Source organism: Exiguobacterium sp. H66 (assembly GCF_018618705.1).
Classification (GTDB): domain Bacteria; phylum Bacillota; class Bacilli; order Exiguobacteriales; family Exiguobacteriaceae; genus Exiguobacterium_A; species Exiguobacterium_A oxidotolerans.
The window spans coordinates 1-55,595 of sequence record NZ_JACSMQ010000009.1; the positions used below are offsets into that span (position 1 = coordinate 1).

Here is a 55,595-nt window from a genome sequence, read left to right on the forward strand (position 1 = left end):
AAGGTATCGACCGAGATCGTCAAAAACCACGACGTCATCGGCATCGAGACCTTGCAGGTGAAGAACATGCAGAAGAATCGCAAGTTAAGCAAGTCGATCTCGGAGGTCAGTTGGTCGGAGTTCTTCCTCATGCTCGGATACAAGGCGGAATGGTACGGGAAGACCGTCGTGAAAGTCGGCAAGATCTTCGCCTCTAGTCAACTGTGCTCCCGTTGCGGACATCAACACAAAGACGTGAAACATCTTGGTTTGCGTGAATGGACATGCCCGAGTTGCGGGATCCACCACGACCGTGATGTGAACGCAGGACTGAACGTCAAACAAGAAGCTGAACGCCTCTTAGCTTCTTCAACCGTCGGGACGACGGGGTTAGCCTGATCAATTTTCGACCGTTAGGTCGGATCACTCAGGAATCCTCCACCTCTAAGCGAAGCGTAGGTGGAGGTAGTTCAAGTCGTAATCTAGATGGAGGAACCACTATGAAATACATGCGTTACCTGATTTACTTCGGATTGATTGTCACAATCAATTATTACTTGTCGATGTACGTTACTGTCGATAAAAAGCTGCTCCATTCCTTGCTGGCGTTCGTCATCTTAACCGGTGTTGCTTTCGTCTTGATTACAATCGAATATTTCGTTAATCGAAAAGTACATAAATCCCGCGACTAGTCCGTCGGGGCATGCGAACAGGAGCACAAGCGTCGTCCAAGGTAATCGGACATGCTCGTGCTCCTGTTCTGTCTCAGTCAGGCTTTTCTTTTTTCGTTCAGCTTTTTTGTTTCCTGGTTACTCCAGCGCCACTCTGTCCGGCGACTGATGAACGATGTCAAAAACATCAGGAATGTCATCAAGGGTAACAGGAGCCACCACGATTGTATGAAAAACAACGAGGCAAAGGAATCGATGAAAACAAAGGTATGGGCGACGTAAATCCACATGAACAGTGAACCGACGAATAGAATCGCTTCAGCCGTCGTAATGAAATCAAGTTTCTTCTCTTGCATACTTTACCCTCCAATCAGAAGCGAACCGTCTCCCGGCTCGCTGTTGTTGCGACGTGTTGTTCACTTTCGCTATCCAACAAAATCGTCCGGTTACGCCCTTGCTGCTTAGCGGTATACAACGCTTCGTCAGCGAGGACACTCATCCGCTGAATATGGATGTTCTTGCCGTGGGCGACACCGATCGATGTCGTCACATCGATTGCCGGGAAACCGTCGATTTGAAAGCGTTGCGACGCAATCCGTTGCCGGATCCGGTTTGCGACTTTGGTCGCTTTTTGTGGGGCTAAATCATAAATCAAAATCATGAACTCTTCGCCACCGATCCGCGCCGTGATGTCATGCGGGCGCGTCTCTTCTTTTAAGATGTTCGCGAATTGTTGTAAGACGAGGTCACCATTGCCATGCCCGTATGTATCATTGACGTGCTTGAAGTGGTCGATGTCGAGTGCGAGAATATTATAGATTCGACCTTCTTGTTCAAGTCCTGCTGTCCGAGCGTCCCAAACTCGGCGATTGTAGAGACCGGTCAAATGATCAAGCTCGGCTGACTTTTTATAGATATCGACTTGCCGGTTCAACAGCTGGAAATCGAGTGTCAGCAGACTGGACAGCACACCGACCGTCAAGCCGATCGTCCATGTCGATAACAAGAGGCTAAATGCCGTTTCGTTCCAGCCTAAGTTAATCAGGACGGCGATGGTGATCATCATCAGTGCCCAAACATTCATCGAGATATTTTGGAGAAAAGGACGATTGAGTAGTCTCCGGTGAATCGCAAGCATCCCGATGCTGATGCAAAGGACGGCGACGAAGGCGACGGCAGCTTGTTCCGTCACACCAAATAAAAAGCGGGAACAGGCGATGATCAATGTCGCGATGATGAGGGGGAAACGACTACCGTAAAAGGCGAGTAGAATGAGCGGAATATGACGTAAATCCATGCGGAGCGAATCATTGACAGCGATCCCTTTGAACATCAATAACACGCCGAGCGCTCCTGTCAAAAGGCCGACGATGATTGACTTGACGACATAAGATTCAAAATGGGTGGAATGGATAATTTTCGAAATGATATAAAATCCTGTGAAGGCAATGCAGGCATTCACGAGCAGTTCGACGATGAACATGGTTTTCACATCCTTGCGCATGATACTTTCACATTACCACTTTGACAAAAGTTGTCAATAAAAGAGCGGTTTTGACTAAAGGTGGAGAGAAAACGTAAAAGCAAGTGATGTTACTGTCTACTTTAAGTTTACCTTGATTTGACAATGATGAATAGACTCCCAATACATGAAAGCATCACTTATAATCGAACATATCACCAAAAAAGAAAGAGGGGGAACACGATGGAGAAACCACTTGATTCCGGACCGTTTTTTCATGGTACAAAAGCGAGCTTAGAGATTGGTCAAGTACTGGATGCCGGGAACCAATCAAATTATCAGGATAAGCGTGCCAATCATATTTATTTCACGGCAACTTTGGACGCTGCGAAATGGGGAGCGGAGCTCGCCCGCTCGGACGGGGACGAACATATTTATCTCGTCGAACCGACTGGACCGTATGAAGATGACCCGAACTTGACTGATAAAAAGTTTCCCGGAAATCCGACCCGGTCCTACCGTTCGAAAGCGCCGTTGAAAATCGTGGCAGAGCTTGGCAAGTGGACACGGCATTCGGAAACTGAGATCGAACAGATGCGTCAGGCTATCAATAAACTGAGCGCGGATGGACAGGCTATGATTGATGATTAAGGGATAGGAGGCGTTAAGAACTGAAACTTTTCCACTGACCGCTGCGTAGTGTCAGTAGGGAAGGGGGGAGACAGATGAGTACGACAATCGGTTCATTACTCGCCATATTGATTATGCTCGTCACAATCATTTATGGCGTCGTCTACATACAAAAAAAGAAGCGGAATACGGATCGGGAAGCAACTTACAAAATCGTTTTCACGACGGCGATTCTGCTGCTCGCCTTACCGTTCATCTTAACGATATTTAAGTAACGTGGAGGTAGTGTCTTGGAACAACTCATCATTCTTATCGGTTCATTTTTAATTGCGGGTGGGATGCTCTTTACGATCATCCGGGCCGGGTCAATCGCTTACCGGCGGCAACAAATCTCAAAAGGACTGTTCGTGTTCGCGACCGTCTCATCGTCGATCGGGGCCGTGTTACTCGCGGGACTGCTGCCCTTATTGTTTAGTCTCTGGTTCGAGTGAAGACTAACGAAACGTGTGTCACTGATTTTTTAATCAGCTGACGCACGTTTTTTTTATTTTTTTTCGAACAATTGTCGAAACGGTCCTGTTAATCCTTAAGAGAAAGGAGGCGAACCTCCTTTGCATATCAAAGGAGGAACGAGCGATGCACCCTTATTTACAAGTCGAGCACCGTGTCCTGCGCGACGGACAACAGTTTTCATCGGTTCATGAAAAAATGATTTATTTGATTTTGGCAAGTTATGCCGGGGCGTCCGGGAGTGCCTTTCCGTCGCACCAGACGATTGCGGACACCGTCCCGTGCGGCAAGACGACCGTCAAAGCGTGTCTTGCGTCGTTACTTGAAAAAGGGTTGATTGAAAAGGATGAACGCTTCAATCAACACGGTGGACAAACATCAAATGAATATCATGTCCGACCAGTTCCGGACGCGGTACGACTACCGGGGGAGCAGGAGCCGACTACCGGGGCGGCGCGAGGTGACGACGAAGAACCTGTCTTGAAGAAACAGTCTTTAAAAAAAGAACCACCCTCAACGGCGTCCTCCGTCTTCGCGTTGTTCGAAGCAGAAATTGGCTGCACCTCCCCTTGGATCAAACAGCAACTGGCGCAAGCCGTGACAAAGACGAGTCATGACGTCGTCGTCCATGCAATCGAACAAGCGGCAGCGGCGAATGTCCGCAAGTGGCAATACGTCAAAGCCGTCATCGATCAGTTACATGCGCGCCAAATCACGTCAGGTGAACAAATCAAGCGTCATGAATCGAGACGGGCGGAACGACCGGCACGGACGAAGCGGACGAAGCACCGTTCGTCAGCCGTGTTACCGGCCTGGGTCGAAATGGAGCGGACAGAACAGCGGCTGTTCGAAGAAAAGCAACAAGCGGCACTACAAGCATCAATCCCGGGTGAAGCCGAACTGACGGACTTGCTCGCCCAATTGATTTAAAAAAATAAAGGAGGATACACAGATGACTATCAGCACAGCATGGTTACTCGAACGCGCCGATCGGAAATTATCCGTCAAGGGAATGGACGCGGATGTCGTCACGATCACGCGGAGCGTCATCAAAGAACTCGCACCGCAACAGATTTACGTCGGCGTCGCGCAAAGCTACCGGACGAAACAGGAACAGGATGCGTTGTATGCTGTAGGACGGACACGCCCTGGAAAAATCGTCACCTACGCGCGCGGGGGACAGTCGAATCATAACTTCGGTGTCGCCGTCGATCTCTTTTGTTATTCTTCTGACGGAACACACGCTGAATTTTTAGCACCACCGGACAAACGGTTGTCGCGGATTGTCGCGGCGATGAAGCAGCGACAGATGGAATGGGGCGGGGACTGGACACCATTTCGGGATTATCCGCACTTTCAACTGTTCGACGCCGTCAACGGGAAGAAAAAGCCGCACCTTGCCCCGCTTTATCTAGGACGTGCTCTAGCGAAAGGGAGTCAGGACAAGGAGACGATTCGCTTGATTCAAATGAAGTTAGGTCTTCCGGCGAGCGGCCGGTTTGATGACGGTCTGACGCGTGCCGTCAAAGACTTTCAGCGACAGGTGAAAATCACAGTCGACGGAATCGTTGGCCCTGTGACATGGCGTCATTTGTTTCAGGAGGGACGCGGATGACGGAGCGATATGCAGCAACCTTGCGACTGATCGTCCCCCTCTATTCGATTGTCAATTTGACGCTTCTTGCGAACGGGTATGATCCGTTACCATTTGCAGAGACAGCCGTCGATCTCGCAGTGACGACGCTCGTCGGCATTTTGAGTACACTCGTCGCCTGGTGGAAAAACAATAACGTCACCCGGGCCGCAAAAGAGGCGCAAGCATTGCTTGACGAACTCAAGCGCAGTGTTCCGACGGACTGAATGTGCGATGAAGACTAATACTTTGAAGTCGAGATGCCGATAAAGAGGTGATGAATTGAATCGTTCTCGTTCTTGCGAGAGCGTATAAAGAGAGAGGTCTGACTGGACGTGAAATTTTCCGCATTGCAATGGTTCTTAATGACGGCTTTGTTTTCATTGATGTTTACAAGTATTTGGAGTTACACTGCGTTTTCTAATATCGAGCGGGAGAACGACCGGATTCTTGCAGAAGCGATTCCGATTTCGAATACAGCATCCCAATTGTTTCCTTTACTACTCGATCAAGAATTAACGGTGCGGAGCTTTTACCTGGAACGACGTCAGCAAGACTTCGAACAATTCCAGACGACGCGCGCGAACCTGCAGGCGTCGCTTGAAGCGTTAGAGCAGCTCGACGATCGTGATTCGACGATGCGCCGGATTTTACAGAAGGAGGCAGTGCCGCTCCTGCAACAGACCGATGCCTTTTATCAACGGCAGCTTACGTATATTCAACAAGACAATCTGATCGAAGCCAAGCGGAATCGTTATGACGGCATGGCGTACATCAATCAATTTCGCCCGATCGACATTAAAATCCGGGCTGAAATCGAACAGATTGTCATGTCGGCGACAAACCGGTCAAAAGCGGCCTCCTCCTCTGCGAAATGGGTCATCGTCATCGTGTTAAGTGTCGCCGTCTTGATTTTGTTCGCCTTTTTGCAGACGTTTCGGCTCGAACGCAGTAAACGTGCGTTGATTCGCCGGTCGCTGCACGATAGTTTGACGGGGATCCCGAACCGGCGGGCGTTCGACGAACACCTTGAGCGTGTCTTTGAAGAGGCGCGGCTTTCCGCTTCAGAAGTGACGCTCATCCTGCTCGACGTCGATGCCTTTAAACTCTATAACGATACGTATGGGCACTTACAAGGAGATGCTTGTCTGAAACAGGTCGCGAGTGTCCTGAAGAAACAGGCTGGACCATTCGGACACGTCGCCCGTTACGGCGGTGAGGAATTTGCAGTCGTTCTCTCGGAGCAATCGGCACAAGGAGAGCTCGTCGCCGAGCGGATTCGGACAGGGATTCTCGACTTGAAGTTACCCCATGAACGGTATGCGCCTCTGTGCCAAGTCAGTGTCAGTTTAGGGATGGCGACCGTTCAGCCGGATGATGCGCTAACAGAGATTCATTTAATTGATCGCGCCGATATGGCACTGTATGCGGCAAAAGCAGCGGGGAAAAATCAGCTCGTCCGTCACGATGCGAGTTGAATATGGATCGTAATCGTAAAAGGCAACAGCTTCCGTAGAAGCTGTTGCCTTTTTTGAATAAATTCAATGTAAAATCACACAGTACGAATTGTCGGAGATTAACGGTGCAGAAACCACAAACACGACGTTGATTGGTGTTCCACCCAGTTTAGCATCGAGTTGATGGAGCTGTGAACGGATTTTACGACTTAGCCCATAACGGATCTCGGTACTCAGTTCATCCATGTCTGCATCATGTACGTGTAACAGGAGTTGAAATGGTTCGAGCGAGAAAATAGAAAAATCGCAGTCGATTCGGGGGTCCTCAAATTGCTCATTCAACCCATTTTTAATAAAGTATGCTTCCTGTGCTGAAATCATCCCGTTTCACCTCGCTCTCTTGCGAAAAAACCTGTCCAAACCTGGATAAAAAAATCGGCTTGCCTTATATAGTAGTTATTACCCAGTTTTATCGGAAAATATCAGAAAAGCGACAGAAAATGAAATTTGATGATCAGTCGAAAAATAAAAAACGAAGCGGCGGAAGTCGTGCTCACGCCCTGCTTCGTTAATGTTAATGTTTAGAGGTGTTGTTTACGTAAAAAATCATCGGTCGCTTGCTTGAAAAACGTAAATTGATGAACTTTGAGTTGGCATTTGTTGCCGTAACGGACCTCGAAATAACCTGGATCGACGGGGGAAGGGAAACCGATTCGTTTGAACCATTCCGTGATTGTTTCATGACCATAACGTTGTAAATGTTTCGGTAGCCGAAAATTAAAAAATTGGATATGTTCGCGAATCAGCTCGGAAGATACATCATGATCCGGCTGGATGATGACGGTGACGTGATGCTCATAATCGAACCCCGCGAGTTGGAACCGGTTCGGTCGGTAAATCTTGATGTAATAATAAAAAAAGGCGAGCGTCGCGAAGCTTAAAACGATTAAGATGAGAATATAAGGTGGAGCCGAGATGGAAGAGTCGAAACTCGTCCGAAACAGCGGTTTTTCCGGCGTGATCGATTCGACGTCGGCGACAGCACCACTGTCCACGTTGAACGATTCGCCGCTGGATACGATGGACGAATCCCCTTGATCGCCGCAACGCGCTACGCACGAGGAATCAGTTTTTTTATGTAAGAGTGATAAAGTCGAAGAATATACGGACGGGAGGACGGATTGGGCGAGTAAAACAAGGAAACACGTCAAACTGATGTACAAACAGACTTTTAAACGAAATGACCGGGGCATCGACCTACTCCTCTCTCGAGCTGAACGGGATGAATCTTTAGGAAGAGTATAGCAAAAGAAGTACAGTCTGTTATTTGTTTTTTCAAAATATAGTCATTATTTACAAAAATAATAGGGGGCTTTTTGTGATGGAAGAATTACGAAGAAGTTTTCAAGCAGCGCGGCAGCAGGTCAGTGGACACGGCAAGCGGAACGTCGGTGTCCTAAAAGACGCCTTGCTGAATGTCGCCGACGATACGAGCAGTGACATTTACGGGAACGGAGCGGTCATCAACGACTTCGAACAAAAAATCGCGGCGTTGCTCGGGCATGAATCAGCCGTCTTTTTCCCAAGCGGGACGATGGCGCAGCAAATCGCGTTACGGATTTGGTCCGATGACCGAAACAACCGGCACGTCGCCTACCATCCGCTCTGTCACTTAGAGCTGCATGAACAGGATGGCTTACGGCAGCTTCATCCGATCGAGCCGATCCTCGTCGGTGAACGGGACCAGATGATGACGCTAGACGACATCAAAGCCTTACCGGAAATCGCCTGTTTGTTACTCGAACTGCCGAACCGCGAACTCGGTGGTGTCGCGCCATCATTCAGCGAGTTAGAAGCGATTGTCGCCTACTGCCGGGAGCAGGGAATCCGTCTTCATCTTGACGGTGCCCGTCTGCTGGAACTGTTGCCGTACTATGACAAAACGGCAAGCGACGTCGCAAGCTTGTTCGACAGCGTCTACTTATCATTTTATAAAGGGATCGGCGGGATTGCCGGGGCGATTCTTGCCGGTCCGAAGGTGTTTACGACAGAAGCACGGATTTGGAAACGGCGCTACGGCGGCGACTTGATCAGTCTCTATCCCTATGTCATGTCGTCCGACTATTATTATGAGCAACGCAAGGACCGGATGGGGCACTATTATGAGCAGGCAAAGTACGTCGCCGAGCGGTTGAATGCGATCGATAACATTTTCACGACACCGCGCGTTCCGGTCTCGAACATGTTCCATCTCCACTTTAAGGGTGAAGTGGCAGACGTCGCCGCGCGATTGACGCGAATCCAGGATCAACTTGGACTTGGCCTCGTCGGATACCTCGTCGAACACGACGGATACTGTTCGACGGAAATCAGTTTCGGTGACGCCTTCGACGCCGTCTCAAACGAGGCGTTCGAACAGTTGATCACCCGCTTGACGGCAGAATTTTCAGCTTACCGGGATTGAGAAGGCTGTTTCCCGGGAATGGACGGATGTAGGCGACGGTAGCTGCTGATTTTTTCGGTGATCATTTGTTCCGTCAGTTGTAATTCGGCAAGCTGCGCCCTGACAAGGGTTTGGTGCTGTTCGAGCAGGGCGAGCCGATCAAGCGTCGTATCGTGATCGTCTGAAGAAGCGCGGAACAACGCGACATACTGTCGGATTTGGTCGATCGGCATGTGTGTCGCCCGCAGGCGGAGGACGAACCGGAGCCAGTCGATGTGCTTGTCATCGTACTGCCGGACGCCGCTTGCCGTCCGGTCCGGAAACAGCAGTCCTTCCTTTTCGTAATAACGAATCGTGTGGGCACTCGTATCAGTCAATCGACTGACTTCTGAGATGGAATACATCAACATCACCTTTTCTGCTTGACTTAGAGTTCACTCGAAGGAGTAGACTCTCACTATACCAAAACGAAATGGGGAAAAACAGATGAAGTATACGGTCATTACAGGAGCAAGTTCAGGGATTGGGTTTGAAACGGCGAAAGTTCTCGCTGCAAAAGGAAAATCGCTTGTCCTCGTCGCCCGGCGGAGCGATCAGCTCGAAGCGTTACGGGACGATTTACTGAAGACCTATCCGGAACTTGATATCATCCTTCATTCAGTCGACTTGACGGAGATGGCGAACGTGCATCAGTTGTATGACGACGTCAAGCACCTTGAAATCGAGACGTGGATCAACAACGCCGGATTCGGAGACTTCGACAACGTCAAAGACATCGAAATCGGAAAAATCGAGAAGATGCTTCGTTTGAACATCGAAGCGTTGACGGTCCTGACGAGTCTCTACGTCCGTGACCACCATGACGTCGAAGGGACAACCGTCCTCAACGTCTCGTCAGGCGGCGGCTACCGGATTGTTCCGAATGCGGTCACGTATTGTGCGACGAAGTTCTATGTCAGTGCCTACACGGAAGGCCTCGCGCAGGAATTGCAACAATCCGGTGCGAAGTTGCGGGCAAAAGTTCTTGCACCGGCAGCGACGGAAACCGAATTCGCAGATCGTTCACGCGGGGAGGCTGGATTCGACTACAGCAAAAACGTCCCGCAGTATCATACAGCGGCAGAAATGGCGACGTTCCTCGATCAATTGCTCGAAAGTGACGCAATCGTCGGAATCGTCAATGCGGAAGATTATTCCTTCCAGCTACGCGGACCACTCTTTACGTACGTCGGTGGCGCGAACTCGAACTAAACGCGTAAAAACCAAGCCTTCGCTTTTAATGCGGAGGCTTGGTTTTGCGTTTAATTGTTGAAGCGGGTTCGATTTACACTCACTTTTGACAGTCAGTCAAATGCCTATGCCTTTTCGTGCACTATATTTTCCAGATACCCCATGTTTTCGACTGTCGTAATATCCTTCTTGAAGCGTTGAATCGCATGAGAAAAGGTTTTTTCATTCGTTCCTTTAGGATAACCGGAGCACACGTTTAAGATGCTGTTTAGTTTTTCGCAGTCGCCGCCGATAAAGTAATGTGACATCACTTCCTTATCCGCGGAAGCGATCACGACAAATGTTGCAAAATCTAAAACATCTTCCACATGCTGTTCTTCAATTAATTTATCGGCAGTAAATGCTGTTTTGAATTCATAGCTTTCGAACGATGCAATATGACCACGCAATACATCCAGGATGGATCGCCGATAGATGCAGTAAACGCCACAAATCGTCTCATAAGGCGGTATAAAAGGGTCGTCCATTACATTGACAATTTTTTCGTCGTCTTTATCGATGGGAATGGCCTGAAACCGGTTGACCATCATCTTGTCGATATAATCGATTCCTTTTGGCCTAAGTTCTTTTAGAGTACTTTCATGCAACGGGATGCGCATCCTTTCTTGTGAATCTATCAGTATCTACTGATTGTAATGTCTCAATCTGAAAAAAATCAAAGTGTATTTTCGTCGCTGTAGCGAATTTTTTTTAGATAGAGCTACGCTGCTTTCAAAGCGATGAACGGCTGCAACCATGATGTCTAAATGAACAGCTTAAACGTCATCCCCAAAACGAGGAGCAGTGTTTGACTATGAAGATAAAATGATATTAGACAATACCTCCTAAAAAAGCGTCTTTTTTTCGTTGCTTTCCTCGGGCGAGGCGCAAGCCGTTGCTCCTTGATCCTCACAGACAATGAGCAGGGTCTTGCCTGCCTCTTGCAAGTCGCGTTAAAAACGCAATCTTCCCCGTATAAATTCCTCGTTTTCCACAGAGATTGTCTAGAGTCTGAAAACGCCATTCCTAAAACTAGGAATGGCGTTTTTTTAAAGTTAAATGATTGGAATCGCAAGCGTCGAAAGTAAGCTGACACCTAAGAATAAGGCATAGCTGAAAAACGTCGCTTTTGCGTTTCGATCATGTTTATGTCCGAGAATCGCAAACAACAGAACTGCTAAAAACGTAAGTAGTGATAACGACAACAAGTGGTGTTGATCCGTTGAAGGAACGAGCGATTGAACCAAGTGGGCTAAACCAAGCGGTAAAACAATCAGTAAAAAATAGAAACCAAGCCGTGTTTCTGATGGAACTTCAGTTGCTTCGTCGTTCGGATCGATACGTGTGTACATTTTCATGGATCGTCACCTCCTTCTATTTCAGTATAAAGGAAGGGATGATGAAACCTCGTTACAGTCCCGTAAGAACTACATAACAATTTGACTTCTAGATGACATCTAGATGTCGCGCCGTCTTGAATTTGTAAAAGTCAAAAAACATTTCGACAGGATATGTAAATAAGTGTAAAATGAAGCATCGAGTTACATCTCATCAAGGAGGAAACGACGTGCCTAAAGTGTTTCGCTATTTTTATCTGTCTGATTTATTTGCCGTCGTTGGTGCGAGCATCTCCTATATCGCCATCTACTGGACGAGTGCAGAACGGTTAACGGCGTTTCAGCTTGCCCTGTTGATTGGCGCCGTCTTTTTGACGCGGTTCGTCGTCGCGACCTTTAGTGGTCCGTGGATTGATCGTGTCGACCCGGTCCGCTTACTCAAGGGGACGGTTGCTGGCCGAACCGGATTATTAGTTTTGACGGCGGGCGGTTTGTTCCTGTTTTCCGGCTCGACCGGACTGCTGGTTGCATTATTGATTGCTCAGACGGTTTTACAGACGATTGGCGGCAATACGGCATTCAAAGTCGTGACCCGACTCGTCGAAGCAGACCGGTTACCGGTCGCAAATGCCTACTTGAGTACACTCGACCGGATCGGTACATTAAGCGGACTCTTAATTGGCGGCGTGCTGATTGCGAGCTTTTCCATCGAGACGATTTTACTGATGGAAGCCGTCCTGCATGGCGCAGCGTGGCTGTTGCTCCTGTCGATCAAGCCTGCTGCACCCGGGGGAGAAGGAAAGCAGAACCGGTACATCGACGCCTTGACGGAAGGACTGACGTACTTAAAACAAGACCGGCAACTGATGCAAATCTTAGGATTCGCCGTCATCGCCAACTGGATGATTACACCCGCGAATACGTTACTCGCGCCGTTCGCGAAAGACGTCGTCGCTGGGGGAGCAAAAACCTTTTCGGTACTGGAGCTCGCCCTCGTCATCGGTGGCATTCTCATGTCGCTGCTCTATGCCCGGTTCGCGAAACAAGTCGCCCACAGTCGACTGTTCCGGCTGTCCGTGTTGTTACAAGGCCTCATTATCATCATCCTCAGTTTGACGGATACCGTGTCGCTCGCTTTCATCGCGCTCTTTTTACTGGGTGCTGCCCTCAGTCTATTCGGGATTCCGTTTTCGACGCTGCTCCAGCAAACGACGCCGGATTTACTGCTCGGACGGGTCCGCTCGGCGATGGTCGCCGTCTCGACGCTCTGTTCTGCCGTCTGTTATATCTTGTCCGGTTATATGACGACCTTCCTGTCAATCGAACACGTTTTTCTGCTTTTCGGCGGTTCAGGACTGGTCGGTGCCGTATCCTTGATGCTGCTTACGTCACGTCACGCAGCTAGTAATATCAGTCAGGACAAGGCAGGATAAGGAAATCGGTCTTAAGGTGGAGGGCAACCGCTTTCTTTCGCAATATACTTGATAAAAGAAGAACAAAAGGGGATAGCGACGATGGATGGTCTGATGATGATCGCATTGTTATTTTTAATTCCGATTAGTGGGATGACGGTGTTGTTGAATCTGTTATGGCGACGAATTGAAGTAGAATAATATGAAGAAATGAACGGACTGCCGTAAGCCGGCAGTCTGTTTTTATGCGAAATTTTAGGGGGAGAATCATGAAGAAAATCATCATCATCGGTTCCGGCGGTTCGGGGAAATCGACGTTCGGACGTCAATTGCATGAACAAACCGGGATTAAGGTGTCACATCTCGATGCCTTGTTCTGGAAACCGAATTGGGTTGCCATCCCGCGGGACGAGCAAATAGAGGTGCAACAGCAGTTGATGGAACAACCGGAATGGATCCTTGACGGAAACTACGGAGGAACACTCGGGATGCGGCTTGACGCCGCCGATACGGTCATCTTTCTCGACATGCCACGGACCGTTTGTGCGTACCGGGTCATCAAACGTAATCTGAAGTACCGCAACCGGACACGACCGGACATGGGGGAAGGCTGCATCGAACAATTCAGCTGGCAGTTCCTGAAGTGGGTGTGGCAGTATCCGAAAGCGCGGCGACCCGGTGTGTTACGCCAGCTCGACGAAGTGCGACATGAGAAAAACGTCGTCATTTTGTCATCGAAGCGTGACGTACAGACGTTTTTAGATCAGCTTTGATGCAATTTGTTTTGCGTTAGTCAGTTTTTCATAATCACTTTTGAGCATGGACATAATCAGTTCGTCAAAATAAACCCCATTATAATTTATCGATTCACGGAGTACACCTTCTGTTACAAACCCTGCTTTTTTATAAGCTGCTATTCCATTTGCATTATGACTGTATACTTCAAGTTGAAGTCGATTCAATCGTAGTTTGTTAAATACGAAGTGCAACGTTAATTGTAAAGCTTCCGAACCATAACCTTTTCCTGTTAATTTCAATGAGCACATGGAAATTCGAAATCCTGCTCGCTTATTTTCTTGATCTATCTCAAAAACCGACAATTCTCCTATCATTTTATTGTTACTGTTGAGACAGATTGCAAAATCATATCGTGTTGAATCGCTGTTTATAATTTTTATGTGCTGTTGAATTTGCTCTAATGTAAAGATTGCTTTAGTTGCCGTCACATATCGGATTTCGTCGTCTTGAGATGCTGCTAACAGTAGAGGTGCGTCTTTTATTGTTAATGGACGTAAGTGAATGCGTTCCTGCTGTAGTTGCATGTTAAATCCTCCTATGGTCAGTTTTTTTATTAACACACATGCAAAATAAAAATAAAGAAGCTTAACGTTTATCGACGACTACCTTGCCATCCTGATCTAAAAGAGGCGTCATTCCGCTCATGCCGAGACCGCTCGTCATTACATAATTTACGCCTGTCTGCGTATCGACGACGATTTTGATGATCCCTCCACTGAGGTGTTGTTTTGATTTCAATACAAACCGTTTATCACGCATTCTGTACTCATCTCCTTCTTATTTTTAGCTGTGTAACCAGAAACAAACAGCTAGAATTAATTTCTTCAGCGGACATACCGCTATTACTATTAAGATAACTGAATTTGAAAGAGAAAAGACCGTTTTGACTGCAAACATCACAGTCGAAATGGTCTTTTTTCAGTCAATTCCTCGATTAGTTTACTCCGACGGCTTCCGCCTCAAACGCAAGCACCGGTCCGAATACTTCGTAATGCAGTTGCTCCGTCGCTCCTTGCCAGTTCGACGCGACGAACCGAATCATCGCTTCCGGTCCGCAGACGAAGGCGATCGCAGACTTGTCGACGTTTTGAATGACTTCTTCCGTCAATCGACCGGAAGTCGTCCCTGTTTGCGGATGCCGTTCCGCATAACGGATGACGGTTGCACCGGCTGTTTCCAGGCTTGCGAGGTGCGTCGAAAAGGCGCGGTCGCGGTCATCTTGAATCGCGACGTGGAGCGTGACGGACCGACTTGCCGCAAGTGCTGCATCGGCAATCGCGAGCAATGGTGTCAGACCGATCCCGCCAGCGAACAGGACGACGGGTGCTTGACCAGCCGGTAACGCAAAATTGCCAGCAGGAGCACTGAGCAGGACCGTATCACCGACGTGCGTTGCATCATGCAGTTGTTTTGAGACGCTTCCGTCGCGTTTAACGGCAATCATGTAAAACGCATCACCTGGACGGCTGATTAAGCTGTACTGCCGGTTTTGCCACAGTCCTGCCGGCGTTTTGATCCGGAGCGTCACGAATTGTCCCGGTGTAAAGGCCGGTAACGTCAAGGCATGTGTTGGCTGCAAGGTAAACGATTTGATGTCCGACGCTTCCTGCGTGATTGCCGTCACCGTGAAGGTCTGATATCCCATGAAACCTTTTGCCTGTTCGTCTTGCGCATAAAGTTCGGCTTCAAGCGTTATGAACAAATCAGCGATTTCCTGATAGGCGAGTCCCCACGCGTCGATGATTGCTGGAGTTGCTGCGTCGCCTAAAACTTCTTCAATCGCGCGCAACAGTTCTGTCCCGACGATTGGATACATCTCCGGTTTGATTTGCAGGCTCCGGTGTTTATGTAGGACGGGCAGGAGTGTTGGTTTTAAGACGTCGAGTTGATCGATGTTCGCAGCTGCCGCATAGACGGCATGGGCAAGTGCTTGCGATTGGCGGTTTGTTTTTTGATTCGTCTGATTAAAGATGTGCGTCATCTCCGGGTGCCGCTCAAACAGACGTTGATAAAAGACACGGGTGATCGCTGGTCCGTGTTCTGCAAGAACAGGGACAGTTGACTTGATGAGTTGAATCGTTGTCGCGTTTAACATATGACCACTTCCTTTTCAGTTCGTTCTCCCACAGTATTGGAGCTTTCGTCCGTAAATACAACATATAAAATACTAGATTAAAAAAGAAAGTGAATTTTGTCACAAACGTGCCATCGATTCGTCAAGAAACGGACAAAAACCGCTGACTAGAGTCAGCGGTCAAGTCGGAATCCAAAGTTTTGAGAAATCAAGGTAACCGAACGAATCGATGACCAGGTTCTGCAGCTCGATCGGATAAGGAATCAGCCGCGTGTCGTCAAACAGCGGGATGAAATAGGAGGCGTCGATGACGTAGCGCTCGAACGACTGGTGGAGCGGCATCCAGTCTTCAAACGGTGTATCGTCATATAGTTGGATACGCCGTTCCATCTCCGGCATCTGTCGGAACAGCTTGGCCGGCGGAGAATATTCATTTGTTAAGAACTGATGGAACGCGACCGTCAAGTTACGCTCGAACACCTCTGCGTGGAGGACGAGATCGATGTCAGCAAAAGCATGCAGATTGGTGATACTTTCTTTGAATCCGACCGGAACGAATTCATAAGGAATGTGCTGGCGGTCGAACATCTCACATAACCAGTACGTCACGTTTTCCGTGAAGTCCGTCAGTTTGATCCGGATCGGCCGGTCGAACGTGACAGGTGGTCCATCGGGAACGACGTATTCATGGCTATACTCGCCGAGAAAGCCGCGCCCGTTCGGTTGACTGCGTTCATTGCACTGGCTGATGAATGGGCGGACGGAGACAATCAGGCGGTGGATGTAGTGCCGCGCCTCCACGCTTTCGAAGACGCCGCCCGGACGGGGATTCAAGAAAATCAGTCCGAATCCCGATTGGGTGGAGATTGTCCCGGTTTCGCCCGTTTCCGATAATGACGTCCGGTAGACCGGGTCATAAGCGTCCGGCATCTGGATGAACTCGATCCGGTCGAGCAACGCCCGGACGCCGTAAAAATTCGCGAACGCCTGTAAAACAGTTTTTTTACCATCCTGTTGGGTCAGCTGAAACGGACCGGTCCCGATCCCTTCTTTATGAATGCTCGTGTGAAGTGTCGCAAGCTTCGGTAAAATCGAGTTCCGTTGCTGATCAAGGATCAGGTCGACCCGGTACGGTCCGTTCGATTTAATCTGTTCGACGTGGCGATACGACCAGGCGTACGCAGGAAAGGCGATCAGTTCCCGTAAACTTTTTGTGACATCTTTACTCGTCATCAGTGAACCGTCGTGGAAGCGGACGTCTTTTCGTAAATAAAGCGACAAGGTGTTGCCTTGCCAAGCATAGTGATGGGCAAGTTCCCCTTTAAGCAGACCGTCTTCATCAATCCAAAACAAGCGGTTAAAGACATTTTGGACGAGGTGGGCACTATGGATATCGGCTGCTTCGAGCGGATGAGCCGTCAAGAAGGGCCGTTTCCGCGGAATGAGCAAGGCATCGGATGCCGTTTGGACATAACCAAATTTTTGTTCGAGCCGCCGCATGAACCGCCCGGTCTGAGCAGGGGACCAGTCCCAACTGAGCTGTTCCTTCACGGCGTCAATCGATTCCCGGTCGATCCGCTCGAGCAGCTGACGGGCCAGTTCGCGCTCGACGTGCCGCAACCAGACGAGCTCCGACAAATGTCCCCGCCCTTGACCACTCGTATAATCAAGCCAACCGTCGTCTTGCCAGCGCTTCAAATAACGTTTGAATTGTTTCGGACTCAAATGAACCGTATCGGCCAGTTGCTGGATCGTATAGTGTCCGTCGCGACAGGTTTTCCATAACGTAAAGAGATACGTTTCCATCAGCTGCTCCTTCCTAAAAGGGGACATCGATTAACGACGATGTCCATTTTTTAATTAATCTGTCTTGTTTATCATACAGGTAGAGAATGGAAGGTGACAATATGAAGTGGAAAGAAATACCTAAACCAATTAAAGTCAGACTCGTAACATCCTTTTTTAACCGGACGGTGTCATTCGCCATCATGCCGTTCATGGCCTTATTGTTCGTCGACGCGTTTAATGCTGTCATTGCCGGATTGTTTTTAATCAGTACCGTCTTCTTAAGTTTCTTCATCGGATTAATCGGCGGGTACCTCGCCGACCGTTTCCCGAGAAAACGGCTGCTCGTCCTCTCGACGACGGCGACCGGCTTGATGTTCTTGACGATGACGATCAGTCTCGCCGTCAACCAAATGATTGCCTTCACGCTTGCCTACGCCATCTTCACCGTCACGAGTAACATCGGGCGACCGGCGATGGGAGCGATCATCATTGACGCGACGACGCCGGACAACCGGCGGGCGGTCTATGCGATCGATTACTGGTTGATCAATCTCTCGATTGCACTCGGGACGGCACTCGGAGGCTGGCTCTACGTCAGCAACAAACTGTTCCTGTTCAGCTTATTGACGTGTACGTCGCTCCTCTTACCGGTCGCGTACCATTTCCTGCTCGACGAATCGAAACACGTCTGGCGGAAACAGCCGTTCCGGTCCGTCCTGACCGACATCACGAACAGTTACCGGATTGCCTGGCGCGACCGTCCGTTCGTCAAGGTCGTGCTCGGTTCGATGTGTATCCTCGCCGCCGAGTTTTCGATGGGCAGTTACGTCGCCGTCCGGCTGGCGGACGAGTTCAAGACCGTCGAATTCGGTGATCTCCTCGTCAACGGTGTCCGGATGGTCAGTCTGATCAATATCGAGAATACGATTCTTGTCGTCTGTCTGACGTTTTTCATCCAACGGCTCGCCAGCCGTTTTTCAAGCCGGAAGACGCTTGTCGCCGGACTAACGTTATACCTGGTCGGCTACATGACCGTCACGAGTGCGAATTCGATGACCGTCCTGTTGACGTTCATCTTCATCGCGACGATCGGGGAATTGTTGTACTCACCGACGTTAAACGCTGAAAAAGCGAACATGATGCCGGAAGATAAACGCGGCGCCTACTCGGCGTTCGCCGGGACGTCCCACGCCGGGGCCGACTTGATTTCACGCTCGACGATCATCCTCGGAGCAGTCCTAGCCCCGTTCATGATGAGTGTCTACATCGGATTGATTGTCTTCCTCGGATTGGTCTTAGCGTATTCGGGTCTTTACATGAAAGAAGTCGTCGAGACGAAACGAAACGTCTCGTAACCCAAAAGGAGTGGATAAAATGGAGGAATTGACAACGAAGCGGCACCGGTTACGACGCTGGCGCATGAGTGACGCTGAAGATTTATATGCCTATGCGAAAGATTCGCGTGTCGGACCGAACGCCGGCTGGGCACCGCACGCGTCCATCGACGAAAGCCGCGCCGTCATTTCGATGTTTCAGGAAGCGAATGATGGTTATGCAATCGTCGACCGGGCGACGAACCAGGTCATCGGCAGCTTCGGGATGCATACGCGCCGACCGATCGAGGCACTGGCTAGCAAAAAACAAGTCGAGTTCGGATTCGTCCTGCACCCTGATTACTGGGGACAGGGACGGATGCCTGAGATCGTCGACGCGGCACTCGCTGTCGCTTTTGTGGAGCTTGAGATGGAGATCGTCTGGTCTGCTCACTTTGATTTTAACGGTCAATCGCAACGCGTCATCGAAAAGATGGGCTTCCGCCACGTGCTCGACCGGCCGTTCGTCATGGAGCGAATTGACGGGCGGACGGTGACGAGCCGGCTGTATCGGTGGACACGGGAGCGGTATGAAGCGAAAAAATTATGTTGATTGGATCAGTAGCACAAGACGTCCCTCTCCGGATTATGGAAGAGGGACGTCTTGTTTTTTACGTTGTTTAACAATTAAAGAAGGAGCGGTATTTACAGACGTTTACTTGTTTTACGTTTAGGTAGCAACAGGTTCAGAATAACGCTAATCAGCCCTGCCATGACGCATTTGAATAAGTAGTTATCCGTTAGTCCCACGAGGACATATCCGTTAAACTTTTGAACGACGGTGGCTTCAGGGACCCAGTCGATGACAAGTCTAATCCCGAATAGTGCCGGCAGGCTAAGTGCTAGATAGACAATGAGGAAGACGAGAATCAGCATCTTAATATTCATAAAAGGTAGCCTCGATCCCAGTGGGTTTAATTCATTCTACTTTAAAATGTCATTAAATACCAAATAAAAATCGCTAACTCATAGCAATACTCGTTTGTAGCGGATTCTATGCATTTTTCGAACTAAATCACTTCTGCATCTGTCGTTTCGTAAGCAGCATCGGTAAGAAAAAGTAAAGATTCATACTGATCATCGAAATGAGATAACTGCTCAAAATGACGATTAATCCATTGACTCCAGTCTGATGTAAAACAAACTGTGGTAAAAAATAGGCGGCAAGTCCGATGGCGATAATCCATGTCCCTGACCAAACCGATAACCAGACGATGACGACGAGATAAAGCAATCCGATCGCATAACTGACAGGGAGCGAAAACGTCACGGTCGGTGAATCGATGAAGCGGTCGGCAAAAACGGTCACCAAGATACTGACTGAAAATAAGCCGCCGAACAGTCCGAACAGCACCTTTTGACGGACAGGACTGACCGTATGCGTCGACAGGTACCGCAAGATCAACGCGAGACAGACGATGAGTAATGCAACTGCGCTCGCAAAACTCAATAAGAGAATGGCGCTGTAGGAGACGGAACCATTAAAGAGCTGTTGAAAAAACGAAAAACTGGATCCACCTACTAACACAAGCCCGAAGATTTGCAACAGTCCTTTCCAATCAAAGGCCAGTTCGTTCGAAATCGACTGGATGTAAGCAGCCGGACTATCGCCGGTAATGGATTTGACCGATTTGCCATCCGTCTCAGCGTCGCGCAAGTGATCCTCGAGTTCGCTGACGATGTCTTGCGTCGCCTGTTCATTTTTTCCGGAAGCTAACAAATAGATCTTTAAGTCGTCTAAAAAACGAGTTGATTCAGTGGATAAGGGATGCATGGTTCATTCCTCCTTTAAAATCTGGTTGACACTTGTCGAGAGTCTCTCCCAACGTGCCGAGAAAGCGGTCAGTTCGTCGCGTCCTGCCGAAGTAATGGCATAATACTTTCGTTTTGGTCCGCTCGGAGACTGGCGTTGCGTTGCTTCAATCCAACCCAATTTTTGCATCCGCATCAATAACGGATAAATCGTTCCTTCACTGACGTCAGCAAAGCCGTAGGTCGCAAGTTTCGTCGCCAGTTCATAACCGTAGACCTCTTCTTCGGCGATCAACGCAAGTAAACAACCGTCAAGAATCCCTTTTAACATTTGAGTAGATGACATCAGTATTCCTCGTTTCGCTATCATGTATTGCAAGGTAACTATAGCCTATCATTCAATAACATGTAATACAAGGTAGTGAATTAAATTTTCCTGATAATTGAAAAAAACAAGTGCAATCAGCATTGATATGCAATATATTAGTTTTATGGATAACTCAAAAAAGACTCTTAAAATCAAACGGACTTCCTTGAGTCAGGAAGTGTATCAACACTTGCAGCAACAAATCATCACCTTGGAACTGGCGCCGGGTGAAAAATTGAATGACCTGGAACTGGCAGAACAGTTCGGTGTCAGCCGGACGCCTGTCCGGGAAGCACTGAAAAAACTGGAAGAGGAGGGACTCGTCGTCTTTAAACCCGGTTCACGGACGAACGTGACGGCACTGAATGTGGTGCAGGCACGCGAGACGTTTCCGATCGTCGCGACGCTCCATGGACTCGCGAGTCAACTGGCGTTTCCGCACATTACGCCGGAGACGTTAGTGACGTTACGCAAGCTGAATACCGAATTTCGGACGGCAATCGGTCAGGAGGATGCCCTCGAAGCGATGCAATGTGATGATGCGTTTCATCATGTCTTCTTACAGGCAAGTCAGAATCAGCAACTGACTGAAACGTTGAGTCGCTTGACGCCGCTCGTCCGTCGGCTGGAGTTCGCCCAGTTCAGCCGGATCGGTAGTTCGTCGGCAGATGACCACGATGCGATCATACAAGCGTGCGAACAGCGGGATGTCGATTTACTCGTCCGGTTGACGAGGCAGAACTGGAATGGGCTCGGTCGCCATATCATCGCAGCACTGAAGGAGGAGTGAAAATGCGTCCGCTCGTACTCGGTACCTTGGCGGCATTGTTTTTTGCCGTCACCTTCATCCTGAACCAATCGATGCAAGGAAGTGGGGGGCACTGGATTTACAGTGCGGCACTCCGGTTTTATTTTATGCTGCCGTTGTTGTTTATAATCGTCGCCTTTCGCCGGCGGGTCGGACATGTCTTCCGGGCGCTCCGCGAAGACCCGAAATTTTGGCTCATCTACGGGACGATCGGCTTCGGCATTTTTTACAGCGGGATTTGTTTTGCTGCCGATCATGCGCCCGGTTGGGTGATCGCCGGGACGTGGCAACTGACAATCCTTGCTGGTCCGTTGCTTGCGCCGTTGTTTCACCAGAAGATTCCCTGGACGGCGTTACGGTTTTCCCTTGTCATCGTCGCCGGCGTCATCGTCATGCAACTTGCCGTCGCGGAGAACGTCAGCCTGTCATCGATGCTGTACGGTGTCGTCCCGGTCCTGATTGCAGCGGTCGCCTATCCGCTCGGGAACCGGAAGATGCTCATACGGTACGGTGACCAACTCGACGTGTTCGACCGGATTCTCGGGATGACGCTCGCGAGTCTTCCGTTTTGGTTCATCTTGACGGCATTTGCATACCGTTCGAGTGGCGTCCCTTCGATGGCACAAGTATCACAGTCGGCACTCGTCGCAATCTTTTCCGGCGTCGTCGCGACGTCCTTGTTCTTTTACGCGACATCGCTCGTCCATCGTGATCCCGTCCGGCTCGCGACAATCGAGGCGACACAATCGTTCGAAATTTTGTTCACCGTCCTCGGAGAAGCCGTCTTTTTACATGCGGCATTTCCGTCAGGTCTCGGACTGCTCGGTATCATCCTCGTCATGCTTGGGATGACACTCCACAGTTTTCGACAAGCCAGTCCGACCGTCATCTCGGATTGATTTTATTTCAACTACCTTAATTTAAAAATAACTTAGCAAACGAGGGAACAAGGATGGTACTTACAGGAACACTTGTCAACACAGGACTAATCATCGTCGGGACGTTACTCGGCCTCCTGTTTCACAGAATTCCCGAGCGGACGAAAGAAACGGTCGTCCAGGCAATCGGTCTCGCCGTCGTCGTGCTCGGTGTCCAGATGGGGTTGAAAAGTGAGAACTTTTTAATCGTCATCGGCAGTCTCGTCATCGGTGGGGCGCTTGGCGAATGGTTGCGGATCGATGAAAAGCTCAACCGGCTCGGCGAATGGCTCGAACTGAGAATCGGCCGGGGACGCCCGTCAAACATCGCTGAAGGATTCGTCACGGCGACGCTGATCTTCGTCATCGGCGCGATGGGCGTGCTCGGGGCGCTTGACGGCGGATTGCGTCAGGATCACGACGTATTGTATACGAAAGGATTGATTGACGGCTTTACGGCGCTCGTCCTCAGTTCGACGCTCGGCATCGGCGTCATCTTCTCCGCCATTCCCGTACTTCTGTATCAAGGGGCGATTGCCCTCGGTGCCGTCGCAATCACCCAATATGTTCCGGATGCCATCTTGCAACAGTTCATCGTCGAGATGACGGCGACCGGTGGGGTGATGATTTTAGCGATCGGGTTGAATCTTGCCGGTATCACAAAAATCCGGGTCGCAAATCTCCTGCCCGGCATCGTGATGGTGGCCCTGATTGTGACAGGACTTCAACTATCCGGATTTAATTAAAAAAACTGCGCCTTTCATCTCGGAGACATCTGTTGTCCACGAAATGAGGGGCGCAGTTTTTTTAGTGAATAGATTGAAGCGCGTCTTTAGGCAAAACATCGGTCGTGTAATCGGTCAGCTGGTGTTGATTGTAGTCGAACGTGTGTCGGCAAAGAGGACCGTTCAAGATGTTCGGTAAATAATGTTTTAAGTTACTGATGATCCCGATATTGTCCGGATCAAGAATCCAGTTTAGCGATTTCCAGTCGAGAATCCCTTCGCGCGTCACGAGCGGTGTCGGAAGTGTTTGACCATCCGGTAAGTCGGCGAGGTAGAGGTAGATGCCGACTGCCTGTTCAGCGCGTAGGACGGCTGTACCGGCGAACTGGACTTGTGACAGCATGATTCCCGTCTCTTCGAACGTCTCCCGGACGACAGCGGCAGTTGGTGTTTCACCGGGTTCGATTTTGCCGCCGACACCGTTCCACATTCCCATCGCCGGCTGCTTTTGCCGGTTGAGCAAGAGGAACTGATCGCCTTGGCGGACCAGGCAAAGCGTATACGGGTAGGGTACGTCCTGCACGATCAGAACAGCTCCTTTTTCCAACTCGCATACTGTTCGTCTGACGGGACGGGTTGGATCGTTTTCTTTCCATCCGTCCAAGTCGTCAAGGCTTGTTCCGTCAAAATACGGTGCCCGGTTTCAGTCCGGACGGCGAGTAAACTCCGTTTATTGAACGGGGAGGCGGCATGCTGCTGGATGATTTGTTCGATCGCTGCGAGCTGCTCCGGCAAAAGCGTCTGTTGGGTATAAAAATGGTAGCCGATGATGAACGTGTCGTCGAGTCCTATCCGTTGCATTTCAAGCTGGTACCCGGAACCGTTCGGGGCAATCCGGAAGCTGCCGCTTGGTGAAAGGACGATCTCACCTGTCAATGGAACAGGGCGTAAGGCGAGATTGATTCCGAACCCACTGTCGACGAGGTACGTCGCGCCTGCATGCTGGAGTAGAATCGCGACATGGGTCGGACCGGTCGCCGACCAGACTTCATGTTCATTGTCATAGACGGTCGCTTTGACGAGCGCGACATCAAATCCTTTGATCCGCAAAATTTCATAGAGCAGATGATTTAAATCGTAACAGACACCGCCTGCTTGATTGGTGACGAACGTCTGCTCAAGGCGTGCTTCGTTAAAAGGTAACGTCCGTTTCGAGAGGACGGCCTGATTATCAAACGGCAGGTGGTAGGCGAATGCTTCTAATAGAGATGGTAAATCGTCAAACGTAATCGGCCGGTCAAGTGGAAACTGTATCCGGGATGCAATGGTTTTCATGAGAGATGACAATTGAATTCCTCCTTTTTCGGTCTTCTTAGTATCGCATAAATCGTGAAAAAAATTGTCATATGCTATCTGAAAATAAGATTAAGTCTTTCGTCAATGGAAAAACTTTGGTATGCTGAGACGGGATTAATTAAGAATGATTCTCATTCCAATAGAGAAAGAAGGAATACCATGTCACGTAGACGGACATCTTGGATGGTAGCCATCTTAATGGTAAGCTGCCTGATGCTTGCGGCATGTGCCGGTCAAGCAACTGAAAAACCAGCCAACACACATAAAGTCCTGCATGAAGCGGGGGCAACAAACGTGCCGGACCATCCGAAACGAGTCGTCGCGCTCGAGTTTTCGTTCGTCGACGCGCTTGACGAACTGGGGATCGAACCGGTCGGAATCGCCCAGGAAAACAAAGACGATGTGTCGGGTCTGCTCGGCAAGAAGATTTCCTTTACGGAAGTCGGAACGCGGCAACAACCGAATCTCGAAGTCATCAGTTCGTTGAAACCGGACTTGATCATCGGTGATTTCAACCGGCATAAAGGGATTTACAAACAACTGCAACAAATCGCACCGACAATCATCCTGAAGAGTCGGAACGCGACCTATCAGGAAAATATCGATTCGTTTCAAGTTATCGCAGATGCAGTCGGACAACCCGACAAGATGTACGACCGTTTACAGTTGCACGAGGAGCGTCTCGCAACAGCCAAACAAAAAGTCGACCCGGACGATCACCGTAAAATCATGGTCGGTGTCTTCCGGTCGGATTCGTTGACGGCACACGGTGAAACATCGTTTGACGGCGAATTGCTCGAGCGCATGGGCATCGACAATGCTATCACGAAAACAGCGGAACCAACCGTGACGATCACGCTGGAACAAATCGTCAAATGGGATCCGGACGTCATCTTCATGGCGGAAGCCGATCCGAAATTGCTCGACGAGTGGAAAAAGAATCCGCTTTGGAATCAAATCACAGCCGTCAAAGCAGGCGAAGTCTACGAAGTCAATCGTGACTTGTGGACGCGTTACCGTGGGCTCGATGCCGCGGAACAGATCGTTGATGAAGCGATTCAACTACTCAATACAAACAATAAGTAATACATGCAAAGCCAGAGCAATCTGGCTTTTGTTGATGAAAGGAGGATACATTGATGATCCGGCATACACGATTGATCCGCTTGCTCGTCGTACTCCTTGTCCTGATCGGACTCGGATCCTACCTCAGTCTGTTTCTTGGCGTCACGACGATTGATCCGCTTGATGCCTTAAAAGAATGGACGTCCGGCAACTTGTCGAAAGACACGTTGGTCCTGACGACACTCCGCCTGCCACGGTTGGTCCTCGGTTTATTGCTCGGGGCAAACTTAGCCGTCGCCGGTGCCTTGATGCAGGCGGTCACCCGTAATCCGCTTGCTTCACCGCAAGTCTTCGGAGTCAACGCCGGGGCGTCACTGTTCGTCGTCCTCGCGTTGTTGCTCTTCCCGGCTCTCGGGACAGCGAATCTGGTCTATTTCGCCTTTTTCGGTGCACTGATCGGCGGATTACTCGTCTTTTCCTTTGCCTCGGTCCGCGGCATGACGAGCCTGAAGCTGGCACTCGTCGGGATGGCGATTCATTTACTGTTGACGTCATTGACGAAAGGGTTGATTTTGTTCAACGACCGCATCACCAATGTCCTGTACTGGTTATCCGGTTCGATCAGTGACAGTGGCTGGATTGAAGTCCGGTTGATTTTACCCTGGTCGATCGTCGGCTTGATTTTAGCCTTCAGTTTGGGCAAGTCGCTGGCGATTTTTCAGCTCGGTCAGGACGTGGCCGTCGGACTGGGGCAGAACATCACCCGAATCCGGATGCTGGCAGCCGTTGCCGTCGTCCTGCTTGCCGGGGTAACGGTCGCCGTCGCCGGGGCAATCGGCTTCATCGGTCTGATGGTGCCGCATATCGTCCGGCGGTTGGTCGGCGAGGATTACCGGTATGTCTTACCGATTTCGGCGTTATCCGGGGCTGTGTTATTGACATATGCCGATGTCCTCGCGCGCTTCGTCGCCTATCCGTATGAGTCACCGGTCGGGATTGTGACCGCCTTACTCGGAGCGCCGTTCTTTTTGTACTTAGCGAAACGGCAGACAAGGAGTGTGATTTAAATGAACATCCTTCGTCAAAAACCCTGGTTCGGTCTCTTGCTGATGGTCATGTTCGTCACGGTCGGAAGTTTTCTTCTCCTTGGCGTCGGTTCCATATTTTTGAAGCCGGGTGAAGTCGTCGCGGCCCTTCAAGGAAACGGTTCTGGTTCCTTCATCGTCATGAACTACCGATTGCCGCGGACGCTGCTTGCATTCCTTGCCGGCGGTTGTTTTGCCTTGTCCGGTGTCTTATTACAAGCAATCATCCGCAATCCGCTCGTCTCGCCGGACGTCATCGGGGTCACGAACGGCGCTGCCTTATTCGCCGTCTTGACGATCGCCTTGATTCCCGACGGTCCGCTCGTCCTGACACCGCTTGCTGCACTTGTCGGAGCGGGGCTCGTGATGGTCGCATTGATGCTGCTTGCCGATCACGGAAAGCTGCAGAACAGCTCCTTCGCCTTGCTCGGCATTGCCGTCAGTGCAATCTGTGCCTCGGGAACGGAATATCTGTTGATCAAGTTCCCGCTCCAGACGAATGATTCGCTCGTCTGGCTCGCCGGCAGTCTGTTCGGAAAAGGCTGGACGGAAGTGTCTGTCCTGACACCGGTCTTTCTTTTGTTCGGACTGATCAGTTGGACCGGACACCGGAAACTCGACGTGCTGTCGCTCAGTGAAGACGTCGCAATCGGACTTGGTCTACGGATGAAGAGAACACGGTATCGCTTCCTTGCCCTTGCCGTCGCTTTGGCGGGTGTCGCGGTCGCGATGGTCGGGTCGATCGGTTTTCTCGGTCTTGTCGCCCCTCATATGGCGCGACGCTTGATCGGTCATCGGCATCACTTGTTGATTCCGATGGCGGTCCTCGTTGGTGGCGGACTGCTTGTCGTTTCGGACGCACTTGGTCGCGGTATCCATCCGCCACTCGAAATCCCAGCCGGATTGATCACGGCAATCATCGGTGTACCGTATTTCTTGTATTTGTTACGCAAGGAACGGTCGTAAGGCTGATCGATCTCTAATCGTAAAACAGCTTAATTAAACAGGGAGGCGGATGTAAAATCCCGTCTCCCTGTTTGGTATGAAATTGACTGTTTTATCGGCATAGATTAAGCGTCAGACCGTTAGTTCAACAATCAGTTCTTTTTAAATTAAGAAAAAAGCTTTCTTGATAACCGTCTCCAATCAAATGTCGACCGTCCAGCCCTCTTGATTGAACCTTTGATTTAATAGTGGAAGAAATAAGACGCATTCGTTATAAATTAAAGTGAATAACGTTTAACTAGTTCATCATTCAACGAATCACAAACATTAAGCATATCGATAAAGTACGGCGCCTGCCATTTTTGAGTTGCGATGGCTTGTTTACTTGTTGGTGTATCCCAGCTCGGATATACACGCATCGCCATCTTTCCTTTTGTTGCATCAGATGAAAGGACATTTTGTTTAAGAAGTACTTCTTTCGGAAAGATAAATTGTCCGAATGCTGTTTCATTTTTAAAAGTCGTGATGACTAATAGATCAGGGGCTTCGTCGTATCGATAGGGCTGATTCTTATTGTTGTCGTCTTTTTCCCAAAAGACCACAAACTGTCCTAGTTTTGTAGGCGTTACATGTCCTATCCGAAAACGAACGGTTTTGGAAAATATTTTAAAAGTCCCAGCACCATAGTTCGCATTTTGTGGTTCTTCTTGAACCCTCTCTAATGGTAAACGATTGGGTTCATAAATGATTTTATTTACATAATTCAGTACTTCGAAAAAATCATGCACGTTTCAGTTCATCTCTCAACGGATTTAAGTATAAAAGAGATTATCGATGAGACAGTCTAAATCGAATAAAGAAAAGGGATATTGATTTTCCGGCTGAAGCAGGAAGGGATTCATTATCCAAAAAAGGCGAGTATCTATTCTATTGTATTCGGTATTGTCAAGAACACTCGATGCTTTTTCGTTTCTGAAATCTTGTGACGAGTTGAAAGGTTATCTTTTGATCCATTTTGCTCCTCGTCCACGTCCTGAGGGTTTGATGAGTCCTTCATCCCGAAGTTCACGCAGAATTCGATTAATCGTTGCTTCGCTGACATCCGGGCAGGCGTTCCGGACATCCGCTTTAGTGAACGGTGTAATACGGCTTTCGACAAATTGACGAATTCGTCCTGCCTTGTTTTGATTGCCGGTCGTAATCAGTCCGACCCGGTCCTCCAGTTCCTTATAAGCGGCAAGGATTGTACTCAACAGGTAGTTGACCCATGGGAAAGGATCCTGCTGATTCTGATGCCAGTGAATAGAAGACAGTCGAAGCGACTCATAGTAGTCTTCCTTACGCGACTCGACAATCTTTTCCAGACTGATGTACCGTCCAACCTCGAAACCTTCCTGGTAAAGCATTAATAGTGTTAATAAGCGTGACATCCGACCATTTCCATCATTGAATGGATGAATCGACAAGAAATCGAGTACAAAGAGGCTCGTCAAGATAAGTGAATCGACGTCTTCTTGTTGCCGCCTGTCACGCAGACTATCGCATAATGCTTGAACTGAGGCAGGTGTCTCGAATGCCGGCACCGGAACGAAACGTGTCCGTCGTGTCCCGTCAGGAAACGTCTCGCTGATTTCGTTATCGACGTTTTTCCAACGACCACCTTCGACGGGAACGAATTTATAAAGTTCCTTATGAAGTTGTAACAACACGTTTGCATTGATTGGAATATCTTGTGCCGAAGCATGTATCAAATTCAAGACATCGCGATAACCGGCAATCTCTGCCTCGGAACGGTCGGCAGGGTCTGCTGATTTCGACATGATGGTATGGAGGCGGCTTTCTGTAACGACAATTCCTTCAATCGCGTTCGATGCTTTTGTCGACTGAATGACAGCGACGTCTCGTAACGTATTGAGGATTTGAGGAGCTTGTTGTTTATACAAATCTTGTTTACCTTTATATTCATTGATTCTACTGATTAAGCGAACCGTTTCCATCGGCAGTGCAATGGTATTTAAATAACTATACGTATAATTTCTCACATGTAGCGCCTCTTTCATTAATAGACTCATTGATAGCTAAACATGTTCATTTGCTAGAGAAATGAGTATGTTTAATTAAACTATAACGTATTTAAGCGTGTTCAAAAAGAATAAACATACTCATTTTAAGACAAAATGAGTATGTTTATTCAAAAATGAACTAATTGATATGGATTTAAAACGATTAAACATAGTCAAAACCAATCGAAATGAGTATGTTTAGCGTTAAATGAGTTAGTTTATAATTTTCAGACAATCTTGTTAGTTAATCAAAAGAGTGTTGTTTTTCAAAACATCATAAGATTGGTGACAACAGGCGCGAGATACTTTCTTTAAAGCGGATCATCCGCGGACGGGCAGCGTATTTTTCCCGCGTTAACAAGCTACTATCGGCGACGTCCGATAAAAAGAGCAGTTCCAGTTCTTCGCCGACCGCCGCATACGTCGCCCAGTAGACGAACGGGTGATCCGGCTGGTTCGGAATCATGATCTTCAGGGTAACGCCAGACGCTAAGGCAATCCGGCAGGCATCCATGAAACTGGCGTCCGGAATAAAGTAGGGTGACTGAATATAGATTGATTTTTCCGCCGTATGAATCATTTGGATCAACATGTTTTTCAAGTATTCCGTCTCTGACGTTGGACCGGATGTCACGATTTGAGCCGGGACACAGTCTGTCGAATCCGCTAGCGGTGGAATCGGTGCCGTTGACCAATCGGTCCTCTCACGGCTCGCGGCGTCCCAGTCCTGTTCGAAGTGGTATTCGAGTTCCTCAATGACGGGGCCGAGGACCCGGAGGTGGGTATCGCCCCAGTAACCGAACTGTTCGTCTTCCCCAAGGTACTCGGAGCCGACGTTAAAACCGCCGATGTAGCCGATTTGCCGGTCAATCGTACAAAGTTTCCGGTGATTGCGGTTGTTGATCCGCAGGTTGAAGATGCCGAACAGCGAAGCGAAAAACGACCGGACTTCACCGCTGTCTTGGTTAAAGGCAGCAAAGTCCTTCGCTTTGAGTTTCCAGGAGCCGATTGCATCATAGAGAACGCGCTGACGACGAAACCAAAACAGGTCATTCACAAAAATCTGTCCCACTCATCACAGCAACAGATTCTCAAGCAGGTATTTTAACGTTTAACGTCTAAAGTATAGCTTTAGACATACATAAGGAGTGAAACGACATGTTTACCCATCAGATCACAGAACGACTCGGATTAAAATTGATTGAACGGCAAGATGCCGACGCCCTGTTCGCCTTAGTCGACACCAACCGGGACCACTTACGGGAGTGGCTCGGCTGGGTCGATGGAGCGACGGGACCGGACAGCTATCGCGACGAAGTGATTCCGGCCTGGCTGAAGCAGTATGCGGACGGAGACGGTTTCGCCTGCGGGATTTATTATGACGGCGCTCTAGTCGGAACCGTCGCCCTGCACGAAATCAATCAAACGTTACGGCAGACATCGATTGGTTATTACGTAACGGGGGATGGACGCGGAAAAGACTTGATGACGGAAGTCGTTCACTTCGTCACAGCATACTGCTTCACGACACTCGGCTTGAATCGAGTCGTCATTGAATGTGCGGCTGGTAATACACGGAGTCAACGGATTCCCGAGCGGCTCGGGTTCGTCAAAGAAGGGACGTTACGGTCGGCAGAACGTCTTTACGGAGATTTCCATGATGTCATCGTCTACGCGATGCTCGCCGATGACTGGCAATCGAACATGATACAGGTCGAACAAACGGAAGTAGGGGACAACCGATGACGAAAATCCGCTTTGAACCGATGACGGAAACGACGTATCAGACGTATTTACCAACGGCAATTGAAGAGTACGCCGCGGAAAAGGTGAAAGCGGGAACGTGGGTGGAGGCGGAAGCGATCGACCGGTCAACGGCCGAGTTTCGTCAACTCTTACCGGACGGACGCGCGTCAAAAGACAATTATCTTTTCTCACTAGTCGATGAGGCGACGACTGAACCGGTCGGGATGATGTGGTTTCATGTCGTTCAGAAAAAGCAGGGGCGGACGGCATTCATCTATGATTTTTCGGTTGATGCACATCACCAAGGAAAAGGCTACGGGCGACAGGCGATGGTGGCGCTTGAACAGGTCGCACGGCGGATGAACATCAAAATCATCGGACTTCATGTCTTTGCCCACAATACGCGGGCGATCAAGCTGTATGAATCGTCAGGGTACGCGCCGACGGATCTCCATATGGAAAAACGGTTGGATTAATTGAACTACCTCCACCTACGCTTTGCTAAGAGGTGGAGGATTCCTGAGTTATTCGATCTAATGCTCGAAACTTTATCAGGCTAACCCCGTCGTCCCGACGGTTGAACGTTAATCTTGTCAGTTTCTTTTACGCGTTTGCCTACTTTGCTTGGTTTTCGCTACTTCGGTCATCCGCAAGGTGAACGTTGAAGATTTTACGTGACAGACGAACTTCCTGTCACAACCCTATATCTTCAGTTTCCAAAGAACATGACATTGATTTTATTCCTGATTTTGAGTGTTTTTAAACCAAGAATGTCGTGCAATTGACGTGTCTCAAGACACGTCTTGCCCGAAGGCGATTCATCTCCCACCTACGCTGGGCTTCGCCCCAATACGCTTGGAGGTGGGCGTATTCTCGCCTGATTTTTGATAAAAGCACGAAAGCACGAAAGCAACTGTACCAGCTGCTTTCGTGCTTTTTGTTAGTTGAATTCGTTCAGCGCCACGTCTGTAACGTGTTCGCGAACTGGATGTCGGTCTCAAGTTCTCCTTCGATGCGTTTCAGAGCAAAGTCGTTGCCGGCCAACCAGTCGCGGAAATCAAACTCGACCGGCTCTTGGTCACCGCCGAGCGCGAACCAGACCTTCAAGTCCTCCGGGAAGTACGCCGACGTATGAATCGTTCCGGCCCAGTGGGAGTAGAGCTCGGAAAAGACCCCTTTATCGGTATCGTTGAGTAGACGGAAGGCAGACTCCGCATCTTGAATCAAGTGCTGGTGCGACTTCATTTCCATCATCCGTCGTTTCGAGTCATCGAGATGGAACCGGTTTTCGTGTTGCAGTAAATCAAAATGGTTCGTACAGAGATTCGTCTCCCGGACTTCGATGTCGCGTGCCGTCGCTTCGATGACGAACGAGCGCGCCGACTTATCGTGGACGACGTAGGTGAAAGAACCGCGGTGCGGCAATTCCTTGACGAGCGAAATCGCGTCTTCGACCGATGTACACGTTTCAAGGATGATCCGGCCAATCATGAAACTGACGAATCCGTCTCCGGGGCGTCTCCGGTTGATGAAGTTGTAGCCCATCGCCAGTCCGTGTTCGTTCATCCCGTCCATCCGACCGGTCACGCGTGACGCGGGACCGATGATGGCAGAACCGCCGTCCGTCGGTTGGAAAACGGAAAACCGTCCGTCGTAGGTCATCGGATGATAATCATAATTGCGGACTAAAAAATTATCGCCCGTCATGATCGAACAGCCGCTTTTCGGACCTTCGACGCGGTAATGACCAAAGTGAAGCAATGTGTCTTCAAGCGACAGTTCAAGTTCATCCTGGAGTCCGAGGATTTCATCCCACATGTGCGGGACATACCGCAGGAACATTTCTTTTGTTTCGCCCGGGTCGACCTGAAAGCGTGGAACCCGAATCTTCCAGTTGTCTTCCCGGTTATGGAGTAATTCATTTTGCTTAACGTACCGTCCTTGTTCGCGACCGAACTCGTAATGGGTGCCGCGAAACTGAGTGATTTCATTAGCAACCTGTTGCATGACGACTCATCCTTTCTGCTTCTCGTACTGCCGATTATACCGAACGACTTAACAAAAGTCGTAGCCGACGCATTGGCGGTAACACATCATGGATTGGAAAAATTCCGTAAAAAGAGTCAAACATCGCTTCATTTTACCGATATAGAAAAGTGAGGGGGAAAATGGATGAAAAATTTGACAGTACGAAGAAAGATTCAAGTGTTGGTTGCGACAGCACTCGTCGCGATGGTCCTGATTACGAGTGCGAGCATCTACTTTTTAAATCAGATGGCCAATGCATCTGAAGCGATGTATGAAGAAAATTTAATTCCCGTTCAAGAAGTCGGGAAGATTCGGATTGATACCCGGGCGCTCGATTCGTTCCTCGTCGAGATGATGTTGACGAAAGATTCGGCACGACTCGAAGAACTGGAGGGTCTAATCGATCAACGCCAAGCACAAATCCGGACGGCGGTCGACAAGTTCGAGCGGACGGCGAACATTGGTGCCCGTGAGGCGAAGCAGCTTGAAGAACTAAACGATTACATCATCGCCTACGACAATGGACTCAGTACGATTCAAAGTTTAGCGATTGAAGGCAATAAAGAAGAAGCCTATCAAACATACTCTACTGGTCTCGAACAAGTTCGGGATCAAGTCGCTGATACGGCAGCAAGCTTAATGAAATCGATGACGAATCAAGCGAAGTCGATCAACGAACAAAATCAGGCAGAGAAACAGACAGCCTTTTACTTAATGGCGGCAATTTTCATCGGATCGTTGCTTTTGTTTGCGATTTTAGCGATTTACATCATTCGCTTAATCACGCGACCGATCCGTTCACTCCAAGGCTGGATGGAACAGTCGGGTGATGGTGATTTGACGGTACGTGGTGATTACAATTCAAAAGATGAACTTGGTCAATTAACAGCATCGTTCAATACGATGACGGAACAGTTGCATCATGTCATCGTCGAGATGACGGGCACGTCGAACCACGTCGCGAAAGCATCGGACGAACTGAGTGCGAACGCGGAAGCGACGACGAAAGCGACGGAACTCGTCGCCGTGACAATGGAAGAAATCGCGAGCGGATCGACACAACAACTAGGTCAAGTCTCGGGCGCGTCACGAACGGTCGAGGAATTGACGTCCGGCATCCGCCAAGTCGCGCGGAATGCGCAACAGATGTCTGACGTGACCGGCGACGCGATGGGGAAAGTCGAGCAAGGCAGTCAAGTCGTCGACAAACTCGGCCGACAAATGGAACAAATCAATACGGACGTCACGGAACTTGGACACGTCATCGTCGGACTCGGTGGTCGCTCAAAAGAAATCGGGCAGATTACGGCGTCGATCACGGGCATCGCCGCGCAAACGAACTTACTTGCCTTAAATGCAGCGATTGAAGCGGCACGTGCCGGGGAGCAAGGGCGCGGATTCGCCGTCGTCGCAGCAGAAGTCAAGGCGCTCGCCGAACAATCGGCGGTTGCGGCGAAGCAAATCGAAGGATTGATTCAAGTCATTCAGCGGGAGACGGAACATTCCGTCGTCTCGATGGAAAAAGTTTCGGGTGAGATGACGAGCGGGATTCACGTCGTCGCAGCAGCGAGTGATTCGTTCAAGGAAATCGAGTGCTCGATCGTCGACGTGACGGATCAAGTCGAAGAAGTATCCGGTGCTGTTCAGGAAATGGCAGCGGGCAGCGAACAAATCGCGGCCGTCATGCGGGAAATCCAGGGCGTCACGGAAAGTGCTGCTGCCGGAACGGAGAATATTTCAGCGTCGACGGAAGAGCAGATGGCATCGATGCAGGAAATTTCATCGGCCTCGCAGTCGCTTGCGACGATGGCAGAGGATTTAAAAGGACTAGCGGACCGGTTTCAAGTTTGAATCGATTTCGGATCGTGAAAGATAAGATCATACAAAAACGACGGATGCGACGCTATTACAGCGAAAGACATCCGTCGTTTTAATTGGTTACGAAATTTTAGTTTTATCCGTTTGCTTCGGGAACTGGTTGAATTTCGTCAGCATGAAGTGGATGACGCTATAGGCGATGAGCATCCCAAGTAAGCCACCGAGTGTGTTCAGCAATAGATCATCAACGTTGAAAGTACGACGGAAGAGCAGACCGACATAACTGAAGACAAATTGCAGCGTCTCAATCACAAAACTCACAAGGAAAAGGAGCAGCAATCCTGTTGTGAACCGTGTTTTGAAAAGGACAACAAGATAGACGCCGAGCGGCAGGAACAAAAGGAAGTTATAAGCAGTCAACTTTACTGAATTCCAAAAGAACCAATTGCCTTGCTGTCCTGCAATCATCCAATCGTTAATAAAGTGGAAAGGGCGCAACTGAATTTCGATTGAACCTGCTTGCGGAGGGAATTGAACTACCTCCACCTACGCTACGCTAAGAGGTGGAGGATTCCTGAGTTATCCGACCTATCGGTCGAAACTTTATCAGGCTACCCCCGTCGTCCCGACGGTTGAGAGTTAATCTTGTCAGTTTTTTTTTACGCGGATGCCTACTTTGCTTGGTTTTCGCTACTTCGGTCATCCGCAAGGTGAACGTTGAAGATTTTACGTGACAGACGAACTCCCTGTCACAACCCTATATCTTCAGTTTTCAAAGAACATGACATTGATTTTATTCCTGATTTTGAGTGTTTTTAAACCAAGAATGTCGTGCAATTGACGTGTCTCAAGACACGTCTTGTCCGAAGGCGATTCATCTCCCACCTGCGCTGGGCTTCGCCCTGAGACGCTTAGAGGTGGGAGTATTCTCGCCTGATTTTGATAAATTGTCGTCCTTAAGATTGGACGCGTTTCGCTTTTTTTGTTTCCATATCGTGAATACGATAATGCCAGTCGAGAAGATATAAAACACACCATAGAGTTGCTGGATCAAATAAGGCAGATCAAACAGATGGATGATGCGAAATCCAGCTACAAGCATGAGACATAAGATGAATGCTAGTTTTGTACTCAAAACATTTACCTCCTAAATAATTTAAACAAGGAAAATGGGAATTAAAGACCAAAAATAGGATAACACAACAAAAACCCATTCATCTTTCATTATTAGGAATTAACATTGTTTTTGTGGAAAAAGCAGGGATTTTGAGTGGGAGTGCCGTAATATGCGTTTAAGGACAGTAAATGAAAATCGGAGGAATGAACATGACTTTTCCCGTTTTACAAACGGAGCGATTACAGCTCGTCGAAGTAACAGACGACCATGCGGAAGCATTATTTGAAATCTTATCGGACGAGGCGGTGACGCGCTTTTACGGGATGGACCCGTTGACATCTGCCGAACAAGGAACCATGATCGTCAAGTCATTCGACGATACCTATAAAACAAGACGCGGCATCCGCTGGGGGATGGTCGACAAGGAAACCGGAGCGTTCATCGGGACGATCGGCTTTAATCACTTGAGTGAATACAGCAAGAAAACAGAAATCGGTTTCGAATTAAGTCCCGCTTATTGGGGGAAAGGTTATACATCGGAAGCGGTCCGGGTAATTTTGCGGTATGCGTTTGAAGAACTTGATTTATTCCGTGTCGGAGCCGTCACCTTCCCGGATAATGTCGCGTCAATCCGTCTCCTCGAAAAACAAGGGTTCGTTCAAGAAGGCAAACTGCGGGGTTATCTCTATCAAGGTGGACGTTCGCATGATGGGTGTTTGTTTTCGATAATTCAACCGGACTGGGTGGTGAAATCATGAAAACACCGCAACGGTATTTCAACATACTTGGACTTTTCCTGATGGGCGGTATTTTTTTAACACTGGTGACGATGCCGGTCGCGATTGATAAAACCGGGCACCTGCACATCGACCGGACATTGTTTTTACATGATGAAAAATTGTTGTCCTTCACCGTATTCTTTTTGATTGCATTCGCGCTTTATTTTTTGGTCGTCAATCTACCGGCGTTCACATCCTTTACACAGAACAAAAAATAATCTTTTAAAAATCATTGAATAACGAGCTAGTTATATAATAGACTGGTTATGTTAGAACACGTGGCATAGGAAAAGAGGAGGAGGCGAGGGGCCATTGAACACAGACGTCGAAACAGTCAGTGCCTATTTGAAATTGCTGAGTGACGGAATCCGGCTTGATATGTTGAATCGCCTGCAAGAGCGTGAACACTGTGTCTGTGATTTCGTCGATGTGTATGGCATATCCCAGCCGGCAATCAGCCGGCATTTGAAATTATTACGGCAAGCGCACATCATCTTGGAACGACGCGATCGTCAGTGGATTCATTTTCGGCTTAATCCGGACCATTCACACTATGCATTGCTCGTGACGATTTTAGCAACACTCGAACGACCGTCCTTGACGGAAAGAAATATGTGCTGACCGGAAAGGTCACTTTTCGGTTGGTCGACAGCGTCATTATATAACAAGGTTGTTATGTGAAGTTGCTGAAATTAAAATTTTTTATAGAAATGAAGTGACGATTTTGACTGGAACACACGTACTTGCGATTGGAATCTTTTTAATCACGTTATTTTTAATCATCAAACAACCGAAAGGTCTCGGGATCGGTTATTCGGCGATCGGGATGGCCATCATCGCCTTGCTGACCGGCGTCGTCAATCTTGACGATGTCGCGACCGTTTGGGGCATCATCTGGAACGCGACGTTTACCTTTATCGCGTTGATCATCATCTCGCTGATTTTAGACGAGATCGGCTTCTTTGAATGGGCCGCCTTACATATGGCACGAATCGCCAAAGGCGGCGGATTGAAATTGTTCATCTACATGACGCTGCTTGGGGCAGGGGTCGCTGCCTTGTTCGCAAATGACGGCGCCGCGTTGATTTTGACACCAATCGTCCTCGCGATGGTCCGGCACTTAAAGTTACCGGATTATGTCGTCCTCGCGTATGTCTTCGCGTCCGGCTTCATCGCCGATACGGCAAGTCTGCCGTTCGTCGTTTCGAACCTCGTCAACATCGTCTCGGCCGACTTCTTTGACATCGGCTTTACGGACTATGCGGCACGGATGGTGTTCGTCAACGTCTTTGCGGTTTCCGGGAGTTTACTCGTACTTTATCTTTACTTCCGTAAGAGTATTCCGAAGACTTATGACGTGACACAACTCGTCGCACCACGCGCGGCAATCAAAGATCAGCGAATGTTCAAATTATCATGGGTGGTCCTCGTGCTGCTTGTCGTCGGTTACTTCACGAGTGATCTTATCGGGATTCCCGTCAGTCTCGTTGCCGGCGTCATCGCCTTGTTCTTCTTACTGATGGCCCGCCGTTCACCAAGTGTCCCGACGAAACGAGTCATCGCTGGTGCACCATGGGCAATCGTCTTCTTCTCGCTCGGGATGTACATCGTCGTTTACGGGCTTCAAAATGCCGGTCTGACGCAACTTTTAGCGGACATCATCGATGGATTTGCGACAAATCTCGCCGCCGCGACGTTCGGGATGGGCTTCCTCGCTGCCATTTTGTCATCGATCATGAACAACATGCCGACCGTGATGATTGATGCACTCGCGATCGATCTCAGTCAGGCAACAGGATCGATCCGGGAGGCCTTGATTTATGCCAATGTCATTGGCTCCGACTTAGGTCCGAAAATCACGCCGATCGGGAGTCTTGCGACGTTACTTTGGTTACACGTCTTACGGACGAAAGGTGTTAAAATCGGGTGGGGACAATACGTTAAGATTGGAACGATTTTAACGGTTCCGACGCTTGCGATCACCTTACTTGGTCTTTACATCAGCTTGTTACTTTACTAAGGGGGATTATTCATGAAACTACTCATCATCGGTTCAGTTGCTGCCGGAACATCGGTCGGCGCGAAAGCCCGTCGGAACGACGAATCATTACAAATTACGATTTACGACCGCGATCAAGACATCTCGTACTCGGGTTGCGGCATCCCGTACTTCGTCGGTGGTGAGATCGAAGACATCGATACCTTGACACCACGGGACGCGGCATTCTTTAAAAAACGCTACAACATCGACGTCAAGACCCAACATGAAGTCGAATCAATCAATCATCAGACGAAGACGGCGACCATCTTAAATGGCGTAACGGGTGAACGCTTTGAGGATACGTACGATACGCTGGTCCTCGCGACAGGTGCCTCAAGCATCATTCCGCCATTTCCCGGTGTTGATGCACCAAACGTCTTTTCTGTCCGGAACGTCCAGAACGCCGGAGCGATCCGTACGTACATCGAGCAACACGATCCGAAGACGGTCACGATCGTCGGTGGCGGATTCATCGGACTTGAGATGGCGGAACAATTGACGTATCGCGGCATTGCCGTCACGCTCGTCGAACGGCTGCCGCAAGTCATGCCGCCGCTTGATTTTGATATGGCATCGCGTGTCGGTGATCATCTTGAAAGTAAAGGGGTCCGGCTGTTGTTAAATGAATCCGTCACGGCATTGACGGGCGAAGGCGAAGTTGAGCAAGTCGAACTCGCGAGCGGAAAATCGATTGCGACGGATTTCGTCATCCTCTCGGTCGGCGTCAAACCGAACACGGAACTGGCGACGCAAATCGGCGTCACACTCGGTCAGACGGGGGCGATTGCCGTCAATCCGCAAATGCAGACGAACGTGAAAGACGTCTACGCCGTCGGTGACGTCGCAGAGAGCTTTTCCGTCATTACGGGCGAAGCAATCTATCGGCCGCTCGGTTCAACAGCGAACAAGATGGGTCGGATTGCCGGGATGGTCATCACAGGGGAAGAGGCGGCACATCGCGGCATTCTCGGGACGGGGATTTTCAAGGCATTCGATTTGACGGTCGCCCAAACCGGCTTGACGGAAAAAGAAGCCCTTGCCGCCGGATTCGATATTGAGATTTTACACAACATTAAACCGGACCGTCCCGAGTATATGGGCGGAAAGGACATGGTCATCAAAGCGATTGCTGACCGAAAAACAGGACGGGTCCTCGGGGCACAAATCGTTGGACCGCAAGGCGTCGACAAACGGATTGATGTACTCGCGACGGCAATCACGTTCAAGGCGAAAGCGGAAGACTTATTCCACCTCGATCTTGCCTATGCCCCGCCGTTCTCGACGACAAAAGATCCCGTCCTCTACACGGGGATGGCACTTGATAATGCGATTAAGAAGACGGCCCGCTTAGTGACACCGGAAACATTGGTCGAGCAAACAGCGACGGAAGAATCGATTCAAATCATCGATACGCGGTCGAAAAAACAGTTCGAGAAGAATCATGTCGACGGCGCGGTTCATATCCCGCTCGGCGAACTGCGGACGCGGGCTGCGGAACTCGACCCATCCATCCCGACGGTCGTCTATTGTAATAAAGGCGTCACCGGCAATGCAGCGCAAAACGTGCTCAAGAATCTCGGGTTTACGGATGTCTGTAACTTGTCCGGTGGAAATACGAACTATCAGCACCTGAAGCATTGTTTTTCTAAGAAATAAGCGCAAAAATCGCATAAACAGGAACCACGCTCCGTCTGACGGAATGTGGTTCTTTCAGCGTGCAGACAAACTATTATGAAGCGTGAACATGCGATAACGAGAGGCAATCCGTTCGCGCTTCCTTGTCTCGCCTCGTCTTCAAAGCGGCAAACTTCCGCGCCGCTACAGCAAAGCTGCAGGGTCGCGACCGATTGCTTTTCGCTTTAAAAGCGATTCGATCAGAATCGCGGCGCACTAAACCGCCTGCATGCCCGGCTTTCCGTCACGGTATTCCCTAAAAAGCGTCACGTTTCGTTGACTCCTACGGGAAAAAGTGCGTTTTCAACGCACGTTCAGAGGCAGGCAAGACCCTGCTCGTTGGCCGCTAGGATCCAAGGAGCAACGGCTTGCGCCTCGCCCGAGGAAAGCAACGAAAACAGACGCGCGATCTCCCGATAGCACTTTGTCTACAGTCTGCAAGAACCACGCTCCGCTAGTCGGAACGTGGTTCTTTGTCTTGTCTATTGATTTAATCGTGTAGCGTCACTGTGAAAGGCTGACCTTTTTTAATGACCTGCTGCTGCGCATCAAGGACGTCACTCGTCAAAAACTCCAGTTTTTCAACGGGACGTTCCGTGATGAAACCAAGGTTGCCGCTGCGCTGTTCCGATGGCTCATATGTCCCGGCCAATGCTTCGAGGTACAGGTCATCATCAATTGTTTTTTCTGTCGATTGATTGATTTTTACATGAGCAACCGGGTTGAACGTGACCGGTTGCTTGCTCGTATTCGTAACCGTGACGCGGGTCTTCACCATATCGAACGCTTCTTCATGGGTGAAGCCGTGAAAGAAATCAATCATCGCGTAACTCGGACGGGTCTGAATAACTTTTACTTCCTCGATCGTCATGTTAATCGGTCCAATCGAGTGAGTTTGTTTGACGTACTGGATCTGTTGTAACGTCAATTCACCTTTATCGTCACGAACCGTCTGATTCCGTTTCGTCAACATCCGGTCGTCCGGCAATTGCGGGTTCGGCACATAGACGTCCGCCTTTTCAAGTGCGACGGAGGTATGTGTGACGGGTGGTGCCGGCACGGCTTGTTGATCAGCTGAAGAATCGCTACATCCGGCGAGGATGGTTCCAAGCGTGATCGAGAGCAGGAGTCGCTTCATGATGGACCTCCTTATTTATTCTTTTTCAAGAAATCAAAAATGATTTTGGCGTGATCCGTATTGTCGACTTGTCCGGCAAACCGGTCTTTAGCCGGTCCATAGGCATAGACGGGAACGTCTTCTCCCGTATGTCCGCCCGTCGTCCAACCCGTGTGCGACCGTTGATTGAAGATTTCTTCAATCGCGTTATCGACGTCTGTCACGTTCTTAGAGGCAGCAGCTCGTTCGACCGAAGTGAATTCCTCTTCCGTCAAAGCCAATTTTTGTTGATCGATGTACGTCGTCAAGGTCTTGCGGACATCGGCGCCGGAAACGATTTTTTCAGCCATGAAGTCGGGTGTTTTCTTTGCTGCTTTAATCGGCTCGGCGAACCAGTTATAAATCCCGTCTGCCCCGATTGAATAGCCACCCGTCGAATGATCGGCCGTCGCGACGACGAGCGTATGCTTGTCTTTTTTCGCAAAGGCGATTGCCGCTTTAAACGCCCGTTCGAAATCTTCCATTTCACTCATCGCGCTGACGATGTCATTATCATGTCCGGCCCAGTCGATTTGACTCCCTTCGACCATCAGGAAGAAGCCTTTTTTGTTCGTATCGAGTCGTTTAATCGCCGCATTCGTCATTTGCTCCAATGAGGGAACGGTATTCTCGCGGTCGATCCGTTTTGCTAAACCGCCATCGGCAAACAGACCGAGGACTTGTTTGTTGCGGTCGGCATTTAATTCGTCAAGATCCGTCACGTATCCGTAACCGTCTTTTTTGAATGCTTTCGTCAAATCGACATCCGGACGGACGAAGTTGGACTTGCCGCCGCCGAGTAAAACATCAATCTTATGTTTCCCGTTAATCCGTTCCTTAAAGTAATCATCTGCGATCGCGTTCATGTTTTTCCGATTTTCGTCATGAGCGCCGAATGAAGCCGGTGTCGCATGGGTGATTTCTGACGTCGCGACGAGTCCCGTTGACTTACCGCGTTCTTTCGCCGCTTCAAGGACGGTCTTGACTTCAGACTTATCATTGTCGACGGCAATCGCTGCGTTGTACGTCTTGACGCCGGAAGACATTGCGGTTGCGGCAGAGGCAGAGTCGGTGATGTTTTGTGCCGGATCTTCCGGATAGGTCATTTGCTGACCGACGAGATACTGGTCGAAGGCTGTTTTTTCGGCGACGGTCGTCGTCGGATCATTTTTTAAGTAGCGGTGCGCCGACGTATAGGAAACACCCATCCCGTCACCGATTAAAAAGATGACGTTGCGGATTTCCGGCGTCTTCTTGTATTTGCTTTTGGCATCGGCATCCGGTGTCGATACCATCGTGCCGAGCGATAAGGTCGATAGGGCGAGAATCGGGATCAGTCGTTTCAGTTTCATGGTAATTCCTCCTTGGTCATTTAAAGAACAGTATGTATTGCCTACATTCATCATCCTACTGAAGGAATATGAACGGAATATGAGAAAAATGTAAACAATTATGAAGAAGTAATGACAAGGAGCTAAGAAAAAGGAGTTGGCATGTCTTACGAAACAAAAATATGAAAAAACTAGTCAGCGAAGCCGCCGGCTAGTTAGTGTGAAGCGTGTTAAACGAGGAGTAAGCCCATCAAAATCGTATCATAATACAAGCCGTCCGTAAGCAGTCGGTCGTGCTTGAGTCGTCCTTCGACTTGAAACCCGGTTTTCTGATACAAACGAACGGCCCCTTGATTCGTCTCGACGACGGTCAATTGAATCTTTTGCAGTTCGACCGTCCGTGCCCAGTCAAGTGTCGTCTGTAAGAGAGCCCGCCCGATGCCTTTCCCCCAAAAGTCACGGACGACCCCGACGCCGAAGTCGGCTTTATGTGCGAACCGACGCAAGGGGAAACCGACACAGCGGGCATAACCGACGAGTTGACGATCCACTTCAGCGACGAGCAGGGAGTGGGGAATACCGGTCTCATGCTGAATCAATTGCAGAAATCCCTTTTCATCCAGCACGTCTTCGCCCGGGAATCGGTCAAAGTGGTCCGTTTCTGCATCGAGTCTCGCGCGCAGTAAAGCAAGCTGTCGTGCATCCGTAGGCTCTGCCGGACGAATCGTGTACGTTACAGATTGAATGTTCGCGTCAATTGGATCCATCATATTCGCCTCCAAACTAGTAGAATCAAAATCGTCCCCCCTTAAGGATGCCATAAATAATTTAAAAATGTAAAGTATTTCCATTAAGACAAACGAAGATTGTCTAGATCGACAGATGATAGACTAGAAATAGATTGGAAAGGATGGATGGAGATGTTAGAGATACAACAGGGTTCAACGGAGGACCGCGAATACATTCGCGAACAATTAATCAGCTTCAACAAAACGAAAGTCCCTTTGTCGGTTCAACACGAGACGGAACAAATCTGCTTTCTTTTAAAGGAAGATGGCGAGATTAAAGGCGGATTGACAGGCGAATACGGCTGGAACCACGTTCACGTCTCCTTCTTATGGCTCGACGAGTCCGTCAAAGGCGGCGGATACGGCAGCAAATTATTGAGTATGGTCGAAGCCTATGCCAAAGAACGTGCCTGCAGTAAAGTCATCCTCGACACGTTCAGTTTTCAGGCACCCGGCTTCTATGAAAAAAACGGGTACGTCGAATACGGTCGCTTGGACGATCATCCGGTCGAAGGGATGACGCAATACTTCTACAAAAAATTAATGTGAATGAATTGTTCCTTATTTCTTATAGTAGTAGATCCAGGCTGACATATAGGATAGTGTACCGATTGATAAAACAGCGGCCAGTGCATAAAACGGGAAGGTGGGGAAACGAGCGCTGAAATACGGATAGGCTATGAAGGACACCATGACGACGGGAATCGAGACTAAAAATGAGACGTAAGCAATTCGGGTCGCCTGACCTGTAATGAAGCGCTCGCGTTCATCGTTATCGGAAAACTCTGGTGTTGTTGTCGACCAGCGTGAAAAACCAAGTGTTTTATTTGTCCGTGAAAAATAACCGAGACTGGTCAATAAAACCAGCAACAAAACAATCGGTAAGATGATCGACAGGTCGAGACTCAAGTTGAAGCCTGTTCCTTTAAGCGGATCGTCCTGAAAAACAACAAGCTGACGGGCGATGGAGCTGAGTAAGACAGCAGCTAAGACATACAACAGGACATTAGCGATTGATTGAATGATGACACGCTTCATGATGATTCCTCCTCCAAATAAAAGATGTCTTCGATTGGTCGGTCAAAGACTCGGGCGATGTGCATCGCCAGTAACAAGGACGGGGTGTAGCTTCCTTTTTCGAGTGAGATGACAGTCTGGCGCGTGACGCCGATCAAGTCAGCGAATTGTTCTTGCGTCCAGTCCATTTGGCGCCGTAATGCTTTGACGCGATTCGATAGTTTCATCAAAACGCTCCTTTCCTTCATGAGTTTATTGTATAGTTTGTTTTACATTTTGTAAAGTAGACTATACTTTTTATTTTTTCGTCTCATTTATCGAAAATTCGTGGAGTCTGACTAAAACAGAATAGTCTGACAACTTTCGGGTAATATGTACTTTATCACTTCGACGGCATCGGGACAGAAAAAGGGGGGGAATTAAATGTTGCCTGAATGTATTCCGGATCAAAGGGAGCTCGCACGCCGCATGCGCATCGTCAAAACGTTACGGAAGCTCGGAAAAACGGATGAAGCCATTGCAAAATCATTATATGTCCCGGTCGAGTGGGTCAGATCAGTCGAAGATAATTTATCGAATACTAGTTATCAGCAATCATCTTAATGCATGAAAAAGAAGCGTCTCCCTTAGTTCAGGGGGACGCTTCTTCATGTTCACGATGACAGTTTCGTTGCGCCCGAGTCGACCGACAGTTTCGGTTGACGCCAAAAGAACGTCAAGATGATGCCGACCGTCAGGACGATCGTCGCGAAATAAAACGGGTAGTTGAGGTTGACATCAAACAGGAGTCCACCCGCAATCGGTCCGAGGATGTTCCCGACACTCGTAAACATCGAGTTCATTCCGCCGACGAAACCTTGTTCATCGCCGGCGATCTTCGACAGATAGGTCGTGACGGCAGGACGCATCAAGTCGAATCCGACGAAGACGACCATCGTCACAAGGATGATTGCGAAGTAACTCGTCACGTACGTCATGACGAGGACGAGGGCGGTCGATAGGATTAAGCTGTAACGGATCAGGCGAATTTCACCGAACCACCGCGTCAAGCGGTCGAACAGGCCGACCTGGACGATGACACCGACAATCGCTCCGAGGGAAATCGCGAGAGCGATGTCCTTCGCCGTAAAGCCGAACTTCCGGTCGACGAACAGGGCGAACAGCGATTCGAACGAGGCGAGGCCGAATGACGAAATCAACAGGACCAAAAAAGCGACGAAATAGAGGGGTGAAAAGATTTTTGAGAAGCCGTTCGCTTGTTTGACGGTCGGCGCATCGGCATAATGACGTTCCGGTTCACGTAACGTGAAGACGGACAAAATCATCGCAATCATCCCGAACGTCGCGGCAAAGAAAAACGGAACGCGTGTCCCGATGTCAGCGAGAAAGCCGCCGATCCCCGGTCCGATGATGAAGCCGGTCGAAATGGCGGCCGACATATAGCCGAGCGCCTTCGGACGCGTCTCGTTCGTCGTGATGTCGGCGATGAACGCCGTCACGGCCGGCATGATGAAGGCGGCACTGACTCCCCCTAGGATGCGCGAAGCGAACAGGACTTCGACCGTCTGTCCGAGACCGAATAGCAGTTCCGACATGCTGAAGATGAACAAGCCGATGATGATCATCGGCTTTCGTCCATACTTGTCGACGGCGCGTCCGGCAAGCGGCGAGAGAATCAGTTGGGCAAAGGCGAAAGCCGACACCATATAGCCGACCGTCGAGCCGGAGATGTTCAATTCATTCATGATCGTCGGGGTGACGGGAATGACGAGTCCGATCCCTAAAAAGGCGATAAACAGATTGAGTAAAAGTGTACCTAAAATGAGTTTGTTGTTTTGCATGATTTGAACCTCAGTTTCTGATTTGACTTCTTAACGGACGAGTCCGCGCCAAAAAATCGGCCAGACGGCAGTGAGTCGTTGTTGATAGGCGTCAATCCCGTTATAGACGAGTTCTGTCATCGTCCCTTCCGCAACCGTCAAATAGGCGAGTGCGCCGCTCGTATAATCTTCGGAGTAGAGAATCTGCTCCGTCCGGTCGCGTTCGCGAAATAAGCGTGCAAGGCGACGATGGATCGAATCGAAAAACGGATTGATCAACGCCGTCACTTCATGCTCCAGTTTGACGGGCGGGAAGTACGCGATGCGAAGGATGAACTTCATTTGGTCGTTTTGGTTGCTTTCCTCGATGAACCAGTCGAAAAATCCTTTTAGCGATGCTTCGAGCGGCAACTGCCGTGTCTCGACGAAGTAGGACGCGAGGTGTTTTTTCTGTTCACTGAGCGCGTACGCCATCGTCTTCAAAAAGAGATCGTCTTTTCCGGAATAGTGGGCATAGATGGATGGTTTCTTGATACCGACTTCCTGGGCGATGTCGTTTAAGGAGGCCCCTTCGTAGCCGTGACTCGCGAAGTGGCGCAAAGCGGTCGGGATTAATTGTGCAGCTTTCAAATCATTCACCTTCCTAACGGTCGTTAGTTTACAAAATGACTATATCATCAATGTATGGGGTTTAAAAGGACTGTGTTTTAAAAAAATATTTACCTAAAATGAAAACGCTTAACTTTTTCTTGACGCAGTCTTCAAGAAATTGTATTCTAATTACGAAAAGAATAAACCGTTAGGGTTGTTACTGGTCAAGCAGGCAAAACCTAAATTGATATCTGTTGCGTGTTGCGGCGATGGATATGAATTTAGGTTTTTTCTTTTCATCAGACTGTGGGTGGAGGTGATGGATTCCATGCAGATCGTAAAAGTGTTTAATAACAACGTTGTATCGATTGAATCAAAAGGGCAGGAACATGTTGTGATGGGACGCGGGATTGCGTTCCAAAAACGGACGGGGGATACGATTGAAGAGAATCGTATCGAAAAAATTTTTACACTTGAAAGTAAGGAAACACAGGAACGATTCATCGATTTTTTGAATCAGATGCCACAAGACGAAATCGAGACTGTCAAAGAAATCGTTAAGGTAGCAGAGCATCAATTGAACAACGAGTTGCATGACACGATTTACGTAACGCTGGCCGATCATATTCACTATGCCCTCGAACGGTATGCGGAAGGAATCATCATTCGAAACCCTCTGGTTTGGGAAGTCAAACGTTTTTACGGACCAGAGTTTTCGATTGGCAAACAAGCCGTTCACCTGATCAATGAGCGGCATCATGTCAAGCTCGATGAAGATGAGGCAGTCGCGATTGCGCTTCATCTCGTCAATGCCTCGATGCTTGGCGTAAAAGGAGAAAGCTTACACGTCGTCACGGAAATGACGAAGGCGACACAAGCGATTTTGACCATCATCACCTATCACTTTCAAGTCGAACTCGATGAAGAAGCACATGCTTATTCCCGCTTTTTAACTCATTTAAAGTACTTTGTGCAACGAATCGTTTCTAAAGCAGCCTTGAAGGCGGGGGGCGATGAAACACTGTTCGAAATGGTCAAAAATCGGTACCCTGCAGCTGCTGAATGTGTATTGAAAATAGCGAATTTAATTGAAGCGAAATACGACTATCATGTTTCGACGGATGAACGATTATATTTGATGATTCACATCGAAAACTTAATGAAACAAAGTCAATCCTAAGGATGGTTACTGATGATGCAGGCCAAACCTAAACCACTACAAGTATGGTGTTACTTGTAGTGGTTTAGGTTTTTTTTATCCTATTATTTAAACCGGGAGTGAGACGAATGGGAAAATATCAAGCGTTAGCAAAAGACATTGTACGATTGATCGGCGGACAAGACAACGTAAAAAGTGTGTTTCATTGTGCGACGCGTTTACGGTTCAAGCTAAAAGATGAGCAAGCGGCTGACGCAGAACAACTCAAGCAACAGGACGGTGTCATTACTGTCGTCAAAAGTGGCGGACAATTTCAAGTCGTCATCGGAAACAATGTCAGTGAAGTCTATCAAGACGTAGTCGCGATTGGTGGTTTTGAAACGACGGTTGATGACGGTGAAAAAACGACGGTGTTCAACCGGCTGATCGATACGATTGCCGGAATCTTCACGCCGATTTTAGGACCGATGGCAGGGAGCGGTTTACTGAAAGGCTTACTGGCGATTTTAGTTGCCCTTGGACTGTTGACGCAAGACATGGGGACATACATCGTCCTCAATGCGACAGCAGACGCGCTCTTTTACTTCCTGCCCATCATTTTAGGTCATTCAGCTGCCAAAAAGTTCGGTGGGAATCCTTATATCGGGATGGTCATCGGGGGAGCGCTCGTTTACCCTTCGATGGTCGCCTTGCAGGCATCAGGTGAAGCACTCAGTTTCTTGACGGTTCCGGTCGTCTTGATGAGTTACGCATCGTCCGTCATTCCGATTATCCTAGCGACCTATGTATCAGCGAAACTCGAGAAGTTCTTTAATCAACATTCGCATGAGGCCGTCCGCAACTTTACGACGCCGATGCTCGCGCTCTTAATCGTTGTCCCGTTGACGTTCCTCGCAATCGGACCACTTGCGACGTACGCGAGTCAAGGACTAGCGGGTGCTTACTCGTTCATTTATAACCTAAGTCCAGTCCTCGCGATCGCTTTCATCGGAGCGTTTTGGCAAATCTTCGTCATGTTCGGATTGCACTGGGGTCTTGTACCAATTCTCATCAATAACATTACCGTCATCGGGTTTGATACGATCAGCGTCGGTGTACTGATGGCAACGTTCGGTCAGGTCGGTGCCGTCCTCGCGATTACTGTTAAAACGAAAGATAAGAAGACGAAGGGACTCGGTACATCTTCAACGATTGCCGGTGTCTTCGGAATCACGGAGCCTGCGATGTACGGCTTGACGCTGCCGCGGAAAAAGCCGTTTATCTTTGGTGTCATCGGTGGAGCAACAGGTGGACTTGTTGGGGGTGCACTAGGTACAGCTTCTTACACGATGGGCGGACTTGGCATATTCGCTGTGCCAGTCATGATTCCTCAAAGTGGTGTTGACCTCTCGTTTTGGGGTGCCTTCATCGGTTTGTTCGTGGCGACGGCGGTTGCTTTCAGTTTGACGTACTTCCTGACGAAGGAAGAGATCGCAACGACTGAAACAACACCATCTTTATCAAAAGAAGTCGGGTTACCCGTCCTCGCGCCAATCAATGGCGAAATCATTTCTCTGGAGTCAGTCAATGACGAAGTCTTTTCGAGTGGCGCGATGGGCAAAGGTGTGGCAATCATTCCGAACGAAGGAGTCGTTTACGCTCCGTTCGATGGTGAAGTCGTGACTGTTTATCAATCGATGCACGCGATTGGTTTACGTTCAGATACAGGTGTCGAAATCCTGATTCATATCGGACTCGATACGGTCCAGTTGAACGGACAGCATTTCGAATCGTTCGTCTCGAGTGGACAGAACATTAAAGCAGGAGATCGGTTGATCGCGTTTGACTTAAAAGAAATCGAGCAAGCGGGATATGACATCATCACGCCGGTCATCGTGACAAACACAGCCAGCTATTTGGATGTTCTTCCGACGTATGTCGGATCGGTCGAACCGTCACGTGACGTGTTACGCATTTTAGTATAAGAGAGGGGTAAAGGAAAATGAAGAATGTACCAGCAGACTTTTTATGGGGTGGCGCTACTGCAGCCAATCAAGTTGAAGGCGGATTTGATCAAGGGGGTAAAGGGTTGTCAATCGCCGATGTGATGCCAGGCGGGAAACAACGGATGCAGTTGATTCATGATGCGGCATTTGACTTTGAATTACATGAGCAATACACGTACCCAAACCATGAAGGTGTCGATTTTTATCACCGGTACAAAGAGGATATCGCCTTATTTAAAGAAATGGGTTTTAAGACATTCCGGATGTCGATTGCTTGGTCACGCATTTTCCCGAACGGCGACGAGACAGAGCCGAATGAGGAAGGTCTCGCGTTTTACGACCGTGTCATCGATGAATTGATTGCCCAGGAGATCGAACCACTTGTGACGATTTCGCATTATGAGTTGCCAAGACATTTGGCGACAGCATACGGCGGATGGCGCGATCGCCGTCTTGTAACATTCTTTGAACGATACAGCCGGGTTCTGTTTGAGCGTTATCAAGGAAAAGTGAAATACTGGTTGACGTTTAACGAAATCAACGGGGCGCAGTTCATGCCGATGCTCAGCCTCGGTGTCGCATTACAGGATGAAGAAAACCATCTTCAAACGACATACCAAGGGTTACATCATCAGCTCGTTGCGAGTAGTCTTGCGACGAAAGCAGCACGGGAAGTCGACCCGTCAATGAAAATCGGATGCATGTTAATCGCAGCACCAGTTTACCCGTATAGTTCCAATCCAGCAGATGTCCAAGTTGCCCTCGATGAAGAGCGGATGATGAATTACTTCTGCGGCGACGTCCATGTCCGCGGCGAGTATCCGGCATTTGCGAAACGTTTCTTTGCCGAGAACGGGATTGAACTTAAACAGGAAGAAACGGATGCGGCAATCTTAAAAGAATACACGGTTGATTTCTTCTCTCTCAGCTATTATATGTCACGGACGGAAAAGGCTGATAAAACGACAGACATGACAGCCGGAAATATCATGAACGGTGTCAAAAACCCTTATTTGAAAGCGAGTGACTGGGGCTGGGAAATCGACCCGGGTGGACTGCGGATCATTTTAAATAAGCTGTACGACCGCTACCAAAAACCGCTGTTCATCGTCGAAAATGGACTCGGTGCTTACGATAAGGTGGAAGCAGACGGTGCAATTCATGACGAATACCGGATTGATTATCTTAAAGCACATCTTCAAGCAATGGTTGAAGCGATGGAGGACGGCGTCGAAGTCATGGGCTATACGAGTTGGGGATGCATTGATTTAGTCAGTGCTTCGACCGGCGAGTACAGCAAACGGTACGGCTTTATCTACGTCGATAAGCAGGATGACGGGTCCGGTACCCTCGACCGCTCGCGGAAGGATTCATTCTTCTGGTATCAGGAAGTGATTGCGACGAACGGACAAGCTTTGTACAAAGATTCAATTTCAACGCGTTCATAAAAAGAAAAGACCTGATTTCGCTAAGCGAAGTCAGGTCTTTCCTTAAATTAGACTTTAAAAAGATGGTAAAAAGATAAGGGGTTGGAGATAATGAATATAGATGGGTAAAAATGGGAGGAAGCAAAATGTATAAAAAAGTACTATCGGTTATCTTGATCATAATTCTACTAGGAGGAACGTATTACGGGGTGATATCCCTATTGTTCAAAGAAGGTACATCTGTCAGTTCGTTCCCGATCCCGCGCTTTGCGACGGAGCAAACGGGTGCGAACGGTCAACACTACGCGACGCAACTTGCTTCAGAAACAGACGGACCGGGACTCCTGTATGCAGCACGCTTGAATCGTGACGGCTGGAAGAAAGTGAATCAAGAAGGAGCTAAAATTCTCTATCGCAAAGGGGAGACATTCGTTTCGCTGACGACGTTCGACGAGGAAGTATATGTTAAGGCTGTCCGTTTAGTCGAGTTCGAGCGGTTGGAGGATTGAGTCGGAACAAGGTACACTTGCTACAGCACATGACGACAGGAGCAATTGATCTGTCCGTAGCAAAGGAGAATCAAGATGACACAATCCATCGCAATCATCGGAGCAGGCGTCAGCGGGCTCTATACAGCATCGCTTTTACAGCAGATGGGGCAAGCGGTCACCGTCTATGAAGCACGGGACCGGATCGGCGGACGTATTTTAAGCGTGGCGGGTACGCATGGAGACGAGGCAGACTGCTTTGACCTCGGACCGACATGGTACTGGCCGGATACGGAAACGGTTATCACGGATCTTATCACCGAACTCGGTCTGACGGCATTCGCCCAACACACGACGGGCGCGATGGTACTCGAACGGCAAGCAGGAGCAATCGAACATCATCTGCTGGCACCGGACAGTATCGTCCCGTCGAAGCGGTTAGCGGGAGGAATGGAAGCACTCGTGACAGCGATTGCGGCCAAACTTCCGACGGCATCGCTCCGCTTACAGACACGCGTCACGAAACTTGAGCGGACGGAAGAACAAGTAATCGTTACGTCAATCAAAGACGGGCGGACGACTTCAGAAACGTATGACAGTGTCGTGGTTGCCCTTCCACCCCGTCTTGTCGAGCGAGTCGTAATCGAACCGCCATTTTCCGAGACGACTCGCGAAAAACTGCAAACGACCCCGACCTGGATGGCCGGACAAGCAAAAGCACTTGTCGTCTATGACACGCCGTTTTGGCGCGAAGCGGGACAGTCCGGGTTCGGGATGAGCTGGGTCGGTGCCCTGCAGGAGATTCATGATGCATCACCGCAGCGCGGACCCGGTGCCTTGTTCGGTTTCCTGCGGCTGACGGCAGAAGAGCGCCAGTCACTCGGGACGGAAGCGGTCAAAGCCCGTATCCTCGACCAACTTATCACGATGTACGGCGAAGCAGCCCGTCATCCGCGGGAAGTGTTCTATTATGACTGGGCACAAGACCCCGATACGGCAATGCCTGCAGATAGCCGGCCGTTAACGGAATTTCCGCAGTATGGACCCATCGCAGTCGACGCGAACTGGCAAGGACGGCTTTATCTTGCCGGGACGGAAACGGATAGTGCGTTTGGCGGCCATATCGAAGGGGCGCTCCGGTCGGCGAAGCGGGTCGTCTCTGAATGGACGATGCGGCATGGGTGATTTGTTTTAATAATCTTCAATGTTATCATGGGCGTCCTCGATGATCGGGGGCGTTTTTTTGCTAAGTAATTATTGTAGAGAAAAAGTCATTTCACGATTTTCATTACAAACTGGTATGATGTGTTACTTGTTTTATTTAATTAGTGCAAAGGTATAGGGAAATATATTATTTTTTGGGTTCAGTATGCAGGGAGGGCGACGTGATGACGCAACAGATATTGATTCTCTTATTGATTGGCTACGTAATTTACACAATCGATTTAAAACAAAAAATGATTCCTGTTCCGATGGTGCTCGTCGTGATTGGACTGGGTCTTTCATTTATCCCCTATTTTTCTTCGCTTCATCTATCAAAGGAAATCGTATTTGAAGTGTTTTTGCCGGCGCTCCTGTTTACGGCAGCGTATCAGTTTCCGATTAAACAGTTGAAAAATAATTGGGGTATCATTACGGCGTTCAGCACGATTGGGTTGATTGTGACGGCCTTATTGCTCGGTGTCTCAATTTACTGGATCTCGAATCTGTTCATTTCACTTTCGCTGACGGCTTCGCTGCTCCTTGCCGCCATCCTGATTCCGACCGATCCGGTCTCGGTAACGTCCATCATCAAAAAAAGTACGGGGGACGAACAACTCGCCGATATCGTGGAAGGAGAATCGATGGTCAATGACGGGACGAGTATCGTTTTGTTTACGATCTTATTATCGATGTTTCAAACGGGGGAACGTTTTAATTTCACGACCTTCATCGAACAATTTATGCTTGTTTCGTTTGGCGGAATTCTGATCGGTTTACTGCTCGGATGGATTTTAAGTAAAATCATTCACTTGACGAAGCAAAAAGAATATCAAGTGATGTTGAGTATCGTCATGTCGTACGGTGGATTTTATCTTGCGGAAGCGCTTGGTGTCTCAGGTGTTCTCACCACCGTCATTTTGGGGATTTTCTTGTCTTACGAAATCGAAAAAGCGGATGAGGAGAAGGGAATTAAAGCATCATTAGATGGATTTTGGAACATCATCAAACCAACATTTTTATCGATTTTATTCTTACTGATTGGGATTCAAGCAGCTGGATACTTAGTTTTTTCACAATGGGGACTGGCGTTGATCATTTTTGGTCTCACCTTGTTGGCACGGTTCATCATGGTCAGCGGCTTCATTTATGCGGTACCGGTCTGGAAAGGTGAATTTCGCGACGACTTTTCGACGATCTCAATCATTACGGCAGCCGGGATTAAAGGTTCGATGTCTGTCGCGTTGTTACTGTGGCTCGAAAAAACGGTCTCAGCGCAATATGATGTGTTGATTTCCTTATCGTTTGCTGTCATCGTCCTGTCGTTGATTGTCCAAAGTATCGGTATTTATCCGCTGACCATATTCTTGAGTAAGCGGCATAAACGATGATTAAATAGAAAATCCAAAAGCAGACATTGTCCAAAAAGTACTTGGATCGTGTCTGCTTTTTTGCGTTTACAGATACAAGCCGTTCGCCTGAACAACGAATTGCGAGTGTTCGTAATGATA

Annotated in this window: 66 protein-coding genes and 1 pseudogene (1 of these 67 running past the window's edge); 37 read left to right on the forward strand and 30 right to left on the reverse strand. The window is 49.0% G+C overall.

Going from position 1 to position 55,595, the window contains the following annotated elements; all coding sequences use genetic code 11:
- Nucleotides 1-378 (forward strand): RNA-guided endonuclease TnpB family protein (locus KNP88_RS13215; RefSeq protein ID WP_214894152.1); only part of this gene is annotated, 378 nt, incomplete at its 5' end.
- 101 nt (nt 379-479) lie between these two features.
- Nucleotides 480-671 carry a hypothetical protein gene (locus tag KNP88_RS13220; RefSeq protein ID WP_214894154.1) on the forward strand — a complete coding sequence of 64 codons (192 nt, stop codon included), beginning with the start codon at nt 480-482 and terminating at the stop codon, nt 669-671.
- A 77-nt stretch (nt 672-748) separates the two neighbouring features.
- Here KNP88_RS13220 and KNP88_RS13225 read toward each other — a convergent pair whose 3' ends face one another.
- Complete coding sequence (locus KNP88_RS13225; RefSeq protein WP_214894155.1) at nt 749-1,006, reverse strand: hypothetical protein; 258 nt, start codon at nt 1,004-1,006, stop codon at nt 749-751.
- 14 nt (nt 1,007-1,020) lie between these two features.
- The gene (locus tag KNP88_RS13230; protein ID WP_214894156.1) at nt 1,021-2,133 is read right to left on the reverse strand and encodes a GGDEF domain-containing protein; all 1,113 of its coding nucleotides are present in this window, start codon (nt 2,131-2,133) and stop codon (nt 1,021-1,023) included.
- Nucleotides 2,134-2,355: 222 nt separating this feature from the next.
- On the opposite strand from KNP88_RS13230, the gene arr reads away from it, so the two are divergent.
- The 7 genes from arr to KNP88_RS13265 all read left to right on the forward strand — a co-directional run bounded on the left by arr (nt 2,356) and on the right by KNP88_RS13265 (nt 6,363).
- Entirely contained in the window at nt 2,356-2,763 is a 408-nt protein-coding gene (arr, locus tag KNP88_RS13235; protein WP_214894157.1) for an NAD(+)--rifampin ADP-ribosyltransferase, read from the forward strand.
- 74 nt (nt 2,764-2,837) lie between these two features.
- Complete coding sequence (locus tag KNP88_RS13240) at nt 2,838-3,017, forward strand: hypothetical protein (protein WP_214801429.1); 180 nt, start codon at nt 2,838-2,840, stop codon at nt 3,015-3,017.
- A gap of 15 nt (nt 3,018-3,032) precedes the next feature.
- A complete protein-coding gene (locus KNP88_RS13245; protein WP_088836965.1) occupies nt 3,033-3,233 on the forward strand; it encodes a hypothetical protein in 201 nt (66 codons plus the stop codon).
- Nucleotides 3,234-3,378: 145 nt separating this feature from the next.
- Nucleotides 3,379-4,182, forward strand: coding sequence for a helix-turn-helix domain-containing protein (locus KNP88_RS13250; protein WP_214894158.1), 804 nt, complete (start codon nt 3,379-3,381; stop codon nt 4,180-4,182).
- A gap of 22 nt (nt 4,183-4,204) precedes the next feature.
- Nucleotides 4,205-4,867, forward strand: a complete 663-nt coding sequence (locus tag KNP88_RS13255; protein ID WP_214894159.1) for a M15 family metallopeptidase — start codon at nt 4,205-4,207, stop codon at nt 4,865-4,867.
- Complete coding sequence (locus KNP88_RS13260) at nt 4,864-5,112, forward strand: phage holin (RefSeq protein WP_214894161.1); 249 nt, start codon at nt 4,864-4,866, stop codon at nt 5,110-5,112. The genes KNP88_RS13255 and KNP88_RS13260 overlap by 4 nt, the downstream gene beginning before the upstream one ends.
- 108 nt (nt 5,113-5,220) lie before the next feature.
- Nucleotides 5,221-6,363: a GGDEF domain-containing protein gene (locus KNP88_RS13265; protein WP_214894163.1), complete on the forward strand. Its 1,143-nt coding sequence runs from the start codon at nt 5,221-5,223 to the stop codon at nt 6,361-6,363.
- A 63-nt stretch (nt 6,364-6,426) separates the two neighbouring features.
- On the opposite strand, the gene KNP88_RS13270 is transcribed toward KNP88_RS13265, so the two are convergent.
- Both KNP88_RS13270 and KNP88_RS13275 read right to left on the reverse strand, forming a co-directional pair.
- Complete coding sequence (locus KNP88_RS13270; protein WP_088836969.1) at nt 6,427-6,723, reverse strand: hypothetical protein; 297 nt, start codon at nt 6,721-6,723, stop codon at nt 6,427-6,429.
- A 200-nt stretch (nt 6,724-6,923) separates the two neighbouring features.
- A complete protein-coding gene (locus tag KNP88_RS13275; RefSeq protein ID WP_214894165.1) occupies nt 6,924-7,595 on the reverse strand; it encodes a hypothetical protein in 672 nt (223 codons plus the stop codon).
- Between the two features lie 125 nt (nt 7,596-7,720).
- Between KNP88_RS13275 and KNP88_RS13280 the strand changes: the two genes are divergently transcribed.
- A complete protein-coding gene (locus tag KNP88_RS13280; RefSeq protein WP_353048792.1) occupies nt 7,721-8,806 on the forward strand; it encodes a threonine aldolase family protein in 1,086 nt (361 codons plus the stop codon).
- On the opposite strand, the gene KNP88_RS13285 is transcribed toward KNP88_RS13280, so the two are convergent.
- Entirely contained in the window at nt 8,794-9,189 is a 396-nt protein-coding gene (locus KNP88_RS13285; RefSeq protein WP_214894169.1) for a MerR family transcriptional regulator, read from the reverse strand. The two genes, KNP88_RS13280 and KNP88_RS13285, sit on opposite strands and share 13 nt — an antisense overlap.
- 82 nt (nt 9,190-9,271) lie before the next feature.
- On the opposite strand from KNP88_RS13285, the gene KNP88_RS13290 reads away from it, so the two are divergent.
- Nucleotides 9,272-10,036, forward strand: a complete 765-nt coding sequence (locus KNP88_RS13290) for an SDR family NAD(P)-dependent oxidoreductase (protein WP_214894171.1) — start codon at nt 9,272-9,274, stop codon at nt 10,034-10,036.
- 104 nt (nt 10,037-10,140) lie between these two features.
- Here the strand turns inward: KNP88_RS13290 and KNP88_RS13295 are convergent, their stop codons facing one another.
- Both KNP88_RS13295 and KNP88_RS13300 read right to left on the reverse strand, forming a co-directional pair.
- Nucleotides 10,141-10,662, reverse strand: coding sequence for a hypothetical protein (locus tag KNP88_RS13295; RefSeq protein WP_214894173.1), 522 nt, complete (start codon nt 10,660-10,662; stop codon nt 10,141-10,143).
- A 447-nt stretch (nt 10,663-11,109) separates the two neighbouring features.
- Nucleotides 11,110-11,412 (reverse strand): hypothetical protein, encoded by a 303-nt coding sequence (locus KNP88_RS13300; protein ID WP_088836975.1) that lies wholly within the window; start codon nt 11,410-11,412, stop codon nt 11,110-11,112.
- A 209-nt stretch (nt 11,413-11,621) separates the two neighbouring features.
- On the opposite strand from KNP88_RS13300, the gene KNP88_RS13305 reads away from it, so the two are divergent.
- Both KNP88_RS13305 and KNP88_RS13310 read left to right on the forward strand, forming a co-directional pair.
- Nucleotides 11,622-12,824 (forward strand): MFS transporter, encoded by a 1,203-nt coding sequence (locus KNP88_RS13305; RefSeq protein WP_214894175.1) that lies wholly within the window; start codon nt 11,622-11,624, stop codon nt 12,822-12,824.
- A 248-nt stretch (nt 12,825-13,072) separates the two neighbouring features.
- Nucleotides 13,073-13,576 (forward strand): DNA topology modulation protein, encoded by a 504-nt coding sequence (locus tag KNP88_RS13310; RefSeq protein WP_214894177.1) that lies wholly within the window; start codon nt 13,073-13,075, stop codon nt 13,574-13,576.
- Here the strand turns inward: KNP88_RS13310 and KNP88_RS13315 are convergent.
- The 4 genes from KNP88_RS13315 to KNP88_RS13330 all read right to left on the reverse strand — a co-directional run bounded on the left by KNP88_RS13315 (nt 13,562) and on the right by KNP88_RS13330 (nt 17,481).
- Nucleotides 13,562-14,125: a GNAT family N-acetyltransferase gene (locus KNP88_RS13315; RefSeq protein ID WP_214894179.1), complete on the reverse strand. Its 564-nt coding sequence runs from the start codon at nt 14,123-14,125 to the stop codon at nt 13,562-13,564. The two genes, KNP88_RS13310 and KNP88_RS13315, sit on opposite strands and share 15 nt — an antisense overlap.
- A 61-nt stretch (nt 14,126-14,186) precedes the next feature.
- Entirely contained in the window at nt 14,187-14,360 is a 174-nt protein-coding gene (locus KNP88_RS13320) for a DUF6440 family protein (RefSeq protein WP_201302327.1), read from the reverse strand.
- A 175-nt stretch (nt 14,361-14,535) separates the two neighbouring features.
- The gene (locus KNP88_RS13325) at nt 14,536-15,696 is read right to left on the reverse strand and encodes a globin domain-containing protein (RefSeq protein WP_214894181.1); all 1,161 of its coding nucleotides are present in this window, start codon (nt 15,694-15,696) and stop codon (nt 14,536-14,538) included.
- A 159-nt stretch (nt 15,697-15,855) separates the two neighbouring features.
- A complete protein-coding gene (locus KNP88_RS13330) occupies nt 15,856-17,481 on the reverse strand; it encodes an ABC transporter substrate-binding protein (RefSeq protein ID WP_214894183.1) in 1,626 nt (541 codons plus the stop codon).
- Nucleotides 17,482-17,582: 101 nt separating this feature from the next.
- On the opposite strand from KNP88_RS13330, the gene KNP88_RS13335 reads away from it, so the two are divergent.
- Nucleotides 17,583-18,818 (forward strand): MDR family MFS transporter, encoded by a 1,236-nt coding sequence (locus tag KNP88_RS13335; protein ID WP_214894185.1) that lies wholly within the window; start codon nt 17,583-17,585, stop codon nt 18,816-18,818.
- Nucleotides 18,819-18,837: 19 nt separating this feature from the next.
- Nucleotides 18,838-19,389 (forward strand): GNAT family N-acetyltransferase, encoded by a 552-nt coding sequence (locus tag KNP88_RS13340; RefSeq protein ID WP_214894187.1) that lies wholly within the window; start codon nt 18,838-18,840, stop codon nt 19,387-19,389.
- A gap of 92 nt (nt 19,390-19,481) precedes the next feature.
- Here KNP88_RS13340 and KNP88_RS13345 read toward each other — a convergent pair whose 3' ends face one another.
- The 3 genes from KNP88_RS13345 to KNP88_RS13355 all read right to left on the reverse strand — a co-directional run bounded on the left by KNP88_RS13345 (nt 19,482) and on the right by KNP88_RS13355 (nt 20,934).
- Entirely contained in the window at nt 19,482-19,724 is a 243-nt protein-coding gene (locus KNP88_RS13345; protein ID WP_214894189.1) for a hypothetical protein, read from the reverse strand.
- A gap of 127 nt (nt 19,725-19,851) precedes the next feature.
- Nucleotides 19,852-20,610: an HAAS domain-containing protein gene (locus tag KNP88_RS13350; protein WP_214894191.1), complete on the reverse strand. Its 759-nt coding sequence runs from the start codon at nt 20,608-20,610 to the stop codon at nt 19,852-19,854.
- A gap of 3 nt (nt 20,611-20,613) precedes the next feature.
- Entirely contained in the window at nt 20,614-20,934 is a 321-nt protein-coding gene (locus KNP88_RS13355) for a PadR family transcriptional regulator (RefSeq protein WP_214812061.1), read from the reverse strand.
- 145 nt (nt 20,935-21,079) lie between these two features.
- Here KNP88_RS13355 and KNP88_RS13360 point away from each other — a divergent pair, with 145 nt between their 5' ends.
- The 3 genes from KNP88_RS13360 to KNP88_RS13370 are packed head-to-tail and all read left to right on the forward strand — an operon-like array spanning nt 21,080 to nt 23,426.
- Nucleotides 21,080-21,745 carry a GntR family transcriptional regulator gene (locus KNP88_RS13360; RefSeq protein ID WP_214894193.1) on the forward strand — a complete coding sequence of 222 codons (666 nt, stop codon included), beginning with the start codon at nt 21,080-21,082 and terminating at the stop codon, nt 21,743-21,745.
- Between the two features lie 2 nt (nt 21,746-21,747).
- Nucleotides 21,748-22,662, forward strand: a complete 915-nt coding sequence (locus KNP88_RS13365) for a DMT family transporter (protein WP_214894195.1) — start codon at nt 21,748-21,750, stop codon at nt 22,660-22,662.
- Between the two features lie 53 nt (nt 22,663-22,715).
- Entirely contained in the window at nt 22,716-23,426 is a 711-nt protein-coding gene (locus tag KNP88_RS13370; protein ID WP_214894197.1) for a DUF554 domain-containing protein, read from the forward strand.
- A gap of 61 nt (nt 23,427-23,487) precedes the next feature.
- Here KNP88_RS13370 and KNP88_RS13375 read toward each other — a convergent pair whose 3' ends face one another.
- Both KNP88_RS13375 and KNP88_RS13380 read right to left on the reverse strand, forming a co-directional pair.
- A complete protein-coding gene (locus tag KNP88_RS13375; RefSeq protein ID WP_214894198.1) occupies nt 23,488-23,988 on the reverse strand; it encodes an NUDIX hydrolase in 501 nt (166 codons plus the stop codon).
- A 2-nt stretch (nt 23,989-23,990) separates the two neighbouring features.
- Entirely contained in the window at nt 23,991-24,752 is a 762-nt protein-coding gene (locus KNP88_RS13380) for an arylamine N-acetyltransferase family protein (protein ID WP_251132556.1), read from the reverse strand.
- A gap of 168 nt (nt 24,753-24,920) precedes the next feature.
- Here KNP88_RS13380 and KNP88_RS13385 point away from each other — a divergent pair, with 168 nt between their 5' ends.
- Genes KNP88_RS13385 through KNP88_RS13395 form a run of 3 tightly spaced genes read left to right on the forward strand, consistent with a single transcriptional unit; the run spans nt 24,921 to nt 27,877 of the window.
- Entirely contained in the window at nt 24,921-25,847 is a 927-nt protein-coding gene (locus KNP88_RS13385; protein ID WP_214894199.1) for an ABC transporter substrate-binding protein, read from the forward strand.
- A gap of 53 nt (nt 25,848-25,900) precedes the next feature.
- A complete protein-coding gene (locus KNP88_RS13390; protein WP_214894200.1) occupies nt 25,901-26,893 on the forward strand; it encodes a FecCD family ABC transporter permease in 993 nt (330 codons plus the stop codon).
- Nucleotides 26,894-27,877, forward strand: a complete 984-nt coding sequence (locus KNP88_RS13395; protein ID WP_214894201.1) for a FecCD family ABC transporter permease — start codon at nt 26,894-26,896, stop codon at nt 27,875-27,877. It begins immediately after the preceding gene.
- Between the two features lie 257 nt (nt 27,878-28,134).
- Here KNP88_RS13395 and KNP88_RS13400 read toward each other — a convergent pair whose 3' ends face one another.
- The 3 genes and pseudogenes from KNP88_RS13400 to KNP88_RS15885 form a co-directional block, all read right to left on the reverse strand.
- Complete coding sequence (locus KNP88_RS13400; RefSeq protein WP_214894202.1) at nt 28,135-28,644, reverse strand: MepB family protein; 510 nt, start codon at nt 28,642-28,644, stop codon at nt 28,135-28,137.
- Between the two features lie 210 nt (nt 28,645-28,854).
- Nucleotides 28,855-29,898: a Fic family protein gene (locus KNP88_RS13405; RefSeq protein ID WP_353048793.1), complete on the reverse strand. Its 1,044-nt coding sequence runs from the start codon at nt 29,896-29,898 to the stop codon at nt 28,855-28,857.
- 295 nt (nt 29,899-30,193) lie between these two features.
- Nucleotides 30,194-30,565, reverse strand: a pseudogene (locus tag KNP88_RS15885) (phospholipase D-like domain-containing protein); the annotation flags it as partial.
- 512 nt (nt 30,566-31,077) lie between these two features.
- Between KNP88_RS15885 and KNP88_RS13415 the strand changes: the two are divergent.
- Both KNP88_RS13415 and KNP88_RS13420 read left to right on the forward strand, forming a co-directional pair.
- The gene (locus KNP88_RS13415; RefSeq protein ID WP_214894205.1) at nt 31,078-31,665 is read left to right on the forward strand and encodes a GNAT family N-acetyltransferase; all 588 of its coding nucleotides are present in this window, start codon (nt 31,078-31,080) and stop codon (nt 31,663-31,665) included.
- Nucleotides 31,662-32,141 (forward strand): GNAT family N-acetyltransferase, encoded by a 480-nt coding sequence (locus tag KNP88_RS13420; RefSeq protein ID WP_214894206.1) that lies wholly within the window; start codon nt 31,662-31,664, stop codon nt 32,139-32,141. Before KNP88_RS13415 ends, KNP88_RS13420 begins: the two co-directional genes overlap by 4 nt.
- A 478-nt stretch (nt 32,142-32,619) precedes the next feature.
- Here KNP88_RS13420 and KNP88_RS13425 read toward each other — a convergent pair whose 3' ends face one another.
- A complete protein-coding gene (locus tag KNP88_RS13425) occupies nt 32,620-33,672 on the reverse strand; it encodes a C45 family autoproteolytic acyltransferase/hydrolase (RefSeq protein WP_088836998.1) in 1,053 nt (350 codons plus the stop codon).
- Nucleotides 33,673-33,837: 165 nt separating this feature from the next.
- Here KNP88_RS13425 and KNP88_RS13430 point away from each other — a divergent pair, with 165 nt between their 5' ends.
- A complete protein-coding gene (locus tag KNP88_RS13430) occupies nt 33,838-35,544 on the forward strand; it encodes a methyl-accepting chemotaxis protein (protein WP_214894207.1) in 1,707 nt (568 codons plus the stop codon).
- Between the two features lie 87 nt (nt 35,545-35,631).
- Here the strand turns inward: KNP88_RS13430 and KNP88_RS13435 are convergent, their stop codons facing one another.
- Nucleotides 35,632-36,057, reverse strand: a complete 426-nt coding sequence (locus KNP88_RS13435) for a VanZ family protein (RefSeq protein WP_214894208.1) — start codon at nt 36,055-36,057, stop codon at nt 35,632-35,634.
- A gap of 328 nt (nt 36,058-36,385) precedes the next feature.
- Nucleotides 36,386-36,646 carry a hypothetical protein gene (locus KNP88_RS13440; protein ID WP_214894209.1) on the reverse strand — a complete coding sequence of 87 codons (261 nt, stop codon included), beginning with the start codon at nt 36,644-36,646 and terminating at the stop codon, nt 36,386-36,388.
- Between the two features lie 191 nt (nt 36,647-36,837).
- On the opposite strand from KNP88_RS13440, the gene KNP88_RS13445 reads away from it, so the two are divergent.
- From KNP88_RS13445 to KNP88_RS13465, 5 genes are all read left to right on the forward strand, one after another.
- Nucleotides 36,838-37,386: a GNAT family N-acetyltransferase gene (locus tag KNP88_RS13445; RefSeq protein WP_214894210.1), complete on the forward strand. Its 549-nt coding sequence runs from the start codon at nt 36,838-36,840 to the stop codon at nt 37,384-37,386.
- On the forward strand, nt 37,383-37,625 hold the full coding sequence (locus tag KNP88_RS13450) for a hypothetical protein (protein WP_029333604.1): 243 nt from the start codon (nt 37,383-37,385) through the stop codon (nt 37,623-37,625). The genes KNP88_RS13445 and KNP88_RS13450 overlap by 4 nt, the downstream gene beginning before the upstream one ends.
- A gap of 94 nt (nt 37,626-37,719) precedes the next feature.
- On the forward strand, nt 37,720-38,028 hold the full coding sequence (locus KNP88_RS13455) for an ArsR/SmtB family transcription factor (protein ID WP_214894211.1): 309 nt from the start codon (nt 37,720-37,722) through the stop codon (nt 38,026-38,028).
- 94 nt (nt 38,029-38,122) lie between these two features.
- Nucleotides 38,123-39,427 (forward strand): arsenic transporter, encoded by a 1,305-nt coding sequence (locus KNP88_RS13460; protein ID WP_214894212.1) that lies wholly within the window; start codon nt 38,123-38,125, stop codon nt 39,425-39,427.
- Between the two features lie 12 nt (nt 39,428-39,439).
- Nucleotides 39,440-41,104: an FAD-dependent oxidoreductase gene (locus tag KNP88_RS13465; RefSeq protein ID WP_214894213.1), complete on the forward strand. Its 1,665-nt coding sequence runs from the start codon at nt 39,440-39,442 to the stop codon at nt 41,102-41,104.
- A gap of 508 nt (nt 41,105-41,612) precedes the next feature.
- Here KNP88_RS13465 and KNP88_RS13470 read toward each other — a convergent pair.
- The 3 genes from KNP88_RS13470 to KNP88_RS13480 all read right to left on the reverse strand — a co-directional run bounded on the left by KNP88_RS13470 (nt 41,613) and on the right by KNP88_RS13480 (nt 44,376).
- On the reverse strand, nt 41,613-42,260 hold the full coding sequence (locus KNP88_RS13470; protein ID WP_214894215.1) for a DUF4352 domain-containing protein: 648 nt from the start codon (nt 42,258-42,260) through the stop codon (nt 41,613-41,615).
- An 11-nt stretch (nt 42,261-42,271) separates the two neighbouring features.
- Entirely contained in the window at nt 42,272-43,630 is a 1,359-nt protein-coding gene (locus KNP88_RS13475; RefSeq protein WP_214894217.1) for an alkaline phosphatase, read from the reverse strand.
- A 209-nt stretch (nt 43,631-43,839) separates the two neighbouring features.
- Nucleotides 43,840-44,376 carry a GNAT family N-acetyltransferase gene (locus tag KNP88_RS13480; RefSeq protein WP_251137237.1) on the reverse strand — a complete coding sequence of 179 codons (537 nt, stop codon included), beginning with the start codon at nt 44,374-44,376 and terminating at the stop codon, nt 43,840-43,842.
- 153 nt (nt 44,377-44,529) lie between these two features.
- Between KNP88_RS13480 and KNP88_RS13485 the strand changes: the two genes are divergently transcribed.
- Complete coding sequence (locus tag KNP88_RS13485; protein WP_214894221.1) at nt 44,530-44,946, forward strand: GNAT family N-acetyltransferase; 417 nt, start codon at nt 44,530-44,532, stop codon at nt 44,944-44,946.
- Nucleotides 44,947-44,958: 12 nt separating this feature from the next.
- Here KNP88_RS13485 and KNP88_RS13490 read toward each other — a convergent pair whose 3' ends face one another.
- Nucleotides 44,959-45,435 carry a DUF2178 domain-containing protein gene (locus KNP88_RS13490; protein WP_214894223.1) on the reverse strand — a complete coding sequence of 159 codons (477 nt, stop codon included), beginning with the start codon at nt 45,433-45,435 and terminating at the stop codon, nt 44,959-44,961.
- Nucleotides 45,432-45,641, reverse strand: coding sequence for a helix-turn-helix transcriptional regulator (locus KNP88_RS13495; RefSeq protein WP_214894225.1), 210 nt, complete (start codon nt 45,639-45,641; stop codon nt 45,432-45,434). The genes KNP88_RS13490 and KNP88_RS13495 overlap by 4 nt, the downstream gene beginning before the upstream one ends.
- A gap of 196 nt (nt 45,642-45,837) precedes the next feature.
- Between KNP88_RS13495 and KNP88_RS13500 the strand changes: the two genes are divergently transcribed.
- Nucleotides 45,838-46,017 (forward strand): DUF2171 domain-containing protein, encoded by a 180-nt coding sequence (locus KNP88_RS13500; RefSeq protein ID WP_214765909.1) that lies wholly within the window; start codon nt 45,838-45,840, stop codon nt 46,015-46,017.
- 50 nt (nt 46,018-46,067) lie between these two features.
- Here KNP88_RS13500 and KNP88_RS13505 read toward each other — a convergent pair whose 3' ends face one another.
- Nucleotides 46,068-47,255, reverse strand: a complete 1,188-nt coding sequence (locus tag KNP88_RS13505) for an MFS transporter (RefSeq protein ID WP_214894228.1) — start codon at nt 47,253-47,255, stop codon at nt 46,068-46,070.
- A gap of 30 nt (nt 47,256-47,285) precedes the next feature.
- Entirely contained in the window at nt 47,286-47,864 is a 579-nt protein-coding gene (locus KNP88_RS13510) for a TetR/AcrR family transcriptional regulator (RefSeq protein WP_214894230.1), read from the reverse strand.
- Nucleotides 47,865-48,153: 289 nt separating this feature from the next.
- Here KNP88_RS13510 and licT point away from each other — a divergent pair, with 289 nt between their 5' ends.
- The 6 genes from licT to KNP88_RS13540 all read left to right on the forward strand — a co-directional run bounded on the left by licT (nt 48,154) and on the right by KNP88_RS13540 (nt 55,475).
- Nucleotides 48,154-49,005, forward strand: a complete 852-nt coding sequence (licT, locus tag KNP88_RS13515) for a BglG family transcription antiterminator LicT (protein ID WP_214894232.1) — start codon at nt 48,154-48,156, stop codon at nt 49,003-49,005.
- 107 nt (nt 49,006-49,112) lie between these two features.
- On the forward strand, nt 49,113-50,948 hold the full coding sequence (locus tag KNP88_RS13520) for a beta-glucoside-specific PTS transporter subunit IIABC (RefSeq protein WP_214894234.1): 1,836 nt from the start codon (nt 49,113-49,115) through the stop codon (nt 50,946-50,948).
- A gap of 17 nt (nt 50,949-50,965) precedes the next feature.
- Complete coding sequence (locus KNP88_RS13525) at nt 50,966-52,417, forward strand: glycoside hydrolase family 1 protein (protein ID WP_214894236.1); 1,452 nt, start codon at nt 50,966-50,968, stop codon at nt 52,415-52,417.
- 125 nt (nt 52,418-52,542) lie between these two features.
- The gene (locus tag KNP88_RS13530) at nt 52,543-52,905 is read left to right on the forward strand and encodes a hypothetical protein (RefSeq protein WP_214894238.1); all 363 of its coding nucleotides are present in this window, start codon (nt 52,543-52,545) and stop codon (nt 52,903-52,905) included.
- Between the two features lie 75 nt (nt 52,906-52,980).
- Nucleotides 52,981-54,069, forward strand: a complete 1,089-nt coding sequence (locus KNP88_RS13535; RefSeq protein ID WP_214894240.1) for a flavin monoamine oxidase family protein — start codon at nt 52,981-52,983, stop codon at nt 54,067-54,069.
- A 203-nt stretch (nt 54,070-54,272) separates the two neighbouring features.
- Nucleotides 54,273-55,475, forward strand: coding sequence for a cation:proton antiporter (locus KNP88_RS13540; protein ID WP_251137238.1), 1,203 nt, complete (start codon nt 54,273-54,275; stop codon nt 55,473-55,475).
- A gap of 66 nt (nt 55,476-55,541) precedes the next feature.
- Here KNP88_RS13540 and KNP88_RS13545 read toward each other — a convergent pair whose 3' ends face one another.
- Nucleotides 55,542-55,595: the 3' portion of a GntR family transcriptional regulator gene (locus KNP88_RS13545; protein ID WP_214894244.1), read on the reverse strand. 657 nt of this gene lie beyond the right edge of the window; 54 of the gene's 711 nt are visible here — the last part of the coding sequence; its start codon lies off the right edge, out of view — the gene reads right to left on this strand; the stop codon is at nt 55,542-55,544.

Excerpts from the sequence above, each read along its gene's own strand:
- KNP88_RS13240 (WP_214801429.1), top strand. The coding sequence starts at position 2,838 with ATGAGTACGACAATCGGTTCATTACTCGCCATATTGATTATGCTCGTC.
- KNP88_RS13255 (WP_214894159.1), top strand. The coding sequence starts at position 4,205 with ATGACTATCAGCACAGCATGGTTACTCGAACGCGCCGATCGGAAATTA.
- KNP88_RS13340 (WP_214894187.1), top strand. The coding sequence starts at position 18,838 with ATGGAGGAATTGACAACGAAGCGGCACCGGTTACGACGCTGGCGCATG.
- KNP88_RS13490 (WP_214894223.1), bottom strand. The coding sequence starts at position 45,435 with ATGAAGCGTGTCATCATTCAATCAATCGCTAATGTCCTGTTGTATGTC.
- KNP88_RS13270 (WP_088836969.1), bottom strand. The coding sequence starts at position 6,723 with ATGATTTCAGCACAGGAAGCATACTTTATTAAAAATGGGTTGAATGAG.
- KNP88_RS13250 (WP_214894158.1), top strand. The coding sequence starts at position 3,379 with ATGCACCCTTATTTACAAGTCGAGCACCGTGTCCTGCGCGACGGACAA.
- KNP88_RS13290 (WP_214894171.1), top strand. The coding sequence starts at position 9,272 with ATGAAGTATACGGTCATTACAGGAGCAAGTTCAGGGATTGGGTTTGAA.
- KNP88_RS13220 (WP_214894154.1), top strand. The coding sequence starts at position 480 with ATGAAATACATGCGTTACCTGATTTACTTCGGATTGATTGTCACAATC.
- KNP88_RS13370 (WP_214894197.1), top strand. The coding sequence starts at position 22,716 with ATGGTACTTACAGGAACACTTGTCAACACAGGACTAATCATCGTCGGG.
- KNP88_RS13325 (WP_214894181.1), bottom strand. The coding sequence starts at position 15,696 with ATGTTAAACGCGACAACGATTCAACTCATCAAGTCAACTGTCCCTGTT.
- KNP88_RS13520 (WP_214894234.1), top strand. The coding sequence starts at position 49,113 with ATGGGAAAATATCAAGCGTTAGCAAAAGACATTGTACGATTGATCGGC.
- KNP88_RS13425 (WP_088836998.1), bottom strand. The coding sequence starts at position 33,672 with ATGCAACAGGTTGCTAATGAAATCACTCAGTTTCGCGGCACCCATTAC.
- KNP88_RS13525 (WP_214894236.1), top strand. The coding sequence starts at position 50,966 with ATGAAGAATGTACCAGCAGACTTTTTATGGGGTGGCGCTACTGCAGCC.
- KNP88_RS13530 (WP_214894238.1), top strand. The coding sequence starts at position 52,543 with ATGTATAAAAAAGTACTATCGGTTATCTTGATCATAATTCTACTAGGA.
- KNP88_RS13415 (WP_214894205.1), top strand. The coding sequence starts at position 31,078 with ATGTTTACCCATCAGATCACAGAACGACTCGGATTAAAATTGATTGAA.
- KNP88_RS13320 (WP_201302327.1), bottom strand. The coding sequence starts at position 14,360 with ATGCGTGATAAACGGTTTGTATTGAAATCAAAACAACACCTCAGTGGA.
- KNP88_RS13385 (WP_214894199.1), top strand. The coding sequence starts at position 24,921 with ATGTCACGTAGACGGACATCTTGGATGGTAGCCATCTTAATGGTAAGC.
- KNP88_RS13495 (WP_214894225.1), bottom strand. The coding sequence starts at position 45,641 with ATGAAACTATCGAATCGCGTCAAAGCATTACGGCGCCAAATGGACTGG.
- KNP88_RS13430 (WP_214894207.1), top strand. The coding sequence starts at position 33,838 with ATGAAAAATTTGACAGTACGAAGAAAGATTCAAGTGTTGGTTGCGACA.
- KNP88_RS13360 (WP_214894193.1), top strand. The coding sequence starts at position 21,080 with ATGGATAACTCAAAAAAGACTCTTAAAATCAAACGGACTTCCTTGAGT.
- KNP88_RS13285 (WP_214894169.1), bottom strand. The coding sequence starts at position 9,189 with ATGTATTCCATCTCAGAAGTCAGTCGATTGACTGATACGAGTGCCCAC.
- KNP88_RS13500 (WP_214765909.1), top strand. The coding sequence starts at position 45,838 with ATGTTGCCTGAATGTATTCCGGATCAAAGGGAGCTCGCACGCCGCATG.
- KNP88_RS13475 (WP_214894217.1), bottom strand. The coding sequence starts at position 43,630 with ATGAAACTGAAACGACTGATCCCGATTCTCGCCCTATCGACCTTATCG.
- KNP88_RS13310 (WP_214894177.1), top strand. The coding sequence starts at position 13,073 with ATGAAGAAAATCATCATCATCGGTTCCGGCGGTTCGGGGAAATCGACG.
- KNP88_RS13335 (WP_214894185.1), top strand. The coding sequence starts at position 17,583 with ATGAAGTGGAAAGAAATACCTAAACCAATTAAAGTCAGACTCGTAACA.
- KNP88_RS13260 (WP_214894161.1), top strand. The coding sequence starts at position 4,864 with ATGACGGAGCGATATGCAGCAACCTTGCGACTGATCGTCCCCCTCTAT.
- KNP88_RS13535 (WP_214894240.1), top strand. The coding sequence starts at position 52,981 with ATGACACAATCCATCGCAATCATCGGAGCAGGCGTCAGCGGGCTCTAT.
- KNP88_RS13505 (WP_214894228.1), bottom strand. The coding sequence starts at position 47,255 with ATGCAAAACAACAAACTCATTTTAGGTACACTTTTACTCAATCTGTTT.
- KNP88_RS13450 (WP_029333604.1), top strand. The coding sequence starts at position 37,383 with ATGAAAACACCGCAACGGTATTTCAACATACTTGGACTTTTCCTGATG.
- licT (WP_214894232.1), top strand. The coding sequence starts at position 48,154 with ATGCAGATCGTAAAAGTGTTTAATAACAACGTTGTATCGATTGAATCA.
- arr (WP_214894157.1), top strand. The coding sequence starts at position 2,356 with ATGGAGAAACCACTTGATTCCGGACCGTTTTTTCATGGTACAAAAGCG.
- KNP88_RS13470 (WP_214894215.1), bottom strand. The coding sequence starts at position 42,260 with ATGAAGCGACTCCTGCTCTCGATCACGCTTGGAACCATCCTCGCCGGA.
- KNP88_RS13395 (WP_214894201.1), top strand. The coding sequence starts at position 26,894 with ATGAACATCCTTCGTCAAAAACCCTGGTTCGGTCTCTTGCTGATGGTC.
- KNP88_RS13480 (WP_251137237.1), bottom strand. The coding sequence starts at position 44,376 with ATGGATCCAATTGACGCGAACATTCAATCTGTAACGTACACGATTCGT.
- KNP88_RS13540 (WP_251137238.1), top strand. The coding sequence starts at position 54,273 with ATGACGCAACAGATATTGATTCTCTTATTGATTGGCTACGTAATTTAC.
- KNP88_RS13350 (WP_214894191.1), bottom strand. The coding sequence starts at position 20,610 with ATGCATCCCTTATCCACTGAATCAACTCGTTTTTTAGACGACTTAAAG.
- KNP88_RS13330 (WP_214894183.1), bottom strand. The coding sequence starts at position 17,481 with ATGGAAACGTATCTCTTTACGTTATGGAAAACCTGTCGCGACGGACAC.
- KNP88_RS13420 (WP_214894206.1), top strand. The coding sequence starts at position 31,662 with ATGACGAAAATCCGCTTTGAACCGATGACGGAAACGACGTATCAGACG.
- KNP88_RS13300 (WP_088836975.1), bottom strand. The coding sequence starts at position 11,412 with ATGAAAATGTACACACGTATCGATCCGAACGACGAAGCAACTGAAGTT.
- KNP88_RS13465 (WP_214894213.1), top strand. The coding sequence starts at position 39,440 with ATGAAACTACTCATCATCGGTTCAGTTGCTGCCGGAACATCGGTCGGC.
- KNP88_RS13230 (WP_214894156.1), bottom strand. The coding sequence starts at position 2,133 with ATGTTCATCGTCGAACTGCTCGTGAATGCCTGCATTGCCTTCACAGGA.
- KNP88_RS13275 (WP_214894165.1), bottom strand. The coding sequence starts at position 7,595 with ATGCCCCGGTCATTTCGTTTAAAAGTCTGTTTGTACATCAGTTTGACG.
- KNP88_RS13345 (WP_214894189.1), bottom strand. The coding sequence starts at position 19,724 with ATGAATATTAAGATGCTGATTCTCGTCTTCCTCATTGTCTATCTAGCA.
- KNP88_RS13355 (WP_214812061.1), bottom strand. The coding sequence starts at position 20,934 with ATGTCATCTACTCAAATGTTAAAAGGGATTCTTGACGGTTGTTTACTT.
- KNP88_RS13390 (WP_214894200.1), top strand. The coding sequence starts at position 25,901 with ATGATCCGGCATACACGATTGATCCGCTTGCTCGTCGTACTCCTTGTC.
- KNP88_RS13485 (WP_214894221.1), top strand. The coding sequence starts at position 44,530 with ATGTTAGAGATACAACAGGGTTCAACGGAGGACCGCGAATACATTCGC.
- KNP88_RS13315 (WP_214894179.1), bottom strand. The coding sequence starts at position 14,125 with ATGCAACTACAGCAGGAACGCATTCACTTACGTCCATTAACAATAAAA.
- KNP88_RS13365 (WP_214894195.1), top strand. The coding sequence starts at position 21,748 with ATGCGTCCGCTCGTACTCGGTACCTTGGCGGCATTGTTTTTTGCCGTC.
- KNP88_RS13445 (WP_214894210.1), top strand. The coding sequence starts at position 36,838 with ATGACTTTTCCCGTTTTACAAACGGAGCGATTACAGCTCGTCGAAGTA.
- KNP88_RS13225 (WP_214894155.1), bottom strand. The coding sequence starts at position 1,006 with ATGCAAGAGAAGAAACTTGATTTCATTACGACGGCTGAAGCGATTCTA.